Annotated in this window: 52 protein-coding genes and 1 tRNA gene (2 of these 53 cut by a window edge); 27 read left to right on the forward strand and 26 right to left on the reverse strand. The window is 64.7% G+C overall.

The window, feature by feature from the left end; translation table 11 throughout:
• A protein-coding gene (gene lolA, locus H4P35_RS04885; RefSeq protein WP_056321362.1) for an outer membrane lipoprotein chaperone LolA crosses the window boundary here: on the forward strand, positions 1-118 show its end. It extends 518 nt beyond the left edge of the window; 118 of the gene's 636 nt are visible here — the last part of the coding sequence; the start codon falls outside the window, past its left edge; it ends in the stop codon at positions 116-118.
• 170 nt (positions 119-288) lie between these two features.
• On the opposite strand, the gene H4P35_RS04890 is transcribed toward lolA, so the two are convergent.
• From H4P35_RS04890 to H4P35_RS04930, 9 genes are all read right to left on the reverse strand, one after another.
• The gene (locus H4P35_RS04890) at positions 289-726 is read right to left on the reverse strand and encodes a RidA family protein (RefSeq protein WP_226848317.1); all 438 of its coding nucleotides are present in this window, start codon (positions 724-726) and stop codon (positions 289-291) included.
• A gap of 35 nt (positions 727-761) precedes the next feature.
• Complete coding sequence (locus H4P35_RS04895; protein WP_226848318.1) at positions 762-2,234, reverse strand: amidohydrolase family protein; 1,473 nt, start codon at positions 2,232-2,234, stop codon at positions 762-764.
• 13 nt (positions 2,235-2,247) lie between these two features.
• A complete protein-coding gene (locus tag H4P35_RS04900; protein ID WP_226848319.1) occupies positions 2,248-3,120 on the reverse strand; it encodes a MurR/RpiR family transcriptional regulator in 873 nt (290 codons plus the stop codon).
• Between the two features lie 29 nt (positions 3,121-3,149).
• On the reverse strand, positions 3,150-4,148 hold the full coding sequence (locus H4P35_RS04905; RefSeq protein WP_226848320.1) for an ABC transporter ATP-binding protein: 999 nt from the start codon (positions 4,146-4,148) through the stop codon (positions 3,150-3,152).
• On the reverse strand, positions 4,145-5,152 hold the full coding sequence (locus H4P35_RS04910) for an ABC transporter ATP-binding protein (RefSeq protein ID WP_226848321.1): 1,008 nt from the start codon (positions 5,150-5,152) through the stop codon (positions 4,145-4,147). The genes H4P35_RS04905 and H4P35_RS04910 overlap by 4 nt, the downstream gene beginning before the upstream one ends.
• Positions 5,153-5,154: 2 nt before the next feature.
• Entirely contained in the window at positions 5,155-6,024 is an 870-nt protein-coding gene (locus tag H4P35_RS04915) for an ABC transporter permease (protein WP_056321381.1), read from the reverse strand.
• A 9-nt stretch (positions 6,025-6,033) separates the two neighbouring features.
• Entirely contained in the window at positions 6,034-6,975 is a 942-nt protein-coding gene (locus H4P35_RS04920) for an ABC transporter permease (RefSeq protein ID WP_226848322.1), read from the reverse strand.
• Between the two features lie 93 nt (positions 6,976-7,068).
• Positions 7,069-8,628, reverse strand: a complete 1,560-nt coding sequence (locus H4P35_RS04925; RefSeq protein ID WP_226848323.1) for an ABC transporter substrate-binding protein — start codon at positions 8,626-8,628, stop codon at positions 7,069-7,071.
• A 112-nt stretch (positions 8,629-8,740) separates the two neighbouring features.
• Positions 8,741-10,009, reverse strand: coding sequence for an amino acid deaminase (locus tag H4P35_RS04930; RefSeq protein ID WP_175209928.1), 1,269 nt, complete (start codon positions 10,007-10,009; stop codon positions 8,741-8,743).
• A gap of 177 nt (positions 10,010-10,186) precedes the next feature.
• Between H4P35_RS04930 and H4P35_RS04935 the strand changes: the two genes are divergently transcribed.
• The 4 genes from H4P35_RS04935 (at position 10,187) to H4P35_RS04950 (ending at position 14,297) form a co-directional block, all read left to right on the forward strand.
• Complete coding sequence (locus tag H4P35_RS04935; protein WP_226848324.1) at positions 10,187-10,978, forward strand: deaminated glutathione amidase; 792 nt, start codon at positions 10,187-10,189, stop codon at positions 10,976-10,978.
• Between the two features lie 103 nt (positions 10,979-11,081).
• Positions 11,082-12,422 carry a replication-associated recombination protein A gene (locus H4P35_RS04940; protein ID WP_152383596.1) on the forward strand — a complete coding sequence of 447 codons (1,341 nt, stop codon included), beginning with the start codon at positions 11,082-11,084 and terminating at the stop codon, positions 12,420-12,422.
• 45 nt (positions 12,423-12,467) lie between these two features.
• Positions 12,468-13,814: a serine--tRNA ligase gene (serS, locus tag H4P35_RS04945; protein WP_226848325.1), complete on the forward strand. Its 1,347-nt coding sequence runs from the start codon at positions 12,468-12,470 to the stop codon at positions 13,812-13,814.
• Positions 13,815-14,048: 234 nt separating this feature from the next.
• The gene (locus tag H4P35_RS04950) at positions 14,049-14,297 is read left to right on the forward strand and encodes a hypothetical protein (RefSeq protein WP_081100999.1); all 249 of its coding nucleotides are present in this window, start codon (positions 14,049-14,051) and stop codon (positions 14,295-14,297) included.
• A gap of 232 nt (positions 14,298-14,529) precedes the next feature.
• Here the strand turns inward: H4P35_RS04950 and H4P35_RS04955 are convergent, their stop codons facing one another.
• On the reverse strand, positions 14,530-14,856 hold the full coding sequence (locus tag H4P35_RS04955; protein WP_056321394.1) for a virulence factor: 327 nt from the start codon (positions 14,854-14,856) through the stop codon (positions 14,530-14,532).
• 295 nt (positions 14,857-15,151) lie between these two features.
• Complete coding sequence (locus tag H4P35_RS04960) at positions 15,152-15,664, reverse strand: ASCH domain-containing protein (RefSeq protein ID WP_056321397.1); 513 nt, start codon at positions 15,662-15,664, stop codon at positions 15,152-15,154.
• A 196-nt stretch (positions 15,665-15,860) separates the two neighbouring features.
• Between H4P35_RS04960 and H4P35_RS04965 the strand changes: the two genes are divergently transcribed.
• Positions 15,861-16,058, forward strand: a complete 198-nt coding sequence (locus H4P35_RS04965; RefSeq protein WP_056568607.1) for a hypothetical protein — start codon at positions 15,861-15,863, stop codon at positions 16,056-16,058.
• Between the two features lies 1 nt (position 16,059).
• Complete coding sequence (locus H4P35_RS04970; protein ID WP_226848326.1) at positions 16,060-17,250, forward strand: amidohydrolase family protein; 1,191 nt, start codon at positions 16,060-16,062, stop codon at positions 17,248-17,250.
• On the opposite strand, the gene H4P35_RS04975 is transcribed toward H4P35_RS04970, so the two are convergent.
• The gene (locus H4P35_RS04975; RefSeq protein ID WP_056321404.1) at positions 17,247-18,149 is read right to left on the reverse strand and encodes a LysR family transcriptional regulator; all 903 of its coding nucleotides are present in this window, start codon (positions 18,147-18,149) and stop codon (positions 17,247-17,249) included. The two genes, H4P35_RS04970 and H4P35_RS04975, sit on opposite strands and share 4 nt — an antisense overlap.
• Positions 18,150-18,308: 159 nt before the next feature.
• Between H4P35_RS04975 and H4P35_RS04980 the strand changes: the two genes are divergently transcribed.
• Both H4P35_RS04980 and H4P35_RS04985 read left to right on the forward strand, forming a co-directional pair.
• Positions 18,309-19,436 (forward strand): mandelate racemase/muconate lactonizing enzyme family protein, encoded by a 1,128-nt coding sequence (locus tag H4P35_RS04980; RefSeq protein WP_062840413.1) that lies wholly within the window; start codon positions 18,309-18,311, stop codon positions 19,434-19,436.
• Positions 19,437-19,619: 183 nt separating this feature from the next.
• Positions 19,620-20,600: a tripartite tricarboxylate transporter substrate binding protein gene (locus tag H4P35_RS04985; protein WP_180098939.1), complete on the forward strand. Its 981-nt coding sequence runs from the start codon at positions 19,620-19,622 to the stop codon at positions 20,598-20,600.
• A gap of 18 nt (positions 20,601-20,618) precedes the next feature.
• On the opposite strand, the gene H4P35_RS04990 is transcribed toward H4P35_RS04985, so the two are convergent.
• Complete coding sequence (locus H4P35_RS04990; protein ID WP_062840415.1) at positions 20,619-21,473, reverse strand: IclR family transcriptional regulator; 855 nt, start codon at positions 21,471-21,473, stop codon at positions 20,619-20,621.
• 161 nt (positions 21,474-21,634) lie between these two features.
• Here H4P35_RS04990 and H4P35_RS04995 point away from each other — a divergent pair, with 161 nt between their 5' ends.
• From H4P35_RS04995 to H4P35_RS05010, 4 genes are all read left to right on the forward strand, one after another.
• Complete coding sequence (locus H4P35_RS04995) at positions 21,635-23,287, forward strand: MFS transporter (protein WP_152383600.1); 1,653 nt, start codon at positions 21,635-21,637, stop codon at positions 23,285-23,287.
• Between the two features lie 30 nt (positions 23,288-23,317).
• On the forward strand, positions 23,318-24,280 hold the full coding sequence (locus H4P35_RS05000) for a carbon-nitrogen hydrolase family protein (RefSeq protein WP_062840417.1): 963 nt from the start codon (positions 23,318-23,320) through the stop codon (positions 24,278-24,280).
• A 3-nt stretch (positions 24,281-24,283) separates the two neighbouring features.
• Complete coding sequence (locus tag H4P35_RS05005) at positions 24,284-24,901, forward strand: flavin reductase family protein (RefSeq protein WP_056321417.1); 618 nt, start codon at positions 24,284-24,286, stop codon at positions 24,899-24,901.
• Between the two features lie 757 nt (positions 24,902-25,658).
• Positions 25,659-27,275: a methyl-accepting chemotaxis protein gene (locus tag H4P35_RS05010; protein ID WP_304518375.1), complete on the forward strand. Its 1,617-nt coding sequence runs from the start codon at positions 25,659-25,661 to the stop codon at positions 27,273-27,275.
• A 97-nt stretch (positions 27,276-27,372) separates the two neighbouring features.
• Here H4P35_RS05010 and H4P35_RS05015 read toward each other — a convergent pair.
• Positions 27,373-27,463 (reverse strand) — tRNA-Ser (locus H4P35_RS05015).
• A 234-nt stretch (positions 27,464-27,697) separates the two neighbouring features.
• Here H4P35_RS05015 and H4P35_RS05020 point away from each other — a divergent pair.
• From H4P35_RS05020 to yaaA, 3 genes are all read left to right on the forward strand, one after another.
• On the forward strand, positions 27,698-28,915 hold the full coding sequence (locus H4P35_RS05020) for a cation:proton antiporter (RefSeq protein WP_226848328.1): 1,218 nt from the start codon (positions 27,698-27,700) through the stop codon (positions 28,913-28,915).
• 121 nt (positions 28,916-29,036) lie between these two features.
• Positions 29,037-29,819 carry a 3-hydroxybutyrate dehydrogenase gene (locus H4P35_RS05025; protein WP_062840421.1) on the forward strand — a complete coding sequence of 261 codons (783 nt, stop codon included), beginning with the start codon at positions 29,037-29,039 and terminating at the stop codon, positions 29,817-29,819.
• Positions 29,820-29,835: 16 nt separating this feature from the next.
• Entirely contained in the window at positions 29,836-30,609 is a 774-nt protein-coding gene (gene yaaA / locus H4P35_RS05030) for a peroxide stress protein YaaA (protein ID WP_226848329.1), read from the forward strand.
• Positions 30,610-30,794: 185 nt separating this feature from the next.
• Here yaaA and H4P35_RS05035 read toward each other — a convergent pair whose 3' ends face one another.
• Positions 30,795-33,020 carry an FUSC family membrane protein gene (locus H4P35_RS05035; protein ID WP_226848330.1) on the reverse strand — a complete coding sequence of 742 codons (2,226 nt, stop codon included), beginning with the start codon at positions 33,018-33,020 and terminating at the stop codon, positions 30,795-30,797.
• Between the two features lie 471 nt (positions 33,021-33,491).
• Between H4P35_RS05035 and H4P35_RS05040 the strand changes: the two genes are divergently transcribed.
• The 4 genes from H4P35_RS05040 to pssA all read left to right on the forward strand — a co-directional run bounded on the left by H4P35_RS05040 (position 33,492) and on the right by pssA (position 37,775).
• Entirely contained in the window at positions 33,492-35,207 is a 1,716-nt protein-coding gene (locus tag H4P35_RS05040; RefSeq protein ID WP_056321431.1) for an acetolactate synthase 3 catalytic subunit, read from the forward strand.
• 12 nt (positions 35,208-35,219) lie between these two features.
• Positions 35,220-35,711 (forward strand): acetolactate synthase small subunit, encoded by a 492-nt coding sequence (gene ilvN, locus H4P35_RS05045; protein WP_006223608.1) that lies wholly within the window; start codon positions 35,220-35,222, stop codon positions 35,709-35,711.
• 73 nt (positions 35,712-35,784) lie between these two features.
• Positions 35,785-36,801: a ketol-acid reductoisomerase gene (gene ilvC, locus H4P35_RS05050; RefSeq protein WP_062840423.1), complete on the forward strand. Its 1,017-nt coding sequence runs from the start codon at positions 35,785-35,787 to the stop codon at positions 36,799-36,801.
• Between the two features lie 200 nt (positions 36,802-37,001).
• Complete coding sequence (gene pssA, locus H4P35_RS05055) at positions 37,002-37,775, forward strand: CDP-diacylglycerol--serine O-phosphatidyltransferase (protein WP_062840424.1); 774 nt, start codon at positions 37,002-37,004, stop codon at positions 37,773-37,775.
• A 96-nt stretch (positions 37,776-37,871) separates the two neighbouring features.
• Here pssA and H4P35_RS05060 read toward each other — a convergent pair whose 3' ends face one another.
• Positions 37,872-38,390, reverse strand: coding sequence for a hypothetical protein (locus H4P35_RS05060; protein ID WP_226848331.1), 519 nt, complete (start codon positions 38,388-38,390; stop codon positions 37,872-37,874).
• Positions 38,391-38,704: 314 nt separating this feature from the next.
• Here H4P35_RS05060 and rpsO point away from each other — a divergent pair, with 314 nt between their 5' ends.
• The 6 genes from rpsO (at position 38,705) to H4P35_RS05090 (ending at position 45,870) form a co-directional block, all read left to right on the forward strand.
• Positions 38,705-38,974 (forward strand): 30S ribosomal protein S15, encoded by a 270-nt coding sequence (rpsO, locus tag H4P35_RS05065; protein WP_006223612.1) that lies wholly within the window; start codon positions 38,705-38,707, stop codon positions 38,972-38,974.
• Positions 38,975-39,064: 90 nt separating this feature from the next.
• Positions 39,065-41,227: a polyribonucleotide nucleotidyltransferase gene (gene pnp / locus H4P35_RS05070; RefSeq protein ID WP_226848332.1), complete on the forward strand. Its 2,163-nt coding sequence runs from the start codon at positions 39,065-39,067 to the stop codon at positions 41,225-41,227.
• Between the two features lie 191 nt (positions 41,228-41,418).
• Positions 41,419-42,144 (forward strand): hypothetical protein, encoded by a 726-nt coding sequence (locus H4P35_RS05075; RefSeq protein ID WP_056321446.1) that lies wholly within the window; start codon positions 41,419-41,421, stop codon positions 42,142-42,144.
• A 13-nt stretch (positions 42,145-42,157) separates the two neighbouring features.
• Positions 42,158-43,375, forward strand: a complete 1,218-nt coding sequence (locus H4P35_RS05080; protein ID WP_226848333.1) for a threonine ammonia-lyase — start codon at positions 42,158-42,160, stop codon at positions 43,373-43,375.
• Positions 43,376-43,931: 556 nt separating this feature from the next.
• Positions 43,932-44,354 carry a tripartite tricarboxylate transporter TctB family protein gene (locus H4P35_RS05085; protein WP_056321452.1) on the forward strand — a complete coding sequence of 141 codons (423 nt, stop codon included), beginning with the start codon at positions 43,932-43,934 and terminating at the stop codon, positions 44,352-44,354.
• A 10-nt stretch (positions 44,355-44,364) separates the two neighbouring features.
• Positions 44,365-45,870, forward strand: coding sequence for a tripartite tricarboxylate transporter permease (locus tag H4P35_RS05090; RefSeq protein WP_056321454.1), 1,506 nt, complete (start codon positions 44,365-44,367; stop codon positions 45,868-45,870).
• 59 nt (positions 45,871-45,929) lie between these two features.
• Here H4P35_RS05090 and H4P35_RS05095 read toward each other — a convergent pair whose 3' ends face one another.
• From H4P35_RS05095 to tssB, 10 genes are all read right to left on the reverse strand, one after another.
• On the reverse strand, positions 45,930-46,472 hold the full coding sequence (locus H4P35_RS05095; protein WP_255616285.1) for a PIN domain-containing protein: 543 nt from the start codon (positions 46,470-46,472) through the stop codon (positions 45,930-45,932).
• 179 nt (positions 46,473-46,651) lie between these two features.
• Positions 46,652-47,479, reverse strand: a complete 828-nt coding sequence (gene icmH, locus H4P35_RS05100; RefSeq protein ID WP_082586261.1) for a type IVB secretion system protein IcmH/DotU — start codon at positions 47,477-47,479, stop codon at positions 46,652-46,654.
• A gap of 1 nt (position 47,480) precedes the next feature.
• Complete coding sequence (gene tssK, locus H4P35_RS05105) at positions 47,481-48,818, reverse strand: type VI secretion system baseplate subunit TssK (protein ID WP_226849438.1); 1,338 nt, start codon at positions 48,816-48,818, stop codon at positions 47,481-47,483.
• Positions 48,815-49,825, reverse strand: coding sequence for a type VI secretion system lipoprotein TssJ (tssJ, locus tag H4P35_RS05110; RefSeq protein WP_226848335.1), 1,011 nt, complete (start codon positions 49,823-49,825; stop codon positions 48,815-48,817). The genes tssK and tssJ overlap by 4 nt, the downstream gene beginning before the upstream one ends.
• Positions 49,822-51,180 (reverse strand): type VI secretion system-associated FHA domain protein TagH, encoded by a 1,359-nt coding sequence (gene tagH, locus H4P35_RS05115; RefSeq protein ID WP_226848336.1) that lies wholly within the window; start codon positions 51,178-51,180, stop codon positions 49,822-49,824. Before tagH ends, tssJ begins: the two co-directional genes overlap by 4 nt.
• Positions 51,177-52,196, reverse strand: coding sequence for a type VI secretion system baseplate subunit TssG (gene tssG, locus H4P35_RS05120; RefSeq protein ID WP_180098953.1), 1,020 nt, complete (start codon positions 52,194-52,196; stop codon positions 51,177-51,179). Before tssG ends, tagH begins: the two co-directional genes overlap by 4 nt.
• Complete coding sequence (gene tssF / locus H4P35_RS05125; RefSeq protein ID WP_226848337.1) at positions 52,160-53,926, reverse strand: type VI secretion system baseplate subunit TssF; 1,767 nt, start codon at positions 53,924-53,926, stop codon at positions 52,160-52,162. Before tssF ends, tssG begins: the two co-directional genes overlap by 37 nt.
• A 26-nt stretch (positions 53,927-53,952) precedes the next feature.
• On the reverse strand, positions 53,953-54,378 hold the full coding sequence (gene tssE, locus H4P35_RS05130) for a type VI secretion system baseplate subunit TssE (protein WP_226848338.1): 426 nt from the start codon (positions 54,376-54,378) through the stop codon (positions 53,953-53,955).
• A 6-nt stretch (positions 54,379-54,384) separates the two neighbouring features.
• The gene (tssC, locus tag H4P35_RS05135) at positions 54,385-55,857 is read right to left on the reverse strand and encodes a type VI secretion system contractile sheath large subunit (protein WP_226848339.1); all 1,473 of its coding nucleotides are present in this window, start codon (positions 55,855-55,857) and stop codon (positions 54,385-54,387) included.
• Positions 55,858-55,903: 46 nt separating this feature from the next.
• Entirely contained in the window at positions 55,904-56,410 is a 507-nt protein-coding gene (gene tssB / locus H4P35_RS05140; protein WP_062840436.1) for a type VI secretion system contractile sheath small subunit, read from the reverse strand.
• 314 nt (positions 56,411-56,724) lie between these two features.
• Here tssB and tssH point away from each other — a divergent pair, with 314 nt between their 5' ends.
• Positions 56,725-57,105, forward strand: partial view of a type VI secretion system ATPase TssH gene (gene tssH, locus H4P35_RS05145; RefSeq protein WP_226848340.1) — the 5' portion only. Its footprint extends 2,196 nt past the window's final position; 381 of the gene's 2,577 nt are visible here — the first part of the coding sequence; it begins with the start codon at positions 56,725-56,727; the stop codon falls past the right edge of the window.

Genomic DNA, 57,105 nt, shown 5'->3' on the forward strand with positions numbered 1-57,105 from the left:
CGACTCGTTCGGCCAGACCACCCGCGTCGACCTGTCGGCCATCCAGCCCAACCCGCAACTGCCCGCCAAGGAATTCCAGTTCACCGCGCCCAAGGGCGTGGATGTGGTGAAGATGTAGGGGCAGCTAGCCCGCGTTAGCGGGCGCGGCGTGGGGGCCGCCCCGCCGCCGGGCCGCCCCAAGGCGGGGCAGCCCCCTTGGGGGGCAGCTAGCCCGCGTTAGCGGGCGCGGCGTGGGGGCCGCCCCGCCGCCGGGCCGCCCCAAGGCGGGGCAGCCCCCTTGGGGGGCAGCTAGCCCGCGTTAGCGGGCGCGGCGTGGGGGCGCTTATACGCCACGCAGTCGACTTCCACCTTTGCATCCACCACCAAACTCGACTGCACGCAGGCACGCGCTGGCGGATTTGCGCCGAAGTATTCCTTGAACACCTTGTTGAACGACGCAAAGTCACGTGCGTCGTCCAGCCAGACGCCGCAGCGCACCACGTGTTCGGGGCCGTAGCCGGCTTCCTGCAGGATGGCCAGCACCTGCTGGATGGCTTTGTGGCTTTGCGCGACGATGCCGCCTTCGATGACTTCGCCGTTTTCCATCGGCACCTGGCCGGACACATACAGCCAGCCGTCGGCGGCGACGGCGCGGGCGAAGGGCATGTGCGAGCCGCCCTGGCCGGTGCCGCCGGCCACGCCGTAGCGGGTGATGCCGTTGTTGTCGGGAGTGGGGGTAGCGCTCATGAAGGATTCTCCTTGAAGTGGTCCGGGGGCGGCCGCTACGACGCGGCCGGAATGGCGGGGTAGGACGCGCGCAGGTCGCCGCTGCGCGGCAGCCAGCGGCCGGCGCGCTCGCCGGTGGCCTGGCCCTTGCGGTACGACAGGACACCATTGACCCAAACGGCCTCGATGCCCGCCGCGGTCTGCACGGGCGCGGCAAAGGTCGCGCGGTCGATGACGGTATCGGGGTTGAACAGCACCAGATCCGCGTGGTGGCCCTCGCGCACGAAGCCGCGCTCGGCAAGGCCGAAGCGCGCGGCGGACAGCCCCGTCATCTTGTGCACGGCCTGCGCCAGCGGAAACAGGCCCACGTCCCGGCTGTAATGGCCCAGCACGCGCGGAAAGGCGCCCCACAGGCGCGGATGCGGCATGGGATCGTTGGGCAGTCCGTCCGACCCCACCATCGTGAGCCGGTGCGACAGCACGCGGCGCACGTCGTCCTCGTGCATGTTGTGATACACCGCGCCGGCCGGTTGCAGCCGCTTGGCGGCCTCCAGCAGCGTGACGCCCCAGTCCGCCGCGATGGCGGCCAGCTTGCGGCGCGCCTGCTCCGGATGCGGCTCGGACCAAGTGATGTCGATATCGAATTCGTCCGTGACCTGCTTTAAGTCCAGCGTCGACGAACTGGCGGAATACGGATAGCAGTCGCAGCCCACATGCTGCATGCGCCCCGCGTTTTCCAGTGCGAACAGCACCTCTTTCGTGCGGCCCCAGTTGCCGGCGCCGGCGCACTTCAGGTGCGACACCACCACCGGCACGCGCGCGTGCAAGCCGATGTCGAAGGCCTCCTGCATGGCCTCCAGGATGGCGGCGAACTCCGAGCGCAGGTGCGTCGTGTACAGCGCACCGAATTCGTCCAGCGCCTCGGCCAGCAGCTTGACCTCGGCCGTGTCCGCTTCGAACGCCGAGGCATAGGCCAGGCCGGTGCTCAGGCCGATTGCGCCATGCGCCAGGGCGTCGCGCAGTTGGGCGCGCATTGCCAGCACCTCGTCGCGCGTCGCGGCCCGGTCCAGCCGGTCCATGTGGTTGCTGCGCAAGGCCGTATGCCCCACCAGGGCGGCAACGTTCACGGCAGGCCGCGCGGCTTCGATTGCGCGGGTGTAGTCGGCAAAGGTGGCGTAGCGGAAGTCCTCGCGCTTGCCCAGCAGGTTCATCGGATCGGGCGGCTCGCCGCGCAGCGTGACCGGCGACGCGCTGATGCCGCAGTTGCCCACCACCACGGTCGTCACGCCTTGCGACAGCTTGGGCAGCATGTCCGGCGTGCGGATGACGTTGGTGTCGTCGTGGGTGTGGACATCGATGAATCCAGGGGCCAGCGCGAGATCGGTGCCGTCGATGAGCTGGCGCGCTGGCGCGCCGGGCAGCTCGCCGATCGCGGCAATGCGGCCGCCGTCCAGCGCCACGCTGGCGCGGTATTCGGGGCCGCCGGAGCCGTCCAGGATCCGGACGTTGCCAATGAGGGTGTCGTACATCGTAATTTCCCGATCAATCGCCCAACGGCAGGCGGTTCGGCCCGCCGCGGTGTTCGTCCAGCGCCAGCTTGATCCGGCGCAGGCGTTCGCGGTTTTCTTCCTGGTTCAGCATGGCCAGTTCGGTCGACAGCAGGTCGATGGCCAGCATCATCGCGTAGCGCGAGGCCGACGGCTTGTAGATGAAGTCGGTCTCGTCGGTGCGGATGGGCAGCACCACGTCGGCCAGTTTCGCCAGTTCGGACGACGCGTCGGTGATGGCGACAATGCGCGCGCGGTACTGCTTGACGATGCGCGCGGCGCCGACGATCTCGGGCGTCAGGCCCGAGGCCGACAGCACCAGCACGGCGTCGCGCTCGTCGAGCGTGGCCGCCACCATGCGCAGCAGCACCGCGTCGCTGTAGACCGCGATGGGATAGCCCAGCCGCACCAGGCGCGACTGGACTTCCTGCGCCAGCACTGCCGACGCGCCGCCCATGCCGAAGACGTAGATCATGCGCGCGCCGTCCACGATGGACGCGGCGGCTTCGAATAGCTGCTCGGTGAACGTCGGCAGATGCGCGCGCAGGGTGCTTTCGATGTCGGCGTAGATGCGCGCGTAGAACGTGCTTTCCTCGGCGGGGGCGCTGGGGTCCAGGAAGCGGCTGCCTACCGTGCTGGCCTGCGCCAGCTTCATCTTCAGGTCGCGCGTGTCGTCGCAGCCGACGGTGCGCGCAAACCGCGAGATGGTGGCGATGCTGACGCCGGCCTTGGCGGCAAGCTGGTCCACCGTGGCGCTGGCGCTCCAGATGATGTCGTCCAGGATGGCGTCGGCAACCTTGCGTTCTGTCACGCTCAATGCGTCCCGCCGACTGCGTATCTGGAAGACGATGTCGCGGATGATGTTCATGTGTGGTTCCAGGATCAATTCGGGCGGACTCATGCCGCGAGCGCGGGATCGTCGAGGCGGATGCAGGACACGTAGTGGTCCGCGCTCACGCCGACGGCCGGCGGCACCGCCGCCGCACAGGCGTCGATGGCATGGGGGCAGCGTGTGCGGAACACGCAGCCGGAAGGCGGGTTGACCGGGCTCGGGATGTCGCCCTTCAGGAGGATACGCGAACGCGGGGCGCGCGGATCCGGCACGGGGGCGGCGGACAGCAGCGCGCGGGTGTAGGGATGGCGCGGGCGGGCATAGACCTCGCTGGTCGGCCCGCGCTCCATGACGCGGCCCAGATACATCACCACGACGTCGTCGCACAGGTAATCCACCACCGCCAGGTCGTGCGCGACAAACAGCATGGTCAGGCCCAGGTCGCGCTGCAGGTCCTGCAGCAGGTTCAGCACCTGTGCCTGCACCGAGACGTCCAGCGCGGATACGGGCTCGTCGGCCACGATGAAATCCGGCTCCACTGCCAGCGCGCGGGCAATACCGATGCGCTGGCGCTGTCCGCCGGAGAACTCGTGCGGATAGCGGCGGCTGTGGTCCGCATTCAGGCCGACACGTTCGAGCAATTCGCCGATCCGCTCGGCGCGGCGATGCTGCGCCAGCTTGTGGGTGTCCAGGGCTTCCCCCAGGATCTCGGCCACTGTCATGCGCGGGTTGAGACTGGCGTACGGGTCCTGGAACACGATCTGCATGCGGCGGCGCCACGGCAGCATCTGCTTTTCATTGAGCGTCGTGATGTCCTGTCCGTCGAACACGATGCGCCCGGCGGTGGGCGCGAACAGGCGCAGCAGGGCGCGGCCGGTCGTGGTCTTGCCCGAACCGGACTCGCCGACCAGGCCTACGATGGTGTTGCGCGGCACGTCGAAGCTCACGCCGTCCACGGCGCGCACGACCGGGGCATTGCGCGCCTGCGAGGTTGGGAAGTGGACCTTCAGGTCGTCGATGCACACCAGCGGCGCGGCGGCGCGGGGAGTGGAGGGTCTCGTCATAGCGGATTTACCTTGATGCAGCGCGCGCGGTGTCCGGCCTGCACCGCCACCAGATCGGGGACGCCGGCGCGGCAGTCGTCTGCCGCCAACGGGCAGCGCGGCGCGAAGGTGCAGCCGGGCGGCAGCGCCAGCACGCTGGGCACGTTGCCGGGAATGGCGCGAAGGCGCTCGCCGGACGCGAGCAGCGCGGCGGTCGGCAGGCAGGACAGCAGGCCGCGCGTGTAGGGATGCGTGGGCTTTTCGAACAGGTCGTACACGCCGGCGTCCTCGACCACGCGCCCGGCATACATGACGGCCACGCGGTGCGCGATCTCGGCGACCACGCCCAGGTTGTGCGTGATGAACAGGATGCTCATGTTCATCTCGGCTTGCAGCCGGCGCAGCAGGTCCAGGATCTGCGCCTGCACGGTCACGTCCAGCGCCGTGGTGGGTTCGTCGGCGATCAGCACGGCGGGGTTGCAGGCCAGGGCCAGCGCGATCATCACACGCTGGCGCATGCCGCCCGACATCTGGTGCGGATACTCGTTCACGCGCCGGTCGGCCGCCGGGATCTCCACGCGCTCCAGCATCTCGCGGGCGCGCTTGAGCGCCGCGGCGCGCGAGCCGCCTTCATGCTGCAGCACCGCCTCGGCGATCTGGTCGCCCACGGTGTACAGCGGGTTCAGGCTGGTCATGGGCTCCTGGAAGATCATGGCGATCTCGGCGCCGCGGATGCGTTGCAGCGTGGCGGGCGTGGCGTGCGCCAGGTCGTGCTGCACGCCCTGGCGGTCGCGGAACAGGATCTTGCCGGCCTCGATGCGGCCCGCCGGCTTGGGCAACAGGCCCATGATGGACAGGCTGGTCACGGACTTGCCGGAGCCGGATTCACCGACGATGGCCAGCGTCTCGCCGCGGGCCAGATCGAAGGTGACGCCGTCCACCGACTTGGCGATGCCGTCGCGGCTGTGGAACCAGGTCTTCAGGCCTTGCACCGACAGCACGATGTCTCGGGTGCTTGCGGTCATGTTTACAGCTCCTTGCGCAGGCGCGGATCGAGGACGTCGCGCAGGCCGTCGCCCACCAGTTGCAGCGACAGCACGGACAGCACGATGGCGATGCCGGGAAAGATCATGATCCAGTCCGCCGACCCCATGTACTGCTGGCCGGCGTTGATCATGGTGCCCCAGGTCGGGATGTCGGGCGACACGCCCACGCCCAGGAACGACAGGCCGGCCTCGGCCAGAATGGCGTACGCGAAGATGAAGGTGCCCTGCACCAGGATGGGCGAGACCAGGTTGCGCAGCACGTGCACGGTGACGATGCGCCACGTGGGCACGCCCAGCGCGCGGGCGGCTTCCACGAAGGGCAGTTCGCGGATCACCAGCGTCGAGGCCCGCACGATGCGCGCCAGCCGCGGCGTGTACACGATGCCCAGCGCGATCACCACGTTTACCAGCGACGGGCCCAGCGCGGCCACCAGCGAAATGGCCAGCAGGATGTCGGGGAACGCCATCATCGCGTCGATCAGCCGCGACACGAACTTGTCGGCCGTGCGGAAGAACCCCGCGATCAGCCCCAGCGCAATGCCCAGCACGCTGGACAGAATGACGACGGAAAAGCCGACCATCAGCGACAGCCGTCCGCCGTGGATGACGCGGCTGAAAACGTCGCGGCCGAAATCGTCGGTGCCGAACCAGTGCGCCGCGCCGGGCGCCTTCAGGCGGTTCATGATGGACAGCTTGAAGGGGTCATAGGGGCTGATCCACGGCGCCAGCAGCGCGGCGGCCGCCAGCACCACGATCACGATAAGGCTGATCAGCACCGTCTTGCGCGCCACCAGCAGGCGCAGGACCTGCCAGCGGTCCGCGCCGGGATTCATGGAAGTTGCAGTCGTCATGTCGATGGCTCAGTAACGCACGCGGGGGTCGACCACGAGGTACAGCAGGTCGATCAGCAGATTGATCAGCACGTAGATCGCCGCGATGATCAGCAGCGCGCCCTGGATGACCGGATAGTCGCGGCGCAGCACCGCCGACACCACCAGGCTGCCGACACCAGGCAGACCGAACACGGTCTCGGTCACAACCGCGCCGCTGATGAGCAACGCCGTGGTCAAACCCAGCACCGTCAGAATCGGGATCAACGCGTTGCGCACCGCGTGCTTCAGGATGACCTTGCGTTCCGGCAGGCCCTTGGCCCGCGCCGTGCGCACATTGTCGTCGCGCAGCACATCCAGCATGCTGGCGCGGATGAAGCGGGTAATCAGGGCCGAATTCACCAGGCCCAGCACGACCGCAGGCAGGATCAGGTGCGACAGGCGCGTGGCCAGCGAAGCGTCCGGGCCGCCATAACCGGCCACCGGCAGCCAGCCCAGCTTCACGGAGAACACCTGCATCAGCAGCAGCCCCAGCCAGAAGCTCGGCACGCTGGACGTGAACATCGAGAACGACAGCACCGACTGGTCCAGCGTGGTGCCGCGTTTGACCGCGGACAGAATGCCGACCGGCAGCGCGATGGCGCTGGCGATCAACAGCGACATCAGTGTCAGGAGGATCGTCGGCTCGGCGCGGTCGGCCAGCGCCGCCAGCACCGGCTTGTTCATGAAGATGGACTGGCCCAGGTCGCCCTGCAGCAGCTTGCCCAGCCACGACACGTACTGCACCGCCACGGGCTGGTCCAGCCCGAGTTGCGCGCGCAGGGCGGCGATGTCCTGCTGGCTGGCCTGGGGACCGAGCATCACGGCGGCCGGGTCGCCGGGCGTCAGGCGGATGATCACGAACACGATCGTGGCGACGATGAACATCACGGCCACCAGCCCGACCAGCCGATTCAAGAGATAACGCAACACGGTGAAATCCTAGAGGTCATTGCGCGGGCGCGAACGGGTCGCGCGCGGGTGCCTGCGGCGTCGGGCGGCAGCGGCCGCCCGACGGACGTGCGCTTACTTGGACGCCTTCCAGGCGTTCCAGAAGTACGGCCACGGCACGGCCTGCGTGCCTTGCAGCGCGGGCGAGCGCGCGGCCTGGGCGTTGAAGTCGCCGACCTTGATGAAAGGCACTTCGTCGTACACGGCCTGCTGCACGTCGGCCCAGCGCTTCACACGTTCTTCCTGCGAGCCGGCCTGGTTGAAAGCGTCCAGCACCTGGTTGCGGCGCGGCGTGTCCCACCAGCCAGGCGCGTCCTTGGACGGGAAGTCGATCAGCGCCGGTTCAGGCAGGAAGGGGCTGTGCGTGATGAAGATGTCCCAGACGGCCGGATCCTGGCGGCGCTGCGTCAGGGTGGCCCAGTCGACCACCTGCATGTCCACCGTGAAGCCCGCGGCCTTCAGGTATTCGGCGGCCACCAGCGCCATCTTGTAATGGAACTCGTACTGCTGGCTGGTCAGGATGCGGATCTTGCGGTCCTGCACGTTGGCCCCGTCCACCAGCTTTTTGGCTGCCGCGGCGTCGCCCTTGTTGTAGACCTTGCCGCCCAGCGACGTGGCCCACGGATAGCCTTCCGGGTACAGGTCGCCATTGAGCTTGTAGAAGTTCTTGTCGCCGAACGCCGCGAACAGCATGTCTTCTTCGTTCAGGGCAAGCTGCACCGCCTGGCGCACGGCCTGGTTCGACATGATGCCCTGCTTGGTGTTGAGCACCAGGCGCGGCCAGCCGAAGGGCTTGAGCATGACCGGATCGGAGCGGCCGTTCTTCAGCTTGGACAGCGATTCCACGGGCAGCGAGTCCACGTAGTCGAACTGGCCGGCCACGGCGCTTTCGACGCGGGTGTTGGCATTGCTGACCGGCACGAAACGGATCTCGTCCAGGTACTGCTTGCGGGCGCCTCCATAGCCGTTGGGCTCGCCTTCGCGCTGCTTGTAGCCCTCGAAGCGGACGAGCTGCACGTACTGGTCCGGCACGCGGGCCTTCAACTGATACGGGCCGGTGCCGACAAATTCGGTCAGGGACGGGGCAATCTTGCCCTTGGGCATGATGACCGCGGCGCTGTTGTTCATGGCCAGCAGCGCGGTCAGCGGCGCATACGGCTGCTTGAGCGTGATGCGGATCGTGTTGGCGTCCGGGGCCTCGATGCCGCTGATGATCTTGGCGGCCATCTTGCCGCGCGTGGCGGTCTCGGTCCAGCGCTTCAGAGACGCCAGCACGTCCGACGAATCCATCTTCGAGCCGTCATGGAACGTGATGCCCTGGCGCAGCGCAATCGTGTAGACCAGCCCGTCCGCCGACACTTCCGGCATCTTGTCGGCCAGGAGCGGCGTCAGGTTCCACTTCGCGTCGAAGGTGTACAGCGTCTCGAAGAAGTGCTGGGTCAGGATGCCCACCAGATCGGCGGTGCTGGTCATCGGATCCAGCGTCGGCGGCTCGCCGATGGTGGCGACAGAGATCGTGCCTCCCTTGACCGGCGTGGCACAGAGGGCGGGGGTCGACAAAGCGGTCAAGCCAATTGCGCCGGCCGCGAGCAGGCTCTTCAGCCCACCGCCTCGCCGGGAGGTACGGAAGTTCATGATTCTCTCTCCAGAGGGTCAGAAACAGGTTGTCGCGTAAGTTCGGATGAGCGCCGGGTGCCCGGATGCTGCGGTCCCCTGTGGGCCTGGCGCGGTGCCGCGGGCAGGGGGACTAGAAGAAGGTTTCGGCCACGCCGGTGACGCCGTAGTGCTCGTTCACCAGCAGCACCTGACGCCACTTGTCGAACGTCAGGCAGGGATGCGAAATGTCGAAGGCGATCATGTCGCCCACCTGGATGTCGTCGCCGTCGCCCACCTGCATGAAGGCGTGCTGGTCCATCATGGCCGACAGCTTCCAGTGGGACGGCGCCGCGCCGGGCTGCACCGAACCGGGCCGGTACAGCAGGGCAGGGGTGGGCAGGCCCGCGTCAAAGGCCGCGTCGCGCTTGCCCATCGCGATGATGGCGCGCCCGGGTTCGGGCAGCGACTGCACGTAGGCCCAGACCTGCAGGGCAGGTTGCAGGCCGGGCTCCATCTGACGGGCCACCGGGTTCTGCGCATTGATGCGCTCGGCCGCGCTGCGGTAAATGCCCACGTCGTGCGACAGGTAGCAACCCGGGCGCAACACCACTTCCAGCGGGCTGCCGATGTCCAGTTGCGAGAACTCCTCGGCCACGACGTCGAACCAGGCCGATCCGGCGCCGGAGATGAGGGCAGGCCCGCTCTTGCGCAGCCGGCCCGCGGCGGCCAGGCCGCGCAGGGCGTCGGTGGCGCGGCGCAGGAACGCGCGGATGGCGCCTTCTTCCTGTAGCACGCCTTCATAGACTTCGATGCCGGCCAGCGCCAGACCGGGCCAGCGGGCAATCTCGTCGGCCACGGCCTGCAACTGCGCGTCGTCGCGCACGCCGGTGCGCCCGCCCGCCGGACCCAGTTCGATCAGCACGGGCAGCACCTTGCCCTCGTCGCCGAAGAACTTGCCCAGCTGCGCGGCGTTGGCCGCCGAATCCACGATGCAGAAGAAGGTGAAGGCCGGATCCTCCAGCAGACGGGCGATGATGGCCATGTTGGCGCGGCCCACGAGCTGATTGGCCATCAGCACCCGGCGCACGCCGTGCTGATAGGCCGCCAGGACTTGCGGTGCGGTGGCCAGGGTAATGCCCCACGCGCCGTTGTCGATCTGGCGCTTGAACAGGGCGGGACTCATCGTCGTCTTGCCGTGCGGCGCCAGCTTGACGTGATAGGCCTCCATGAACTGCTGCATCCACTGCAGGTTGTGACGCATGCGGGCTTCGTACAGCACGGCCACCGGCAGGCTCACGTCCTCGTTCAGCAGGTTCCAGTTCAGTGCCGCCACGTCGGCGGTGGTACAGGATTCGGGAAACGCGCCCAGGCCCTTGCCGTTCACGTCCAGGGGAGCTGCGGGAGAGGAAGAGTTGGTCATGGTGGCGGCCCGGTATGGAAAATATTTACGTCAAATCCAGTTTTTTTCATTATCGTGAAAGAAATTTACAAGCGGGAGCTAGGAGTTTCCCGTACGCCACGCCGCCCGGACGATGGGAAAATAGGTCCATGCCGCGCGCCCCTTGAGGCGCGCCTGTGCTTTGACAAAGGAAATGCCATGCTGAAAGTCGCCCTGGGCCAGTTCGCCGTCAGCCGCGTCTGGGAAGAAAACGCGCAGGTCTGCATCGATCTCATGGAACGCGCCCGCGCCGGCGGGGCAGGCCTCCTGGTTCTGCCCGAAGGCATCCTGGCGCGCGACATCACCGATCCGCAGATCGTGCTCAAGGCCGCGCAGGCGCTGGACGGTCCGTTCATCACGCGCCTGCTCGATGCCAGCCGCGGGTCGGACCTGGCCACCATGATGTGCGTGCATGTGCCGACGGGCGAGGGCCGGGTGTGGAACACGTTGGTCACGATCCGCGACGGCAAGATCCTGTCGCAGTACCGCAAGCTGCATCTGTACGACGCCTTCACCATGAAGGAATCGACCAATGTCACCCCGGGCACGGACATCCCGCCGCTGCTGAACATCGCCGGCCTGCGCGTGGGCCTCATGACCTGCTACGACGTGCGCTTTCCCGAATTGGCCCGCCGGCTGGCGCTGGACGGGGCCGACCTGCTGGTGCTGCCGGCCGCCTGGGTGCGTGGCCCGCTCAAGGAAATGCACTGGGAAGTCCTGGTCACGGCGCGGGCGCTGGAGAACACCTGCTACGTCGCGGCCACCGGCGAATGCGGCGAGCGCAACATCGGCTGCAGCATGGTGGTGGATCCGCTGGGCGTCGTCACGGCGCGCGCGGGCGAAGCGCCCGCGCTGGTCTTCGCCGACATCGACCCGGAGCGCCTCGCCCATGCGCGCAAGGTGTTGCCCGTGCTGGCCAACCGCCGCTTTGCACCGCCCGAACTGGCGTAGGGCGGCCACGCCGCCGGCTGGCGGAACGGCCGGCGGGCGTCGTGACGCGGGCATGGTGTAATGCAGGCTTGAAATCCTTGCTGCATCCCTTCATCTGCTGCCAATGAGCAACGATCTCTTCGCGGCCGATCCCGCGCATCGGCCCTACGTTCCCCTGGCCGAACGCCTGCGTCCCCGCACCCTGTCCGACGTGGTTGGCCAGTCGCATCTGCTGGGACCCGACAAGCCGCTGCGCGTCGCCTTCGACTCCGGCCGTCCGCACTCCATGATCTTCTGGGGGCCGCCCGGCGTGGGCAAGACCACGCTGGCACGCCTGATGGCCGACGGCTTCGACGCGCAGTTCATCGCGATCTCGGCCGTGCTGGGTGGTGTGAAGGACATCCGCGACGCCGTGACGGTGGCGCAGGTCGCGCAAGGTCAGGGCCGGCGAACCATCCTCTTCGTCGACGAAGTCCACCGCTTCAACAAGGCGCAGCAGGACGCCTTCCTGCCGTATGTCGAAAGCGGTCTGTTCACGTTCATCGGCGCGACCACCGAAAACCCGTCGTTCGAGGTCAACTCGGCCTTGCTGTCGCGGGCGCGCGTGTATGTGCTGCAATCGTTGACGGCAGAAGAACTGCAACAGCTCGTTGACCGTGCGGTCGCGGCGCTCAATGAAGGACAGGAACCGGGCGACACCATCCGCATCGAGCCCGACGCGCGCGAGCAGCTGGCCGCGTGGGCCGACGGCGACGCGCGCCGCCTGATCAGCGCGGTGGAAGTCGTGGCCGAGTCGGCGCAGTCGGCCGGACGCGACACGGTGGATGCCGCCTGGCTGGAAATCTCGCTGTCGCAGAACCTGCGGCGCTTCGACAAGGGCGGCGACGCCTTCTACGACCAGATCAGCGCGCTGCACAAGTCGGTGCGCGGCTCGAACCCGGACGCGGCGCTCTACTGGTTCTGCCGCATGATCGACGGCGGTGCCGATCCCAAGTACCTGTCGCGGCGCCTGGTGCGCATGGCGGTGGAAGACATCGGCCTGGCCGACCCCCGCGCGACCGACCTCGCCGTGAACGGCGCCGACATCTACGAGCGCCTCGGTTCCCCCGAAGGCGAGCTCGCGCTGGCGCAGGCGGTGGTGTACATGGCGTGCGCCGCCAAGTCCAACGCCGTCTACAACGCCTACAACCAGGCGCGCAAGTTCGCGGCGGAACACGGCAGCGCGCCGGTGCCCATCCACTTGCGCAATGCGCCGACCAAGCTGATGAAGCAGCTGGGCCATGGCAAGGCCTACCGCTACGCGCACGACGAGCCGCACGGCTATGCCGCGGGCGAGCAATATTTCCCTGACGGACTCAAGCCTTCCTTCTACCGGCCGACCGATCGTGGCCTGGAGGCTAAAATCCAGCAGAAGCTGGCATTCCTGCGCGAGCTGGACGCACAGGAACGCGCCAAGAACCGGTGACGGGCAATCCCCCGCCGCCTTTTTTGCAACCTCACCGACCTCACCATGCTAGACCCGATACTGCTGCGCAAAGACCTGCAAACCGTCGTTGACCGCCTGAAGACCCGCGGCGTCGCCTTCGACACGGAACGGTTCAACGACCTGGAGTCGCGCCGCAAGGCCGTCCAGACCGAAACCGAGTCCCTGCAAGCCCGCCGCAACGCGCTGGCCAAGCAGATCGGCCAATTGAAGGCCAAGGGCGAGGACGCCAGCGCCGTCATGGCGGAATCGCAGGCCGTGCCCGTGCGTCTGAAGCAGCTCGAGGAAGAGCTGGCCGCCCTGCAGCAGCCGCTCAATGACCTGCTCATGTCGGTGCCGAACCTGCCGCACGCCAGCGTGCCGCTGGGCGAGTCCGCCGACGACAACGTCGAAGTGCGCCGCTGGCTGCCCGGCCAGGCCGGCGCCGACGGCAACCCGCCCGCGCTGGGCTTTGAGCCGCGCGACCACGTCGCGCTGGGCGAACCGCTGGGCCTGGACTTCGACATGGCCGCCAAGCTGTCGGGCGCGCGCTTTTCGTTCATGCGCGGCCCCATCGCCCGCCTGCACCGTGCGCTGGCCCAGTTCATGCTCGACCTGCAGACCGGCACGCACGGCTATACCGAGTGCTACACCCCGTATATCGTCAACGCCTCGACGCTGTACGGCACCGGCCAGCTGCCCAAGTTCAAGGACGACATGTTTGCGGTCTCCAAGGGCGGCGGCGACGACGATCCCAAGGTCGACGACCAGGGCAAGCCGTATGTGCGCGAAGACCAGTACCTGATCTCCACCTCGGAAATCACGCTGACCAGCGTGGCCAGCGGCGCGATCCAGGCCGCCGCCGACCTGCCGCTCAAGCTCACCGCCCACACGCCGTGCTTCCGCTCGGAAGCCGGCAGCGGCGGCCGCGATACCCGCGGCATGATCCGCCAGCACCAGTTCGACAAGGTCGAAATGGTGCAGATCACGCAGCCGGACCAGTCGTACGAGGCCCTGGAAGAAATGGTCGGGCACGCCGAGCGCGTGCTGCAATTGCTGAATCTGCCGTACCGCGTCGTGCTGCTATGCACGGGCGACATGGGTTTCGGGTCGTCCAAGACCTATGACCTGGAAGTCTGGCTGCCGGCACAAAATACCTGGCGCGAGATTTCGTCGGTGTCCAACTGCGAAACCTTCCAGGCTCGCCGCATGCAGGCGCGTTTTCGCAATGCCCAGGGCAAGCCGGAATATGTCCACACCCTGAACGGCTCGGGCCTGGCGGTGGGCCGCGCGCTGGTCGCCGTGCTGGAAAACCACCAGCAGGAAGACGGCAGCGTGTTGATTCCGGAAGCGCTGCAGCCCTACATGGGCGGTATTACGGTACTAAAACCCTGATATTCGCGCGGCGTCCATCGGCCATTTGGCTGATAAAAAGACGGAGCCTGCGGGCTCCGTTTTTTTTTATCATTGCCGACATATTGCTGTCTTTTTGGAACGCTATCGTGCTCACGTGAGTGCTTGATTTTTGATGTGAGCAATTGTGTATTTGGCATAAAAGGGCCGGATAGTTACGGCACAATACACCGGCGTTCTACACGCTTCATTCACTTATATAACAAGGAGTTGTCCATGACTTCAAGAATGATTGGAGATTTTCGTGTGAGATGCTCAGTGGCAAAGGAAGACGAGCAGGGTTATCGGGTGCAAATATGGACTCGCCGAATCGGCGGAACCGCGCCCGAAAAATGCTGGACGGTGCCGGGTCAGGCGCCGTTCACTGATTTGCACGAAGCAGAACAGGAAAGCCGTCATTTGTTCCAGGGCATCAATGGTGTGCGTTTTAACGGTGAACCGGAGTTTGCTCATGCGTCCGCATAATGGTTGGTGGCGGGCGTCCAGTGCGCCGCGCCGCTGGATCGATCTGGTCCAGGAATCGCCGCGTTGGGCCGATGACAAGGCCAAACCGGTTGCGCAACAACCGGCATCGGTGGTTGCAAAGCCTGTACAGGCGCCCGCCGCCTGACAGGTTGTCACGGGGCACCGGATATTGCCTCGACAAAAGAAAGGCCACTCGCAGGAGTGGCCTTTGCTTTTGGGGCGTGAGGGATTATCAATCGCGGTCGTGCCCGCGGCCCCGGTAATACCCGTGACCATGTTTCGGACCGTGGTAATGGCCGCGATCGTAGTAGCGCCCGCCGCGGTAATACACCGGCGCCGGGTATACCACCGGCGGCGGGGGCGCGACGTACACCGGAGCCGGGCGGTAATACACCGGAGGCGGCGGCGCCACGTAGACCGGCTGCGGTGCCACGTAGACCGGTGCCGGGTAGACGATGCCAGGAACGCCGATCGAGATGCCGACGTCCACTCGTGCCAAGGCGACACTGGAGATCATCAGCCCCGCGGCGCCAACACCTGCAATAAGCCATTTTTTCATCTTGCACCTGCCCGCTGCGAGACGCAGCAAAGTTGAGTATTCGTTGGCGCTATTTTCGGCGGTTTGCGCCAGCTATACGTAAGCATCCCGGCCGCAATCGCGACAATCCGCAACCGCCCCCGTTTTCATTCGGCGACGGGTGCTGCACTGCGGCAGCGCGGGTCCGCTCTGGCGAAACGTCGCTTGAAGTCGATTGAAATAGGATGGAATTAACTGAAGCCGAGGGCTGGTGTTACACCTTGACACCAACTCCGGGCGGCCGGGGCGAGCGGTGTTGCGCCCGCGCGCCAGCGCCTCAGTAATCCGACTTGTCGAAGGGCGTGGTCTGGCGGTATTCGACCACCCACACCCAGGGATTGGCCGCCCACGCGTGCGCGCCATAGCGTTCGCACCACATCAGCGCGAACGCCGTTTGCAGGGGCACGCCGGGCAGTAGCGCCGAGCTTTGATACAGCGCGTGCGTGCCCTCCGCACGCGCATCGGCCTCGGTCAGGTTCTGCAGCCGCTGGATACGTACGCCCACGACCACGGCGCTGGCAAACGGCGCGCCGGCTTCGTCGGCCAGGATGATGGTCTCGCCCGATTTTCCATAGGGGCACCTGACCCAGCTTGAAGTCTTGCGCATCTCGGACGGGTTATCGGGCGACGGGCCCATGGCCACCCATCTGCCCGAATCGGCGGCGTCCGCGTACCAGACCGTGGTGAACTTGGACGGCTGCGGCTTGAGAATGCGCCGGCTCTGCACCTTTGCCCCGTCCAGAATGGCCTGCTTGAGCGGTTCGCTGAACTGAAGTAACTGCCGTTTCATGTGCTAGCTGTATCCCTCGCGATGAACGCTCGCGCGCTTATTGCTGTTATGGCTGGGGCCCGCACGTGCCACCTGCTTGAGACGGACTCAATCTCTGCTTCGGGGAGTATGACGTGTCACGACTTACCTGTCAGGTGGGCGCTGCATATGTGTTGTCTTTTTGAAAATGCCGAGGCGTTGTTTGTATACTCGACGCATGACTACCGACCTCCATAATCTCAAGCCCGGTTACTACTGGTACACCATGGCCAACGACCCGCTGGCCGTCATCCATATCCATGAAGACGGCGGGGCCACGCTGATGGGCACGGACTACCGCATCGGCGCCGAAGGCGTTGCCGACATGGTCCGCCAGGGCGAGCGCTTTTTCTGGATCGAACCGCCCCAAGTCTGACATGGCGGATCTGCTCGTCACGGACGTCCGTACGCCGCAAGGCGAGGGCGTGGACGTTCTGGTGCGCGGCGGCCGCATCCTGCAAATCGGCCCTGGCCTTGAGGCCGATCCCGACGTGAACGTCGAAGAGGGCGGCGGTGCCTTGCTGCTGCCCGCCTTCGTCGAAGGCCACACCCATCTGGACAAGACGACCTGGGGTTCCGCCTGGTATGTGAACAAGGTCGGCCCGTCCCTGACCGATCGCATCGACAACGAACGCAACTGGCGTGCCGCCACCGGGCATGACGCCGCCAGCCACTCGCATGCGCTGGCGCTGGCATTCCTGCGCGCGGGCACGACCCGCATCCGCACGCACGTCGATATCGACACGGACGCCGGATTGAAACACCTGGAAGGCGTGCATGCCACGCGGCAAGCGCTGGCCGGGCGCGTCGAGATCCAGACGGTGGCGTTTCCGCAGTCGGGCCTCCTGGCGCGCGCCGGTACAGCCGACCTGCTGGACCAGGCGCTTGCCGATGGCGCCGACGTGCTGGGCGGATTGGACCCGTCCGCCATCGACCGTGATCCCGTGAAATCCCTGGATGTGCTGTTTGGCCTGGCCGACAAGCACGGCAAACCGGTGGATATCCATCTGCATGAGCCCGGCGAACTGGGCGCTTTTACGCTGGAGCTGATTCTGGACCGCGTCCAGGCGCTGGACATGAAAGGCAAGGTCGTCATCAGCCACGCCTTTTGCCTGGGCGCGCTCGACGCCCGCCGTCTGGAGGGCCTGCTGCGGCGGTTGGCGCTGCTGGACGTGGCCCTGCTGACCACCGCGCCGGCGTCTCGTCCGGTGCCCTCGCTGCGCGCCTGCCGCGAGGCGGCCGTGACGCTTTTTGGCGGCAATGACGGCATCCGGGACACCTGGACCCCCTACGGCAGCCCCGACATGCTGGAGCGCGCGGCGCTGATCGGGCTGCGCAACGATCTGCGCCGCGACGACGAGATCGAGTGGGCATTCGACTGCGTGACCCGCGCCGCCGCCCGCGCCTGCGGATTTGCGGACTACGGCCTGGCGCCCGGCGCGCGTGCCGATCTGGTGCTGGCCGATGCGGGCTGTATCGCCCAAGCCGTGGTGCAGCGTTCGCCGCGGCGCCTGGTGGTGTCCAGCGGCGTGGTCGTGGCGCGCAACGGCGAAGACGCCATCGCCTAGCGGGTGCGCTGGGCGGCCGTGCCGCCCAGCCCCAGCTGCGATTCGGCCAGTTCCACGAAGGCCCGCATCAATTCCGATCGCACGCCTGACCGCAGCCAGATGGCGCCCACCGTTCGTACCGGACAGGGCTCGGGCAGCGGCCAGCGTTTGACGTGCGCCAGCGGCGCGCCTGTGCTGGCCCAGTCTGGCAGCAGCGCCACGCCCAGCCCCTCGGAAACCAGCTTGGCAATCGATTCGATCCCATCCAGTTCAAAGCGGACCCGGGGGCGCAGGCTGCGCGCGCGCAGGTAGTCGTCCGCCATCTTGCCGCCCACCACGCTGCGGTCATAGCAGATGTACGGTTCCCGGGCGATGACGGCCAGCGGGTCGTCGACCTTCATCTGCGCAGGCGTGACAAGCACCAGCGGTTCGCGGCGCAGGTCGCGCCACGCGCAGGTCTTGGGAATGGGAAACAGGGGATGCACCAGCAGCGCGCCGTCCAGTTCGCCCGACAGCACCTTGCTGTAGAGCAGCGTGGTCGGCGCCGGCTCGATATAGATCTCGATGCCTGGATGCCGCGCCACCCAGGTGCGCAGCACCGGCGGCATGATGCCGGTCAGGGCGGTGGGCGTGGCGCCCAGCCGCAAGGGCCCTGCAGGCAGATCCGTGTCCGACGCGGCCGAGCGCAGGTCGCGCACGTCGCGCAGGATGGCGCGCGCCCGCTCCAGGATGCGCACGCCGGCAGGCGTGGGTTTGACCGTACGGCCCGAGCGCGCGATCAACGCGCTGCCCACGTCGGCTTCCAGCGCGCGCAGCCGTTGCTGCACCGTCGCTGGCGTCAGCCCCTGGTGGCGGGCGGCTTGGGCGATGGAACCCAGTTCCACCACATGCACATACGTCTGCAAAAAGCGTGAGTCCACACCGGCCTGCCTATCGGGAAGATGGTTTTTCCGTATTCTAAAGATGCGTGAAGATAATTGTTGTTTTCTTTGGGCAGGGGAAGAATACGTCCAGGCGATCAGGCAGCGCGCGGCGCGCCGATCGGTCCAGCCGATTTCACTGTCACAAGGAGCTTGCCCGTGCCCATCATTGAATCCATAGACGTATGCGCCGCGGCGGTGCCTCTGGATAAAGTCACCTCGTTCTCCAACCGCACCGTGTCCACCCGCCACTATGGCCTGGTCAAGGTGCGCTCTACCGATGGCGTCGAAGGCATCGGCTTTTGCTACGTGGGCAGCGCCGGCGGCGCCATTTTCGAGGCCGCCGTCCAGAGCCTGCTGGGACCCGTGCTGCTGGGCAAGGATTCGCATGCGGTCGAAGGCCTGTGGCAGGCGATGTATCAGGAAGCCCTGTTGCAGGGCCGGCAGGGCACGGTGATGCGCGCATTGAGCGCGCTGGACATCGCGTTGTGGGACTTGAATGCCAAGACCGCGGGCCTGCCGCTGCATAAATTCCTGGGCGCGATGGAATTGGAATCGGTGCCGGCGTATGCCAGCGGCGGTTATTACCTGGATGGCAAGACCCCGCAGCACCTGGGCGAGGAGATGGCCAGCTATGTGGCCAAGGGCTTTGGCGCCGTCAAGATGAAGACCGGCCGCCTCTCGCCCCGCGAGGAAGAAGCGCGCCTGAAGGCCGCGCGCGAAGCCGTGGGGCCGGATGTCGAGTTGATGATGGACTGCAATAACGCCTGGCAGGACGTGACGCAGGCCATGCAGTACATCCGCCGTTTCGAGCAATACGAACCGTACTTCATCGAGGAACCGTTCGGCCCGGACGACATCGACAGCCATGCCAAGCTGGCGCGGCTGACGCATCTGCCGATCGCCACGGCCGAAATCGGCTACGGCCGCTGGTATCACAAGGAACTGCTGGACAAGGGCGCGGCCGGCATCCTGCAGACGGACGCGGCGGTCTGCGGCGGCATCACCGAGTGGAAGCGCATCGCGGCCACGGCGGCCAGCTATGGCGTGGTGGTGTGCCCGCACTGGTTTCACGACGTGCATGCGCCGCTGGTCGCGGCCACGCCCAACGCGCGCTATGTCGAATTCTTCTGGGACGACCAGGTGCTGAACTTCCGCAAGCTGGTCGACCGCCAACTGACCCACAAGCAGGGCCGCGTGATCCTGCATCAGGAGCCGGGGCTGGGATTCGGCTTTGACGAGCGCATGGTCGAACGCTTCGGCAAGTGGACGCGCGTCGGCCGCTAGGCCACTCGCGAGGCGCCGCGCCAAACGTCACATGCGGTGCGCATGCGGCAGCGGCGCCGGTTCACGCAGGTGTCGTACCGAAGGTCCGCATCCAGGCCGCGCCAGATGGCCGGATGCCACAGAGGCAGGCAGTGTCCACATAACCAGTTGCCGGCCTTTGGACCGGCGCGCGAGGAGACAACAATGCAACGTAGGCAATTCATGACCGGCGCCGCGGCGCTGGGAGCGGCGCTGGTGCTGCCCGCGGTGGCGCGGGCGCAGGAGATGCCGTCCGGGCCGGTGAAGATCGTGGTCGGGTTTCCCGCGGGCGGCGGCACGGATGTGCTGGCCCGTCTGCTGGGGCAGAAGCTGGGCGTGCTGTGGAACATGCCGGTCATCGTCGAGAACCGCGCGGGCGCGGCCGGCATCATCGCGGCCGAACAGGTCGCGCGCCAGCCGGGCGACGGCAACACGCTGCTGATGGCGCACGTGAACAGTCACGGCATCGCGCCGGGCCTGCAGCCCAAGCTTGCGTATTCGGTGGACAAGGACTTCACGCCGATCGCCCTGGTCGGCAAGACGCCAACCATCCTGATCGGCGGCGCCGGGCAACCGGCCAAGACGCTGCCCGACCTCGTCGCGCTGTGCCGCGCGCAGCCGGGCAAGATCGTGTTCGGCTCAGCAGGCAGCGGATCGGCCCAGCACCTGGCGCTGGAAATCTTCAAGGCACGCGCCGGCATTGACGTGCTGCACGTGCCGTACAAGGGATCGGCGCCGCTGATGAACGATCTGCTTGGCGGCCACGTGCAGTATTGCTTCGAAGGCATGACGACGGCCACGCCGCTGATCCAGTCCGGCAAGGTCATCGCGCTGGCGCAGACGCTGCAAAAGCGCTCCAAGAGCCAGCCCAACGTACCGACGGTCGCGGAGCAGGGCTACCCGGGCTTCGAGGCCAGCATCTGGTTCGGCATGGTCGGTCCGGGCGGCATGCCGGCTGCCATGGTCCAGCGCATGAGCCGCGACATCGACCAGGTGCTGGCGATGCCCGACGTGCAGGAAAAGTTGGCGCAGGTGGGTGCGGAAGACGGCGGCGGGGGCGTGCAGCGCTTTGCCGAATTCATGAAGAGCGAGCAGCAGAAATACGCCAAGACGATCCAGGACGCGAAAATCGTGGCGGAGGGATAAAGCCAGACACCACGTAACTCAGATGGCTGCCGCCTCCGGATCCACCCAGCCCGCCGTCGCCGAGATCGAGCGGGCTTTTTCGCTGAGCAGGCGCGCGGTGGCCGATTCCAGGTCGTCATCCACGGCGCCCACCGGCCCCATCAGCGTGATGGCCGCCTTCATTTCGCCCAGCATGTCGAAGATGGGCGCCGACAGCGACGTGAAGTGCGGAAGCAGCGCGTGGCGGCAACGGCTGATGTGGTGCTTGCGGACCTCGTCGCGAATGGCCTGCACATCCGCCATCGTGTAGGCGTTGCCGGCGGTACCGCCGTGGCTTTCCGGCACGGACGAGGCCATCTCCTGTTCCAGCAGCTCGCGGGTCAGCGCATCCGGCAGGTGCGCCAGGAAATTGCGGCCCAGGGCGGATGACAGCAGCGGCATCACCGTGCCGACGCGCAATTCCAGGAGGGGCCGGCTGCGGCTGCCCTCGACGCGGTACACGATCGTGGGCCCCTTGTTGCCCCACACCCCCAAGAACACGGTATGGCCGGTGGCCGCGGCCACCTCCGCCATGATCGGGCGCGCCGTGGTGAACACGTCGAACTGTTCCAGGGCGGCCAGCCCCAGCCGTAGCGCGTACGGACCGAGCCCGTAATGGCCGGTGTCGGCGTGCTGCTGCACCACGCCCACCTTCTGGAAGCTCACCAGGTAATAGTGGACGTTGGGAACGGTCAGCGCACAGGCGTCCGCGATTTCCTTGAGCGGCATCGGGCGGCCGGTCTTGCGGATGACGTCCAGGATCCGGAATCCCACTTCGATCGACTGGATGCCCCTGCGCGCCGTGGCAGGCGCCTGTTCCGAATTCTTCTCAGCCTTGCCGGCGGGCCTTGCCATTGCTGCCTCCACTGTGTGCGTGGCGGCAGTGTAGCAGCGGCCTTTTTTGCCGCTTGGACCGCCGCGCCGGGTTTCCCCTAGCTTTTGCCGGCGACGTCTTAGCTTTGATAATAGTTAATGCATACAGCAGTATCAATCTAAAACATCAGGGGAAAGCAAGCATGGAAGCGAATGTCGCAATGCCCAGGATCGACGCCGGGCCGACGCTGAGCCGCAAGGAAGAACGCCAGGTCGTGGTGGCCTCCACACTGGGAACGTTGTTCGAGTGGTACGACTTTTTCATCTACGGGACGCTGGCCGTCTTCATGAGCCAGGTCCTGTTCCCGCAGGACAACCCGACTGTCGCGCTGCTGGCCGCCCTGGGCGCGCTGGCCGTGGGCTTCATCATCCGGCCGCTGGGCGCGGTGATGTTCGGCTACCTGGGCGACAAGCTGGGCCGCAAGTACACCTTCCTGATCACCGTCGTCATGATGGGCGGCGCAACCGTGCTGATCGGCTGCCTGCCCACCTACGAAACCGCGGGGCACCTGTCCTGGATCCTGCTGCTGACGCTGCGGGTGGTGCAGGGCCTGGCCGTGGGCGGGGAATACGGCGGCGCGGTGATCTACGTCGCGGAACATTGCGAGCCGCGGCGCCGGGGCCTCTTGACCGGCTGGATCCAGATCACCTCGTCGGCGGGGCTGATCCTGTCGCTGGTCGTGATCCTGTGCGTCCAGGCCTCGATGAGCGCCGAGGACTTTCGCCAGTGGGGATGGCGTCTGCCGTTCATCCTGTCGATCGTGATGCTGGCCATCTCGATCTACGTCCGCGCCAAGCTGCACGAATCGCCGGTCTTCACGCGCATGAAGCAGCAGAACCGCCTGTCCAAGAACCCGGTCAAGGAAACGTTCGGCCAATGGCCGAGCCTGCGGCTCGTGCTGCTGGCGCTGATCGGCGTCACGGCGGGCCAGGGCGCCACGTACTTCACCGGCCAGTTCTACGTCATGATCTTCCTGCAGCAGGCCGTGCAGCTTGATCAGACCACCGTCTACACGCTGATCCTGATCGGCTTCATCATCGGCGCGCCGACCTTCGTGCTGTTTGGCTGGCTGTCGGACAAGGTGGGCCGCAAGTGGATCATGATGGCGGGTCTGTTCATCGGCGCGGTGGGCTACCACGCCATGTTCAACGTCCTGCTCAACGCCGGCAATCCGGCGCTGGCGCAGGCGATGCAGACGACGCCCGTCCGCGTGCATGCCGACACTACCGGCGGCGCCTGCGATTTCGGGCTGCAGGCCGCCATGATCGGCAGCCACGCCGACCACAAGAAGGTATGCGTGCAGGCCAAGAAATTCCTGGTCGGCAAGGGCATCAACTTCGAATACGCCGCGCCGATTCCGGGACAGGAGATCGCGATGAGCGTGGGCGGCGCCACCGTCAACGGCTTTGACCGCGCGGCGTACGCCAAGGCGCTGACCGCAGCCGGCTATCCGGAAAAGGCCGATCCGGCGCGGATCGACCGCGCCACCATCATCCTGATCCTGGTGCTCATGACCGCCGTCGTCGCCATGGTCTATGGCCCGGTCGCGTCCTATCTGGTGGAATTGTTCCCCGCGCGCATCCGGTACACGGCGCTGTCCTTTCCGTATCACATCGGCGCCGGCATATTTGGCGGTATCGTGCCCTTTACCGCCACCTACCTGGCGCAGGCTAGCGGCAATATCTTCGGCGGCCTGATGTACCCGGTGACGGTGATGGTGATCGTGGGCGTGATCGGCAGCTTGCTGCTGCCCAACACGCGTGCGAAGGCCATCGACGAAGACCCGGCCCACTAACAACAACGCGACAAGGAAGCGAGCAGAGACATGTCCGTGCAAACCACCTTCAAGGCCGCCGTCATCCAGGCGGCGTCCATTCCTACCGACAGCGTGGCCTGCGCCCAGAAGGCGGCCGGGCTCATCCGCCAGGCGGCCGAGCAGGGCGCCCGCGTGCAGGTGTTTCCCGAGGCCTTCCTGGGCGGATATCCCAAGGGCAACTCCTTCGGCGCGCCCATCGGCATGCGCAAACCGGAGGGCCGCGACGCGTTCGCCCAATACCATCGGCAGGCCATCCGCCTGGACGGCGAAGAGGTCGCGCTGGTGGCGCAGGCCGCGGCCGATACCGACAGCTTCGTGGTCATGGGCTGCATCGAGGCCGACGGCGGCACGCTGTATTGCACCGTGCTGTACTTCAATGGCCAGGCCGGCCTGGCGGGCAAGCACCGCAAACTGATGCCGACCGCGGGCGAGCGGCTGATCTGGGGCTTTGGCGACGGGTCCACCCTACCCGTCATCGACACGCCCTACGGCAAGATCGGCGCGGTGATCTGCTGGGAGAACTACATGCCCATGCTGCGCATGTACATGTACAGCCAGGGCGTGGCGCTGTACTGCGCGCCCACCGCGGACGACCGCGACACCTGGGTGCCCAGCATGCGCCACATTGCGCTGGAAGGCCGCTGCTACGTGCTGACGGCGTGCCAGCACCTGCGCCGCAGCGCATACCCCGAAGACTTCGAATGCGCCCTGGGCGACGCGCCGGACACGGTGCTGATGCGCGGCGGCAGCGCCATCATCGGCCCGCTGGGCGAGGTGCTGGCCGGCCCGGATTTCTCGGAAGAGACCATCCTGTACGCCGACATCGAGCCCAATCAGATCCTGCGCGGCAAGTACGACTTCGACGTGTCCGGACACTACGCCCGCCCCGACGTCTTCCAGCTGCAGGTGGACACCCGTGAGAAGCGCGCGGTGTCGGCGACCGGCCCCGCCGCGCCGCAGCAGGAGGCTTGATCGATGGAGTTCGATTTCAGCGCCTTGCCGGCGCAGACGGTCTACAACATCCTCACCTCGACCGTCACGCCGCGTCCAATCGCCTGGGTCACCACCGTGTCGGGCAAAGGCGTGGTCAACGCGGCGCCCTTCAGTTTCTTCAACGTGATGGGGCATCAGCCGCCGACGGTCGCGATCGGCCTGATGCGCCATCCCGATGGCGATTTCAAGGATACGGGCGCCAACATCATCGAGAACGGCGAGTTCGTGGTGAACCTGGTGCCGGAGTCGCTGGTTCGCGAAATGAACCAGACCTGCGCCGATTACCCGGCCGACGTGGACGAGATGGCCGCGGCCGGCCTGACGGCGCTCGCGTCCACGCATGTACGGCCGCCCCGCATCCAGGGCAGCCCGGTGGCGCTGGAATGCGTCAGCCAGGCAACGGTCGTGACCGGCCCGCGCCAGATCGTCGTCATCGGCCGCGTCCTGGGCGCGCACGTCGAGGACGCCTATGTGCGCGACGCCGAGCGCGGCCACGTGGACACGCCGGCGCTTGGGCTGATTGCCCGCATGCACGGCGGCGGCTGGTACGCGCGCAGCACGGACACCTTCCAGCTTGCGCGGCCGACGACGCCGGATTGATCTGACCACGGCCTTCGGGCCGTTTTTTTTGCGCAAAAGTAAGACATCCAACCGGACGCCAACAGCACACCGAATCACAACACCACGCCAGCGCGCAGCGCACACCGCGACGACGCCCCTCTGCCCGAATGCCGATTGCCGCCGCACGCGCGGCAGCAATTCGGCGGCCCCGCAGATCTCCTGCCCTGTGCACAGGTCTTGTAGCGCGCGAACCAAAGACCCTCTCAGCACGGCGTCGCGGTCACCGTGGGTGCGAGCGCCGTCGATGCGCCCGAGGGAATCTGAAGGGAGCCGAAGGCGGACGAAGATGACGAGGGGGAAGTCCGGAGCGAAGGCTCCGGACCGCAATCGTGGGCGATCGTGCCCACGGTGGCCGCGGCGGCGTGCGACCTACGAAGCCTGCAGCAAAACCCGCCTGGTCCCCACCCGTGCGTTGCGGCCGGAAAGCGGCTTTTTTACAACGCCGCCGGCGCGTTTGGCGCAATGCGTCGAGGTTGCGTCAATAACGCCTTCATTTCCCCCGATGACCCCCAAATCCGGACTGCTAGCATCCGTTCGACCGTCGCGAGAACCCTCGACAATTCGACCTCTCCGCCGGCAATTCTCAGACACAACGGACACCATTATTGGGGGCGGATAACCAGGGGCTTGCGAGCATCTGGCCTGTTTTGGAGGCGGCGCAATTCCGCCGCCGAGGCATCCGCCCGAGCCCGCATTCACACTTGCCCTGGAAGCCGCCGGAGGCAGTATGAAAAACATGAAGCTTGGAACCCGCCTGGCGGGTGGTTTCGCCATCTTGCTGGCCATGATCATGGTCATGTGCGTCGTCGGGCTGGTCAGCCTGGCCAACATCAACGATTCGGTCGACACGCTGACGCAACGTTCACTGACCAAGGAGCGCCTGATCAACGACTGGGCGCGCAACATCCAGACCGGGGTCACCCGGACCACCGCGATCGCCAAGAGCGCCGACGCCAGTCTGGCGGGCTTTTTCACCGAGGAAGCGGCAGCCTCGACCCGCAACTCGTCGGCCTTGCAGCAGAAGATCGAGCCGCTGATCGAGACCGACGAGGAAAAGGCGCTGTGGCAGGGAATCGGCAAGGCGCGGGCGGACTACCTGCGCACCCGCGACGGCATCTTCAAGGCCAAGCAGGAAGGCAACGTCGAGGCCGCCAACAAGATCTTCACGCAGGAGTTCCTGCCCGCGACGCGTCAGTTCATCGACAACATCAATCGCCTGTCCGCGCTGCAACGCGCCGACATCGATGCGCGGGCCGCGGAGATCGAAACGTCCTACAGCAATGCGAACCTGTGGATGATCGTGATCGGCTCCATCGCGGTGGTGTGTGGTCTCTTGATGTCCGTGCTGCTCACGCGCAGCATCACCCGTCCGCTGTCCGACGCAGTGCGCGTGGCGCGCACCGTCGCCGCCAACGACCTCACCAGCACGATCGTCGCGCGGTCCCGTGACGAGATCGGCCAGTTGATGATGGCGCTGGAGTCCATGAACGCCAACCTGGCCGCTACGGTCGCCCGCATCCGGACCGGTGTGGACAGCATCGCGTCCGCGTCCGGCGAAATCGCGGCAGGCAATACCGATCTGTCTTCCCGTACCGAACAGCAGGCCGCTTCGCTGGAAGAAACGGCCGCGTCGATGGAACAGTTGTCCTCTACGGTCAAGCAGAACGCCGATAGCGCCAAGCAGGCCAACCAGCTTGCCGCGGCGGCCTCGGACACCGCATCGCGCGGCGGCGCCACCGTGTCCGAAGTCGTCAGCACCATGAACGCGATCTCCGCCAGCTCGGTGAAGATCTCGGACATCGTGTCGGTGATCGACGGCATTGCATTCCAGACCAACATCCTGGCCCTGAACGCCGCCGTGGAAGCCGCGCGGGCTGGCGAGCAGGGCAAGGGCTTCGCGGTCGTGGCCGCCGAGGTGCGGACGCTGGCGCAGCGCAGCGCCCAGGCCGCCAAGGAGATCAAGGTGCTGATCGAAGACACCGTCCAGAAGATCGGCCAGGGCTCGGGCAGCGCCGAACGCGCCGGGGCGACCATGCAGGAGATCGTCAGTTCCGTGCAACGCGTGACCGATATCATGGGCGAAATCGCCGCGGCCTCGGCCGAACAGGCTGACGGCATCGAGCAGGTCAACCGCGCCGTGGCGCAGATGGACGAGGTGACCCAGCAGAATGCCGCCCTGGTCGAAGAGGCGGCCGCGGCGGCGGGATCGATGCAGGATCAGTCGGCAGATTTGACGCGGGCGGTGAGCGCGTTCAGGTTGCCGGGCGGGGCAGAGCGGGTGTTGGCGGTTGAGGCGGTGTCGTCCGTCCACGCTGGCGAAACGCCGGCGCCGCGGCGGCTGGCTGCTTACTGATAAGCCCGCCCTGATAAGCGCACACCGATAAGCCCACACCAAACACAGCACAAAGAAAAAAGCCCCTGATTTCTCAGGGGCTTCATTCTTTAATACTTGGCGGAGAGGGTGGGATTCGAACCCACGGTACGGGGATACCGTACGCCTGATTTCGAGTCAGGTACATTCGACCACTCTGCCACCTCTCCGTGGCTGGGTTCCGCAGCGGTGAAGTTTCGGTTTAACAAGACTTCACTAAAGATCCCTGGTCGGAAGGATCTTCGTTGTCGGAGCAGCGAAGCCCGCAATTCTACAGGATTTTTTTCTTTTGTGTAAAGGGGCGGATAAAAGGAAGGGTAAAAGGACCACAACGGGTTTCATCCGGCTTTCAGCCGGGGCAATCTTTGGCCAGAATTCTTCCCATTCCGCCCTCTGGCCATCCCATGGACCTCATCCTCATCCTGCTGCTCGCCGCGGTGTTGTGCGTGCCCGTCACACAAATGCTGGGTCTGGGCGCCATTCCCGGCTATCTGATCGCAGGCATCCTGGTCGGCCCATCGTGCTTCAAGCTGGTCACCAATGTGGACACGATGATCGGCGTCTCGCAGTGGGGCGTCGTGATGATGCTGTTCATCATCGGGCTGGAGCTGTCGCCCAAGCGCCTGTGGGCGATGCGCAACGAAGTCTTTGTCCTGGGTTCGCTGCAGATGCTGGTGTGCGGCCTGCTGCTGGGTGTGGTGTTCGGCGCGGCCCTGCGGCATCTGGCCGGCATGGAATGGCAGGCAGCTGTGCTGTGCGGCCTGTCGCTGGCGCTGTCGTCCACGGCGGTGGCGCTGCGCCTGCTCGACGAGCGCCAGTTGACCCGCGCGCCGCTGGGGCGCTCGGCGCTGGGGGTGCTGCTGTTTCAGGACATGGCCGCGATTCCGATGCTGGTGGCTGCCGGCCTCCTGGGTTCGGATGGCACGTCGGCCACGTCCTTCAAGGAAGCCCTGGTCGCCGTGGCGGTGGTGGCGCTGGCCTACCGGCTGCGCCTTCTGGGGTGGGCGGCCAAGGCGGAATTGAACGAACTGTTTACCGCCGCCGCGCTGCTGATGGTGGTGGGTGCCGCCCAGTTGTTCGACTATGCGGGCCTGTCGGCCGGCCTGGGCGGATTCCTGGTGGGCGTGCTGATGGCCGAATCGCGCTACCGGCACGAACTCGAAAAGGCGATCGACCCGTTCAAGGGATTGCTGCTGGGCCTGTTCTTCGTGGCCATCGGCATGTCCATCAACTTGAAGGTGGTGGCCCATCACTGGATGTTCATCTGCGCCGGCGTGCTGGCCCTGCTGGCGGTCAAGGCCGTCATTCTTTATGGCTTTGCCCGCTTTCTGGGGTTGCCCCGTTACCACCGCCTGCTGTTTGCGCTGGTGCTGGCCCAGGGCGGCGAGTTCAGCTTCGCCATCTTCAACGAAGCCTGGGACAACCATCTGGTCAACCTGGAGCAGCGCGACGTGTTGTCGGTGATCGTCGCCGTGTCGATGGGCGTGGTGCCGGTGCTGATCAAGGTGCTGGAGCGCGTGCCCGAAAAGTACGGCGGCATGGCCGGCCTGCCGGTGGCGGACGCCGCGCCGCCGGCCGACGCCGCGTCATCGTCCCCGGCGGACAAGCCGCCCGCCGCTTGACCCTGCGGCGGGTGAGGGCATGGCATGATGGGCGCCTTGCCGGGCAGCTACACTTGTAGCCCTGTTCGTTTGCCCCCTTTTCGTTTTCCTCACTTATGCGCCCGCTCACAGGAGAAAGCTCATGCTCAAAGGAAAAGTAGCGCTTGTCACCGGTTCCACCAGCGGCATCGGCCTGGGTATCGCCACGGCCTTCGCCCAACAGGGTGCGGACATCGTGCTGAACGGTTTCGGCGACGCGGCCGACATTGAAAAGCTGCGTTCGGAACTGGCCAGCAAGCATGGCGTGAAGGTCATCTACGACGGCGCGGACCTGTCCAAGGGAGCGGCCGTGCGCGAGCTGGTCGAGAACACCGTGCGCCAGTTGGGCCGCATCGACATCCTGGTCAATAACGCCGGCATCCAGCACACGGCGCTGATCGAAGATTTCCCGGCCGAAAAGTGGGACGCCATTCTGGCGCTGAATCTGTCCGCCGTCTTCCACGGCACCGCCGCCGCCTTGCCGCACATGAAGAAGCAAGGCTCGGGCCGCATCATCAATATCGCGTCGGCGCACGGTCTGGTGGCCTCGGCTAGCAAGTCGGCCTATGTGGCGGCCAAGCACGGCGTGGTGGGATTCACCAAGGTCACGGCGCTGGAAACGGCCGGGCAGGGCATCACCGCCAACGCGATCTGCCCGGGCTGGGTGCGCACCCCGCTCGTCGAAAAGCAGATCACCGCGCTGGCCGAAAAGAATGGCGTCGACCAGGAAGCCGCTGCCCGCGAATTGCTCAGCGAAAAGCAGCCGTCCCTGCAATTCGTGACGCCGGAACAACTGGGCGGCACCGCCGTGTTCCTGGCCTCGGACGCCGCCGCGCAAATCACCGGCACGACCGTCTCCGTCGATGGCGGCTGGACGGCGCGTTAAATCAAGGAAATCCTGAATGCTGTTGTTGCTTTCCCCCGCCAAGAAGCTGGACTACGACTCGCCGCTGCACATCGAGACGCACACCCAGCCGATGTTCGTGGACCAGGCCGCAGGCCTGATCAAGGTCCTGAAGACCAAGACCGCCGAGGACATCTCGGCACTCATGAGCCTGAGCCCGGCCCTGTCCGAGCTGAACGTCCAGCGCTACGCGCACTGGAAGCGCAGCTTCACGCAGGCCAACTCGCGCCAGGCCGTGCTGGCCTTCAATGGCGACGTCTACGAAGGCCTGGACGCCGCCACCCTGTCGGCCAAGCAGCTCGACTGGGCTCAGGAGCACGTCGCCATCCTGAGCGGTCTGTACGGCGTGCTGCGCCCGCTCGACCTGATGCAGCCCTACCGGCTGGAAATGGGCACGCGGCTGGAGACCCCCAAGGGCAAGAACCTGTATGAATACTGGGGCAGCACCATCTCGGACTACCTGAACGAGCGGCAGGCCGGCCAGAAGTCGCCGGTCATCATCAACCTGGCCTCCGAGGAGTATTTCAAGTCGGTGGACCAGAAGGTGCTGAAGGCGCGGGTGGTGCAATGCGTGTTCCAGGACTGGAAGAACGGCGCCTGGAAGATCATCAGCTTCCATGCCAAACGCGCACGCGGGCTGATGGCGCGCTACGCCATCCAGCACAAGGTCGCCAAGCCGGAAGGGCTGCAGGGTTTTGATCTGGAAGGCTACGCATACGACGCGTCGGCGTCATCGGCGGACAAGCTGGTGTTCCGCCGCAAGCTGGACTGACGGCGTTGTCGAGCGGGGAGGGTGTCAGACACCCCGGAAGCGGTGCGGTCGCTTGAAGACTGTCTCGTTGGGGTGTCAGACACCTGGTTGGAGCTGCTCGGGCTTCGCCTTTTCACAAAAAAATGCCGGGCTGGCATCTGCGCCAGGCCGGCATTTTTTCGCCCGCGGAACCGGCGGACGCCAGCTTACGAGGCTGCCGCCGCCACAGGCGGCGCATGCAGCGGGTCGGCCAGCGCCAGCAGTTCCTGGCGGATCATGTGAGTGGCCTTGAGCATCTGCTTCACGGGATAGACCAGTGCGGCCTGGTCGCCGGCGGTGTCGAACTGCGTGGGCAGGTCCAGCGGCACGCGCGGGCTGTTTTCGTCCAGCAGGACGGTCATGCCGTCCAGGGCCTGCTTGATGGGCTCGGGCGTGGCGGGCAGCGCCGCCAGAATGGGAATCGCGGCGGTGATCTGCGAGGCCAGCACGTGGTTCTGAATCAGCAGGTTGTTCAGTTCCGGCACGTCCACCTGATGCGACTTGGGTTCGCTCATCATCCGGTAGAACGCCTCGGCGAAATTGCTGAAGGCGATGTGCACGTTCTTGCGCGCCAATCGCCAGGCCAGGTCGGCGTCGGTGACGGCCGGCGTCTCGGCAGCGGCTTCGCCCACCGGCGCGCCGTGCGCCTGCATGGCTTCGACGTAGCGCAGGCCGGCCAGCAGATACTCGCGGTTGGCGCGGGTCGCGGCCGAGGCCAGCGGCTTCAGGTAACGCGCCTCCCACCACGGCAGGATGTAGCTGCAGACCAGCGCCAGCGCGCAGCCCAGCAGCGTGTCGATGGCGCGTTCGCCGATCACCGACATGGACACGGTGCCTGGCGACACGAAGTGGAACACCAGCACCACGAACAAGGTGTTGAAGATTGCGCTGGCCATGTAATTCAGCTGCACCAGGCTGTTGCCCATGATGCACGCGCCCAGCAGCACGGCGAACAGGATGCTGGGCTCGTCGGTCACGTTAAAGAGCAGCAGCGCGGCGATGCAGCCGATCAGGGTGCCCATCAGGCGCCAGCCATTGCGCTGGCGCGTCAGCGCGAAGCCCGGCTTCATGATGATCACGATGGTCAGCATGATCCAGTAGTTGTGCGCCGAGAACTCGGGCGACAGCCAGCGGCTGGCCAGCGTCATCGCGATGGCCGCGGCGGCCGTCACGCGCAGTGCGTAGCGGAAATGCGGAGAATCCAGCCGCAGGTTGCTCGTCAACAGGCCAAACCGGAACTCCTGGCGCGAAATGAACCGCGTCAGCGACTTGTTGATGCGCAGCACATCGGTCGGCTTGGCGTCGGGCGAGGCCGCGGTGTGATCGGCCAGCCGGTCCACGATGCGCGCCGAATTGCGCAGGCGCCGCAGCACCTGGACGATGAGCGCCAGCATCTCCGGATCGCGCTCGCCCAGCCCTTGCTGCTTCAATTGTTCGATCTCGTATTCGATGGCGCGCAGTTCGGCCTTGGCGCTGCTGCGGTACTGCACCTTGCGCCCGCGCGAGACGTCCAGCGCGATACGGTTCAGCTCCAGCGACATCTTCACCAGCGCGTCGCGCATGAAGACCAGGCAATCGTTGCCGGCCAGCGTGCGGCGCAGCGCGGCGTAGTCGGTATGCGTGGCAACCAGCGTGTCCAGCAGCTGCAGCATGTCCACGAACATGTTCCAGATCATCACGCGCTGGCGGTCGCCCAGTCCCTTGCCGCGGGGCAGGGCGCGCAACACCATGTCGCGCGCGGCCTGGTGCTTCTCGGTCATGACCGATTGGCGCTGGATCAGGTTGCGGTAGGCCTCGTCCAGATCCGAGGTCTCGTCGTAGAAGTTGGCGCGCGCGGCCACGTAGTCGGCGGTGGCAAACAGCGCCACCGACATGGCCTGCTGCTCTTCGCGCAGCCAGAACAGCCGCGAAAAGCCCAAACTGAACACCACATAGAACAGCGCGCCGCCCAGCGTGGCGGCGGCATGGGACAGGACTTCGTGCGGCGCCAGCGGCGAATGCATGGTCAGCGTCATCAGCAGGAGGCCCGCGAAGCCGATCAGGCCGCCGCGCTTGCCGAACACGGTGAACATGGAATAGACGAAGCACTGCGCGATGACCACCAGCCAGATCAGCACCGGATTCGTGGACGCCAGCCCCGTGATGATGACGGTGATCGTGCCCAGCGCCGCGCCGCCCAGCATTTCGTTGGTGCGGTGCCGCTGCGGACCACCCGGCTGGTCGATGATGGCCAGGCACTGGGCGCCGAAGGTCGCTACCAGGCCGGTCGTGTAATTGCCGAAGATGCCGCCCAGCACCAGCACGGGCAACAGCATGCCAACCCCCTGGCGCACCCCTCCGAAGAAGTAGTGGCTATAGAGAAAGCGGCGGATGCTGGCAATGCGTAAATCCATGGGCGGCGGCTCGGTTCTGGACGACGCAACAAGTATAGAGAGGCCATCGCGGGTTTTGGGGCCGGATAGTTACCGAACCCTCCTTGCAACGGTCGGCAAAACCCGATTTGCCACCTTTGACGCAACGCGGTAAATTGCCACACTTGCTTCGGTCTGCCTATCCGAAACCGGAGCGTTGATGCGAACGGCCAGGGTCACATCCCAGCCGTCCTGCAGCAAGTCACACCTGCCGTTGGCCGCGCCACAAGCGTGTGTTGCCAAGGCTTCCATTTCGACCTCCAGCGTCCCCAAGGGGCGTTTGCACTGCGTTCTGTCGAGCGTGTGCCGGGTCGGCAAGGTGTCCGGGTGGCGTGGCTCCGTGAGCCGCTAAGCGCCGGATCATGTTGTCGTAACCGGTATGGGTTCAGTTGCCGCCGTATCCGGGCGTGCAGCAGTCAGGGTTGCAGGGCCGGTACTGAAAGGAACTACAACATGGAAATGAATGGCGCCGACATCGTCGTGCGCTGCCTGGCCGATGAAGGCGTGGAACACGTTTTCGGCTACCCTGGCGGCGCGGTGCTCTATATCTACGACGCAATCTTCAAGCAAGACAAATTCCAGCATATCCTGGTTCGTCACGAGCAAGCTGCCGTGCACGCGGCCGATGCCTATTCGCGCTCGTCGCAAAAGGTCGGCGTCTGCATCGTGACCAGCGGTCCGGGCGTGACCAATGCCGTTACCGGCATTGCCACCGCCTACATGGACTCCATCCCGATGGTCATCATCAGCGGGCAGGTGCCCACTGCGGCCATTGGCGAAGACGCCTTCCAGGAATGCGACACCGTCGGCATCACGCGTCCCTGCGTCAAGCACAACTTCCTGGTGCGTGACGTCAAGGACCTGGCCGAAACCATGCGCCGCGCGTTCTACATTGCGCGCACGGGGCGTCCGGGCCCGGTGCTGGTGGATATCCCCAAGGACATCACCGTCGCGCAGTGCAAGTACGTGCCGCCCAAGGGCGAGATCTCGATGCGTTCCTACGCGCCCGTCAACAAGGGCCATCAGGGACAGATCAAGAAGGCCGTGCAGATGCTGCTGGCCGCCGAACGCCCCATGATCTACACGGGCGGCGGCGTCATCCTGTCGAACGCCGCGCCCGAGCTCAACAAGCTCGTGACGCAGCTGGGCGCGCCCTGCACCAGCACCCTCATGGGTCTGGGCGGCTTCCCGGCCAGCAGCGGCCAGTTCGTGGGCATGCCCGGCATGCACGGCACGTACGAGGCCAACATGGCCATGCAGCACTGCGACGTGCTGCTTGCCATCGGCGCCCGCTTCGATGACCGCGTGATCGGCAACCCCAAGCACTTCGCGCAGAACGCCCGCAAGATCATCCATATCGACATCGATCCCTCGTCGATCTCCAAGCGCGTGCGCGTGGATGTCCCGATCGTGGGCAACGTCAAGGACGTCCTGGCCGACCTCAGCGCGCAGTTCGAGATAGCCGCCGCCGAGCACAAGCCGGCCTCGCTGGCCAAGTGGTGGGACCAGGTCGAGACGTGGCGCGGCAAGGAATGCCTGAAGTTCGCCAATTCGACCGAAGTCATCAAGCCGCAGTACGTGGTGGAAAAGCTCTGGGAAGTGACGGGCGGCGACGCTTTCGTCACCTCGGACGTCGGCCAGCACCAGATGTGGGCCGCGCAGTACTACAAGTTCGACAAGCCGCGCCGCTGGATCAACTCCGGCGGACTGGGCACCATGGGTGTGGGCCTGCCGTACGCCATGGGCGTGCAGATGGCCAATCCGGGCAAGGACGTCGCCGTCATCACCGGCGAAGCCTCGATCCAGATGAACATCCAGGAACTGTCGACCTGCCACCAGTACCGCCTGACGCCCAAGATCGTCTGCCTGAACAACCGTTTCCTGGGCATGGTGCGCCAGTGGCAGCAGATCGACTACGGCTCGCGCTATTCCGAGTCGTACATGGATTCGCTGCCTGATTTCGTCAAGGTTGCCGAGGCCTATGGCCACGTGGGCCTGCGCATCGAGCGCCCGGCCGACGTCGAACCGGCGCTGCGCGAGGCGTTTGGCAAGCACAAGGAGCGCCTGGTCTTCCTGGACTTCATCACCGACCGCACCGAAAACGTGTGGCCGATGGTCAAGGCCGGCCGCGGGCTGACCGAAATGCTGCTCGGCTCTGAAGACCTGTAAGGAGGCCCCGCAATGAAGCACGTGATTTCCGTCCTCCTCGAAAACGAACCCGGCGCGCTGTCGCGCGTGGTGGGCCTGTTTTCCGCGCGGGGCTACAACATCGAAACCCTGACCGTGGCGCCCACCGAGGATTCCACGCTGTCGCGCATGACCATCGTCACGACCGGCTCGGACGAGGTCATCGAACAGATCACCAAGCATTTGAACCGCCTGGTCGATGTCGTGAAGGTGGTGGACCTGACCGAAGGCGCCCACATCGAGCGCGAGCTGATGCTCGTGAAGGTGCGCGCCGTCGGCAAGGAACGCGAGGAAATGAAGCGCATGGCGGACATCTTCCGCGGCCGCATCATCGACGTCACCGACAAGTCCTACACCATCGAACTGACCGGGGTGCAGGAAAAAGTACAGGCCTTCCTCGAGGCCCTGGACCGCAGTGCCATCCTTGAAACCGTGCGCACCGGCGTGTCCGGCATCGGACGCGGTGAACGGATTTTGAAGATTTGACCGGCCTTCCAGGCCTGCCTCACCCTACATCTGAATCAAACGAATATCCAAATACTGGAATCTGGAGCACAACATGAAAGTTTTCTACGACAAAGACTGCGATCTGTCCCTCATCAAAGGCAAGACCGTCGCCATCATCGGTTACGGCTCGCAAGGCCACGCGCACGCGCTGAACCTGCATGAGTCGGGCGTGAAGGTCATCGTCGGCCTGCGCAAGGGCGGCGCCTCGTGGAACAAGGCCGCCAACGCCGGCCTGGAAGTCAAGGAAGTCGCCGACGCCGTCAAGTCGGCCGACATCGTCATGATGCTGCTGCCCGACGAGAATATCGCTTCGGTCTACAACAACGAAGTCCACGCCAACATCAAGGCGGGCGCCGCCCTGGCGTTTGCCCACGGGTTCAACGTGCACTACGGCCAGGTCGTGCCGCGCGAAGACATCGACGTCATCATGATCGCCCCGAAGGCCCCCGGCCACACGGTGCGCAACACGTACAAGCAAGGTGGCGGCGTGCCCCACCTGGTGGCCGTGTACCAGGACAAGTCGGGCGCCGCGCGTGACGTGGCCCTGTCGTACGCCAGCGCCAACGGCGGCGGCCGTGCCGGCATCATCGAAACCAATTTCCGCGAAGAAACCGAAACCGACCTGTTCGGCGAACAGGCCGTGCTGTGCGGCGGTACCGTCGAACTGATCAAGGCCGGTTTCGACACGCTGGTGGAAGCCGGCTACGCGCCCGAAATGGCCTACTTCGAGTGCCTGCACGAGCTCAAGCTGATCGTCGACCTGATCTACGAAGGCGGCATCGCCAACATGAACTACTCGATTTCGAACAACGCCGAATTCGGCGAATACGAAACGGGTCCGAAGATCGTCACGGACGAAACCCGCAAGGCCATGCGCCAGTGCCTGACGGACATCCAGACCGGCGAATACGCCAAGAAGTTCATCCTGGAAAACGCCGCCGGCGCCCCGACGCTGACCTCGCGCCGCCGCATCAATGCGGAATCGCAGATCGAGCAAGTGGGCGGCAAGCTGCGCGCCATGATGCCCTGGATCGCCGCCAACAAGCTGGTGGACAAGTCCAAGAACTGATCCCCGGGCAGGCGGGGCTTTCAGACCCCGCCGGTCAGGATCGAAGCGGCATGCCTCGCAAGGGCATGCCGCTTTTTTTGGCCTTTTCCTGCTTATTTACGGCCCCTGGCGCCAATTGGGCCGGGCACGATCCTTGCTGTAGCCCGCAAGCAGGGCCAGATAGGTTAACCTTTCAAAGTCCGTCGTAAGTTATTGAGACCATGCCCAATTTTTCCATGCGCGATTCCGAGAACCGCCACCGGAGCATTTACCTGCTTCCCAACGCGTTCACCACCGCCGCTTTGTTTGCCGGGTTCTATGCCGTTGTGCAGGCCATGAACGACCGCTTCGAAGTCGCCGCCATCGCCATTTTTGTCGCCATGGTGCTGGACGGCATGGACGGCCGGGTGGCCCGTCTGACCAACACCCAGTCCGCATTCGGCGAGCAATACGACTCGCTGTCCGACATGACGTCGTTCGGCGTGGCGCCGGCGCTGGTCATGTACGAATGGATCCTGAACGACCTTGGCCGCTGGGGCTGGCTGGCGGCCTTCGTGTATGTATCGGGGGCGGCGCTGCGTCTGGCGCGCTTCAACACCAACATCGCCGTGGTCGACAAACGCTACTTCCAGGGCCTGCCCAGCCCCGCCGCGGCCGCGCTGGTGGCCGGTTTTGTGTGGCTAGCCGTGGACAACAAGCTGCCCATCCATGACAGCCTGATGGCCTGGGTGGCATTCACGCTGACCATGTACGCCGGCATCACCATGGTGTCGAACGCGCCGTTCTTCAGCGGCAAGAGCTTCGCCTTGGGCCGCAGTGTGCCGTTCTGGGGCATCCTGCTCGTCGTCGCGGTGTTCGTGTTCGTGTCCAGCGATCCTCCGGTGGTGCTGTTCGGCCTGTTCGTGCTGTACGGCCTGTCGGGCTGGGTCACGTGGGTCTGGCGCTGGAACAAGGTGCGCCGCCTGCAGCAGGAGCGCCGGGGCCATTCCTCCTGAGGACGCCCAAAAAGAAACCCGCCGATTCAAAACCGGCGGGTTTTTTCATTTTGGCGGGCCTTCAGGTCCGGGGCGCAGACAGCCCGGGCGGGCCATCTACCACCAGTTGAACCGGTCGTCGTCGTACATGGGGTCCGGCCCGGGATGAAAGTGCGTCACCTTGCTGCCGTCGCGGCTCATGTAGACGTACATCAGCGAGTTCCACACGCCGTTTTCCTTGTAGCGGTACGACCAGACGACTTCGCGCTTTTCGCCCAGCCCGGCCTGGTCGATGCGCGCGGGAGGTCCGAATTCGCAGCGCACGCGATCCGGCCCCCAATCTCCCGTCTCCAGCACCTTGAAATGCGCGTCGGTCAGAAGCGGCATCACCCGGTCGACCCGTTCATCGCGACCGACGTTGGCGCCCCACGCATACTGGCCCATCGGTTGCTGCGTCCAGATCACGCGCCGGCCGCCGTTGGCCTGGGGACATTCGAAGTTGGGCGCGCCAAATTGCGTCTGGACTTGCGACAGCGGGGTGCCGGGCGGCACCTCGGTCATGTTGGCGCAGGCGGCCAGACCGGCCAGCGCGATCGATGCGGCGGCCAAGCGGACCATTCGGTGTGGGCTGATCATGTCCTTCTCCTGTGGGTGGGCGTTGCCGCCTCGACCGGCCATTGGCCTGGTTCAGTCTCCTTGCTGGGGTAATTCTAGCGAATCAGCTATAATCGCCGAGCTTTATCAAATGTATTGATTCTGCAAGATCCTTTGCGCCAGCCGCTGGTGGCTTGTCGCAGTGCCCGCAACACGGCGTCACGCCTTATTTGCCGGTCCTGCCCGATCCCGCCAATGGCAGCAGTGAGAAAGCGAATTCAAGCCTGGCTCGCGCAAATTTTTTCCAAACCACGTCAGGGCGCCTCGGCCCTGTCGCATGTCCGAAGAGGTCATCAATGTCTGTAGCTGACATCAAGAAATCCGATATCGTTGCGCAATTCCAACGCGCTCAGGGCGATACCGGCTCCCCCGAAGTTCAGGTGGCTCTGCTCACCGCCCGTATCAACGAGCTGACCGGTCACTTCAAAGAACACATGAAGGATCATCACTCGCGCCGCGGTCTGCTGCGTATGGTCAGCCGTCGCCGCAAGCTGCTCGACTATCTCAAGGGCCGCAATCCCGATTCGTACCGCGCACTGATCGAAAAACTCGGTCTGCGCAAGTGATCGACGGGGCTGGCTCCCCATGACGCAACCGTGGTCGGTGCGACGCATGTCGCAGCGGCCACGGTTTTTCATTTGTAAGGAATAATCGTCATGTTCAACAAAGTGACTAAATCGTTCCAGTACGGCCAGCATACGGTCGTCCTGGAAACTGGCGAGATCGCTCGCCAGGCCTCCGGCGCCGTTGTGGTGTCGATCGAGGACACCGTCGTCCTGGCCACCGTCGTGGCTGCCAAGAAGGCCAAGCCGGGTCAGACGTTCTTCCCGCTGACCGTCGACTACATCGAAAAGACCTACGCCGCCGGCCGTATCCCGGGCGGGTTCTTCAAGCGCGAAGGCAAGCCCTCCGAAAAGGAAACGCTGACGTCGCGCCTGATCGACCGTCCGCTGCGTCCGCTGTTCCCCGAAGACTTCTACAACGAAGTCCAGGTGGTCCTGCACACGCTGTCGGTCAATCCTGAAATCGATCCCGACATCGCCGCCATGATCGGCGCCTCGGCCGCGCTGGCCATCTCCGGCATCCCGTTCAATGGCCCGATCGGCGCCGCGCGCGTGGGTTACATCGATGGTCAATACACCATCAACCCGACCGCATCGGAACTGAAGTCCTCCAAGCTGAACCTGGTTGTCGCCGGTACGGAAAACGCCGTGCTGATGGTCGAATCGGAAGCTGACCAACTGTCCGAAGAAGTCATGTTGGGCGGCGTGGTCTATGGCCACCAGCAAATGCAGGCCGTCATCAATGCCATCCACGACCTCGTGAAGGACGCTGGCAAGCCCGATTGGGATTGGCAAGCTCCCGCCAAGGACGAGGCCCTGATCGCCGCGGTCACCGCCGCCGGCCAGGAAGGCCTGAATGCCGCCTACCAGATCCGCGAAAAGCAGGCCCGCACGGCCAAGCTGCGTGAAGTGTCGGCCGAAGTGTCGGCCAAGCTGGCCGCCGCCGCCGCCGAAAAGGGCGAATCGGCTCCGGACGCCGTCACGGTCGACAACATCATGTTCTCGCTGGAATCGGCCATCGTCCGCGGCCAGATCCTGAACGGCGAACCGCGTATCGACGGCCGCGACACCCGCACCGTGCGTCCGATCAGCGTGCGTCTGGGCGTGCTGCCCCGCGCGCACGGCAGCGCGCTGTTCACCCGTGGCGAAACCCAGGCGCTGGTCGTGGCCACGCTGGGCACCAAGCAAGACGAACAGATCATCGACGCGCTCATGGGCGAGTACCGTGACCGCTTCATGATGCACTACAACATGCCTCCGTTCGCCACCGGCGAAACCGGCCGCATCGGTGTGCCCAAGCGCCGCGAAATCGGCCACGGCCGTCTGGCCAAGCGTTCGCTGGTTCCGGTGCTGCCGGCCCCCGAAGACTTCCAGTACACGATCCGCCTCGTGTCGGAAATCACCGAATCCAACGGCTCCTCGTCGATGGCCTCGGTCTGCGGCGGCTCGCTCGCCATGATGGACGCTGGTGTGCCCATCAAGGATCACGTGGCCGGCGTGGCCATGGGCCTGATCCTGGACGGCGGCAAGTTTGCCGTGCTGACGGACATCCTGGGCGACGAAGATCACCTGGGCGACATGGACTTCAAGGTTGCGGGCACCGAAAACGGCGTTACCGCACTGCAGATGGACATCAAGATCCAGGGCATCACCAAGGAAATCATGCAGGTTGCGCTGGACCAGGCCCGTGAAGGCCGTCTGCACATCCTCGGCAAGATGAAGGAAGCCCTGGACGGTTCGCGCGGCGAGCTGTCGGCGTTCGCGCCGCGCATGCTGACCATCAAGATCAACCCCGAGAAGATCCGCGACGTGATCGGCAAGGGCGGCGCCACCATCCGCGCGCTGACCGAAGAAACCGGCACGCAGATCGACATCTCCGACGACGGCACGATCGTGATCGCCAGCGTCGACGAAGCGCAGGCCAAGGAAGCCCAGCGCCGCATCGTCGAGCTGACCGCCGACGTCGAAGTGGGCCAGATCTACGAAGGCTCGGTCCTGCGTCTGCTGGACTTCGGCGCCATCGTGCAAGTGCTGCCGGGCCGCGACGGCCTGCTGCACATCTCCGAAATCGCCAACTACCGCATCGCGAACATCAACGATGTGCTGAAGGTCGGCCAGCAAGTCCGCGTCAAGGTCATCGAGGCCGACGACAAGGGCCGCCTGCGCCTGTCCATCAAGGCGATCGGCGGCATCGAGCAGCAGCAAGCCGCTGCCGCTCCCGAAGCCGCTCCCCAATCGGAACCGCAAGCTGAATAAGCCTGCAGCCTCCTGATTGAAGACGGCGCCGCAAGGCGTCGTTTTTTTTGCCTGCGTCGTTGGCAGCCATGCGGGGCGGCCCGCGGCTCCCCAGTTCGCCCGCCTTCCTGTAAAGTCTTGCGCGAGAGACGCGCCGCCCCGATGCGGCGCGCTTCACGCTTGATCTAAGGGGGCAGACGGATGAGCAAGGCATGACGGCGTGGCCGATAACCGCAGTCACCACGGCGCTGCTGGCTGCGCTGTTGACGGGCTGCATGACTCCCCCCGGGCCGGGTCAGCGCGGCCCCAAGGGCGAGGACATGACGGCGGACCAGTTCGCGCAGACGGACTTCAACCGCACCGTCACGCTGGAGGTGCGAGACAACCTGACCAGCCTGTACTCGCTGCTCGACAAGCTGTACCGCCGCAATCCCCGGGAATGGCGCAAGACCGGCGTGCCGGACCTGGCCACGGCGGTCAACCGCGTCAAGCATTCCATCGAAGTGCGCGTGCCTCCTGGCGACCTGGCGGGCTTGCGCGACATCCAGATCCTGGCGGTTGCGCTGGATCCCAACTATCCGGGCGACCGGGTCGGCGCCTTCATCTACGGCCTGGCCGACACCATCATCGCCGCGCACAACGGCAAGACACGCCTGTACGCCACCGACGCCCTGGATGGCCAGCGGGTCTACAATGCCGCTCGGAACGTCGAGGCCGCGGCCTGGCTGCTGGCCACGCGCCGCAACAACCAGGGCGAACTGCTGCTGCTGGCCAATGAGATTTCCCCGAACGCCACGAATCTCAGCTTCGAGCGCGAGTTCGGCGCCATCATCGGCCGGCTGGACCTGATCGCCAACCTGCTCGGCGAAAACTCCCGGCGCATCGGCATCAACTACGCCCAGGGCCTGTTGCTCTTCAACTTCCTGCCTGTGCGTTAACAGGATTTCCATCGTGATCGATATCGCATCCATCCAGGCCGCCCGCGAGAACCTGCGCGGGCAGGTGCTCAAGACCCCGTTCACCCTGTCCCGCACGCTGTCCGACATCTTCGGCGCCGAGATCTGGCTGAAGTTCGAGAATCTGCAGTTCACCGCGTCCTTCAAGGAGCGCGGCGCGCTGAACCGCATGCTCACGCTGTCGGACGCCGAGCGTGCCAAGGGCGTGATCGCGGTCTCGGCGGGCAATCACGCCCAGGGCGTGGCCTACCATGCGCAGCGCATGGGCGTGCCGGCGGTGATCGTGATGCCGCGGTTCACCCCGACGGTGAAGGTCGCCAATACGCGGCGCTTCGGCGCCGAAGTCGTCCTGGCGGGCGACACCTTCGATGACGCCAAGGCGCGCGGCTACGAACTGGCCCAGCAGCGTGGCCTCATCATGATCCACCCCTATGACGACGAAGCCGTCATGGCCGGGCAGGGCACCGTCGCGCTGGAAATGCTGGAAGACCAGCCCCAGCTCGATACCCTGGTCATCGCCATCGGCGGCGGCGGGCTGATCTCCGGGATTTCCACGGCCGCCAAGGCCGTGAACCCCGCCATCGAGATTGTGGGCGTGCAGACCGAGCGCTTTCCGGCCATGTACGCCGCTGTCCAGGGCACCACCATGCCGCCGGGGCAGTACACCATTGCCGAAGGCATCGCCGTTAAATCGCCCGGCGATCTGACGCTGCCCGTCGTTCGCCGGCTGGTCGACCGGATCGAGCTGGTCAGCGAGGCGGACATCGAGCATGCCATCGTCGTGCTGCTGGAAATTGAAAAGACCGTCGTCGAAGGCGCCGGCGCCGCTGGCCTGGCCGCCTTGCTGCGCGCGCAGGAAGAGGGCAGCGACCGCTATAAGGGCAAACGCATCGGGCTTGTACTCACCGGCGGCAATATCGATCCGCTGATGCTGGGCGAATTGATCGAGCGCGGCATGGTTCGCGCCGGACGCCTGGCGCGCATCCGCGTCGACCTGCGCGACCTGCCGGGCGCGCTGGCCCACGCCACCAAGCTCATTGCCGACGCGCAAGCCAACATCACGGAAGTGCATCACCAGCGCGCGTTCACGTCGCTGCCGGTGCGCAATGTCGAGGTGGATTTTGTCCTCCAGACTCGGGGCCCCGAGCATATCCAGGAAGTGATCGACATCCTGAACGCGGCGGGATTCGCCGCCAGCAACCACGACCACTGATCCGCCGCGCGGCGTCGACACGCCGCCGTTGCTTTCAAGTTCCTGTCAGAAAACTGTCGCTCCCGCCGAACTTTTGGCGGGAGCGATTTTCATTGGCGAGGCCCACGCATTGACCGGCTGAAGGGCCGAATCGTTTGCGGCCTCGGTGCGACTGACTTGGTCCCACGCGCGCCTCTGACCCCAAAAAAAATGCATCTGCATATTTCACGATTTCGGGCGTTGAATTTTTCAAGGAACTTTTTGGCCTCAGGCTAACTTCCCCGAAAAACGGTCTTTTCAGGCGATGTTCCTGGATTACATCGCCATTTTCATACCGGCCCTCGACCGTCCAGCGTCCATTCCGTGTTCTAGGGATATCCCCCGGAAAGTTATGGTTGATACGGATATGGAATGTATCGTTCCACGATTTACCATCCCGCGTTCATGTCGTTGCCGCTTGTTGAAGCGGCTTCGTCGAAAGAGAAACGTTCGCATTTGAAGCTGTCTTTTGCTGGCTGCGACGAATTAGGGAGAAAGCAGATTGATAAGAAACAGACAGGATTTCTGGTCTGGCGTGATGTTTATCGTGGTGGGAGGAGGCTTCGCCTTGCAGGCGACCACGTATTCCATGGGAACCGCGGCGCGCATGGGCCCCGGCTACTTTCCGTTCTGGCTCGGCATCGTGCTGGCGCTGATGGGCGCGACGGTGCTGATGAGCGCCTTGTCCCCCCGCGCCGAAACCACGACCATCGGCCGCTATGACTTTCGCATCCTCTTTCTCGTCGTCGGGTCCGTGTTCCTGTACGGCTTTTCCCTGCGCTATCTCGGGCTGTATCTCTCGGTATTCCTGCTCGTCCTGATCAGCAGCGTTGCCAGCCACGAATTCAACTGGAAGGTCGCCGTCGCCAACGGCCTGTTCCTCGTGGCGTTCTCCTACCTCGCGTTCATTCGCGGGCTGGGTCTCATCTTTCCGCTGTGGCCCAGCGTGCTGACCAACTGAGGTACCGGACATGGAACTGCTTCAAAACCTGATGTTGGGCTTTTCGGTGGCATTCACCCCCGAAAACCTGACCTACGCATTCATCGGCTGCCTGCTGGGCACGCTGGTGGGGGTGCTGCCGGGACTCGGACCCGTGCCGACCATCGCCATGCTGCTGCCCATCACCTACGTGCTGCCGCCCACCGCGGGCCTCATCATGCTGGCCGGCATCTACTACGGCACGCAGTATGGCGGCTCGACCACGGCCATTCTGGTGAACCTGCCGGGCGAGACCTCGGCGGTGGTGACCGTGCTGGATGGGCACCAGATGGCCCGAAACGGGCGGGCCGGGGCCGCGCTATCGCTGGCAGCCATCGGCTCGTTCTTCGCCGGCAGCGTCGCCACCGTGCTGATCGCCGCCTTTGCGCCGCCGCTGGCCGAAGTGGCCTTTGCGTTCGGGCCGGCCGAGTACTTCTCGCTGATGGCCCTGGGCCTGATCGGCGCCGTGGTGCTGGCGTCGGGCTCGCTCCCCAAGGCCATCTGCATGATCCTGCTCGGGTTGCTGCTGGGCATGGTCGGCACCGACGTGAACTCGGGCGTTGCGCGCTACGACTTCAGCATTCCCGAACTGCAGGACGGCATCGACTTCGCCATCGTGGCCATGGGCGTGTTCGGCCTGTCGGAAATCATGAGCAACCTGGAACTGAAGGAAAACCGGGTCGAGATCACCGACAAGGTCGGGTCGCTGTATCCCAACCGCCAGGAATTCCGCGAGGCCGCGCCGGCCATCGTGCGCGGCACGGCGCTGGGCTCGGCCCTGGGCATCCTGCCGGGCGGCGGTTCGGTGCTGTCGGCGTTCGCGTCCTACACGCTGGAAAAGAAGCTCTCGAAAGAGCCGGAGCGCTTCGGCAAGGGCCACCCGGCCGGTCTGGCCGGTCCCGAATCGGCCAATAACGCCGGCGCGCAGACCTCGTTCATCCCGCTGCTGACCCTGGGCATCCCGGGCAACGCGGTGATGGCGCTGATGGTCGGCGCGATGACCATCCACAACATCCAGCCGGGTCCGCAGGTCATGTCCAGCCACCCCGAGCTGTTCTGGGGGCTGATCGCCTCGATGTGGATCGGCAACCTGATGCTCGTGGTGCTGAACCTGCCGCTGATCGGCATCTGGGTCAAGCTGCTGCGCGTGCCGTATCGCATGCTGTTCCCCGCGATCCTGGTCTTCTGCACGATCGGGGTGTATTCACTGAACTACAACGCCTTCGACATCTTCATGTTCGCCATCTTCGGGATCATCGGCTACGTGTGGAGCAAGCTGGGGTGTGAAGGCGCGCCGCTGCTGCTTGGCCTGGTGCTGGGGCCCATGATGGAAGAAAACTTCCGCCGGGCGCTGCTCCTGTCGCGTGGCGAGTTCTCCACCTTTGTCACGCGCCCGCTGTCGGCCACGCTGCTCGCGCTTGCCGCGATCCTGCTGGTGCTGGTGGCATTGCCCGCGCTGCGCAAGAAGCGCGAAGAAGCCTTCGTCGAGGTCGACTGACTTTTTTGGATCCGGTTGGCTCCGGGTCTGGTTCGGTGCAAGCCGGCCAGACCCTTTTTTTATTGTCGGGCCACCAGGTTCTTCAGGCCGTACAGGCGTTCCCGATGCAGGGTTGCCGTCAACGGCTCCGGGTCGCGGCCCAGCGCGACATAGTCCGCCGGAATCTGCGCGATCGCATCCTGCATGTTTTCGGGCCCCGCATGCCACCACTGCACCAGCATCCGGTCCGGGTTGTAGACGTCCAGGCCCTGGCGGCGCAGCTCGGAACGGTTGAAGTCCTTCAGATTCCACGTCAGCACCTGGACGGTCGGCGTCTGCGGCAGCCCGCAGCGCGCGCGCCGCGCCAGCCCGGCCGCGATCACATGGAAATCCTTGGGGTCGCTATAGCGCAGCGACGCCTCATAGACCTGCGTGTCGGATTCCAGGGCCGCCGGAAACCGCGCGTTCATGTCCGCCCAAAAATCGGCCATCACCTCGGGCGGAATATCCCAGATCCGGCAGGCGTTGCGGCGCCATTCCTCGCCAATGCGCTCGGTCCATACGGGCTGAAACACACCGGCCTCCGCCAGCCGCAGCAATAGCCGACGCAGGATGCCAGACATGAGGACGCAGGCGTCCAGGACGATGAACGGGGGAGAAGGAGGGGGCAGGCTCAAGATCGGTACGGCCGCGGGTCCGGAAAACGCGCACACGCTGCGCGCCGCGGACGCCCGGGCGGGCGGAAAAATGGAAGGCGAGGCAGAAGGATAGTGTTTTTTCCGGCATTCTGCCCGACCACGCATTACTTCTTCAGGATTTCGTCCAACGCTTGCAGCACCAGATCGCTGGTCCCGTGCAGGCTGACGGCGAATGCGCCGTAAATGACCGTCAATACCACCACCGCGCTCACCCACGGCGTCCACCAGGGCCAAAGGCGGCCAACGCGATAGCGGCTCGAAACGATATTCTCCTGCGCATCGGTAAGCACTTCGGGCGTCTCGCCACGCATTGCACGGAGCTCGCGATGCAATTTGGAAATAATCCCCTGAAGCGCTTCGTTCTGATTATGTTGCATGCCGTATTTGCCTTTGAAGCCGAGGCACAGGCACAGGTATTTGAACTCCAGGACATCGCGGTATTTGGTGCGGTCCATCATCATGCGCGACAGAACCGTGAAGAACTTTTCACCGCCCCAGGTTTCGTTGTGATTCACGCTGAGCAGTGACCGTTCGGCCCACCGAGAATGCGCGCCCCAGGGCGTGCCCATGACCGCTTCGTCGATGAAACTGCACAAGGCATACCGATAGGCCAGTTGCGTGGCGCTGTCGTAATCGTGCTGGCGGATTTCCTCATCCAGCGCTGCGATCTGGTCGCGTACGGCGCCATAAAGTTGCTCCACGCCTTCATAAGTCGCCAGTTTGCGAAGGCGGATGACCAGCGCGAATAATGGTAGTGCGCCGTCGACCAAGGGGTTATAGCCATGCCCCCGCAGTTGGAAATTCAGATCGGGGTCGCGATCGATATTTTCAATGGTGTCGAATGCGATCAGACCTTTCTGCTCGATCGCCGCGACGGGGCTTGTTCGAAAAAATCCTTCCGGCTCGGCATTTATATTCTGGATTGTGCTCATGTCATTGGCTCCTGATCGCCCAGAACTGCAATTCCATTTCCGGATAATCCCCGGCAATATGGAAACCAAACCCCGCCGTCTCTCGCATCATCTGCCAGCTTGGGTGGCTTCGATCAAACTGAAAGTAGGTAAATCCCGCATGAAAGGGCAGGTGGCGCGGCGCGACGGGCAAAGGCAATAACGGAATGCCCGGGAGCTGCAGGCTGACCAGTTCGCCCAGCCTCTCCATCGACGTCACCTTGGCCTGCTGCACGAATTGCTGCCGCAATGTGTCCAGCGGCATGCGCGCGCGCACCGCCAGGATGAAGTCGGCTTCCGAATACAGGCGCCGGTCGTGCACGGCGCAGGTCAGCACGCCGTATTGCTGACGTTCGATGGGCAGCGAAACCGCACGGGGTTGAAGCACCGTGCTCAGCGCACGCCGCAACGTGTCTTCCAGCACCCGGAACGACGCGCGGGGATCGTCGTGCTGATAGGCAGGGTACTCCTGAGGAATTCGGCCCTCGTCGGTGAAGGTGACCAGTTCGCCGCAAGCCTGGCTGAAAGCGACGTACAGCTGCTCCGGATGGACGCGGCGCAATCGGGCAAGATGCAGGAACAGCGGATGCAGGCGATTGAGGACCAGCAGCAGGTTGAAATCGGTCACATCGGCGACGCCGGCCTGGCCGGGAGAGCCGATGCGTTCGGCGATGTTCTTGGCGCGCTCGCGCATGAGACCGGCGATCTCCCCGAGATAGCGCTTGAGCGGAGGAATCGCATTCAGCGAGATTCCCGTGGGGTAGAACGACTCGTCCAGCAGCAGGCTGCCATCCGGACGGCGGTCGAGCAGGCGGCATAAGGCAATGCCTGTAAACGCGCTGCGGTCGTCGCGCTCCAGCGCAAGTTGCAGATTCAAGGCTGCCAGGTTCATCGGCACGTAATCGCCCTCCTGGCTGTGCGTGTCACGCACCTCTTCGCTGCGAGTCACGTAACGGGCATTGGCGTAGGTCTCGGGCCATTGCACCTCCAGCACGCCATCGGAACGCAGCGGCAACGTCAGGTACACGGTCTGGTTTACGGCCGAGGCGTCGGTGATGGGCAGCGGCACCGGAGGAGGCTGATCGTTGGGGATGTCGAATACGCTTCCGTCGGGCATGACGCCGCGCGCGCGCACAATCGCAATCTTTCCAAAGCTCAGGTATTCCTGGTTCAACTCCAGTTCACTGAACCCATACAGGTTTTCGCTCACCCCGCTGATGCGCTGATTGGCGTGGTGCTCGGCGGCGCGCGCCTGCTGTTGAAAATGCTGAGGCTTGACGAAAAGCCCCTCGCTCCAGATAACGGGATTGCGTGATGTCATGGATTGGAACTCGATTGCAAGGGACGATGGCTTTCGTCGGTGATGGCGACGCGCGTGCCGCTCAGCGTCAGCAGCAGGGCATACCGGCGTCCCTTTGGCTCCAGACGGAACGCCTGCTTCCACACAGCGCCGTTCTGTGCGTGGAAGTCGGCCACGATGGCGACATATCGCGTGTCCGGGCGGATGCGCGCAAAGTCGATGTATTTGAACTGCCCGGGCTGCAGAACGTAGTCGTCCTGCGTCACGAAGGTGGTCCCCAGCGCTTTTTCCAGGTCCTTGGCCAATAGAAGCGGGTCTGCGTTCAACAACAGCGAATCGTCCTTGAGTTGCAATACCTTGAACGCAATGGGCGTGGCCAGGCTGCGCGATGGGGGGGCGGGCGGGAGAGCGGCGAAATCCAGCCCTTGGCTGTACTGCCCAAGACCGCGCGCCGGCACGTGCGCCTGCGGATCGGCAATGTCCTCATCCACGAGCGCGAGGGGAGAGGGGGCGCTTGTCAGGTGCTGGCTGGCCGCCGCGGCTGGGGCGCCGAATCCGCGGTTGGGCAGGTAGTGGGGCGATACATCAAACCTGGCGGGAAGTGGCGATAGGGCCACGACGACACGGGCTTGGGAGACGCGGGACGAGCCGCGATCCACACGGCTCATCGATTGCGGCGACGCCGCTGTGTCCTCGAGTTCGTCGAGCAGCGCCCGCAACTCGCCGATCAAATCGTGCCGGTTGCCCGATCGCAAGCTGATTTCGAAGGCATCGCCGCTCGCATCGCCTCCCGGCTGGGCGGTGCCGGACAAATCCGCAGGCTGCGGCACGTGGGCGCTCTCAGGATTTGGATTGACGTCGTCGGCGGCGTACAGGCTCAGACCGATCAGGCTGGGCTGATCGTCCGGGGCGCCCACTGGTATCGACGGGTCCATCAGGATCTGCCCTGTCTTGGTCAGGACCTCGCCCACCGTGCCGCACCCGACGAGCATGCTGACTGCAAGCCCGGCCAGGATCGGACGTTTCATTGGGCCTCCGCACGCACGGCGCGTTCGTAAGACTGCGCGAAAACTTCCCAGAAGAGTTTCTCGAAACCGCGCTGGCGTGCCGAGCGGAGTTCTTCGTAGTAATGCGTGTACATTCGCCATGCCCAGTCGTTCGAGCCCGCATGGGCGGAATCTTCATTTCCATAGCGGCAGAAGCGGTTCACCAGCACCTCGGGAGAAAACGCTTGCAGCAGGGCATCGAGCCCCGCTTCGATTCCCTTGATAATGGCGGCCTGATGCCCCTTGAACTGCGTCATCGTCTCTTCGACCGCGGCCTTGGGCGACAGATGCACGACGCTGCGCTCTCGGGAGAACAGGGCGCGCACGGTGTCCGGATAGCCTTGGCCCAGGCGCAGCGGATTGTCCTCGATGGGCTGCAGCGTCAGCGTGTTCATCGCCAAGCGCGATACCTGAGGCTCCGTGGCGTCGTACAGCGCAGCAATGCCTCGAATGGCCGCGCCGAGCGCCTGCCCGGCTTCGACCAGCAGTGCACGGCCCGCCTGCGCGTCCATGTCATCGAGCGCCACGTCCATGCCCTGAAGCAGCGCCAGCGCCGCCTGCGCAGAATCGCCGAAGGAGGGCGCCGCCGGGGCCGTCCAGCCGGGGTCGGTAAGAGTGGGTTCGCGTGACTGCGACATGCTGAAGTCTCCAGAAGTGATCTTGGGCGAGCCGGCGACCGCAACGTAACGGGTGGAGGCCAGGTCCGGCTGGGTGGGCGCAAGCGCTGCGCCCCGCGCATTGCCGGCATCCAGTGGCGAGGGCGGGGCGAACGAAGGTTGCTCCGCGGCGTCCAGGGCGCGCAGCGGGTCAAGGTCGGTGCGGGAATCGCGGGCGGCAGCCAAAGCCTGGAAGGCAGCATCCGCGCCGTGTGTGCCGCGGGCCTGATCGAACGGATAGCGGTCGGCCGGCAAATCGTCCATTGCAGCGCGATGCGCATTGAGGATCTCGCTCACGTCATACTGGGCGAGATGGCGCGAAGCGTCCGGCATCGCATGCAGCGCGTCGTCCAGGTGCACCGTAACCCTGTACGGCCCGATGTGCAGGACGTCGGCGTCGCTCAGGCGCGCGCCCACCATCACGCCCAAGGGGTCGCGCGCATCGTTGACACGAGTGAATCCTGATCGGTCTATCACGCAGAATGCGTCGTCGCTGTGGCGGATCTCGCAGTGCAACGCAAGCACGCGTCCCGCCTTGTCCACCAAGGTCCAGCTTGCGCCGTGGCTGCCTATGGTGCCGCCGTTCAAGTCAAATCGATGCCGGGGCGTGCTGCCATGCTGCAGCGCCTGGGGATTGGCGACGACGAGCACGATGCCGCGCTCGGAGAGGGAGGTTGTCATAAGCGCGCCTTGATTCTGACGTGGGAGGCGCGGCGCACGACCGTATGCGCCACGAAGCTGGTCCAACCCAGATGCGCGCCGCTGGCGCGTCCCAGGTTGAAGGGCGGGACCTCTTCCTGCCGCAACCCGAGTTCCAGGTCATAAGCGGCCGGGTCGCGCAGCAGGAAGTCGATCAGTTTGCGCAGGCGTTCGAAATTCTCGCCGCTGGGCAGGAACTCGCGAAAACGTCTTTGATCAAGGTCGGGAATGACGATGGTGAACTTGCTATAGCGTGTACGTACACGATCGCCGATCACAAAGGAGTCGCCCAACGTTCCGTTGCGTCTCCCCAGCATTAGCTGTTGGCCAGCGTTGATGTGCATGTATCGCGGCTCGAACTCGCGCAGGCGCACCGTCTTGAGGTCGAAACAGTGCGCAATGATGCCCGCGACCACCTGCGCTGAACGGCTACGCCCGGCAATCGCGCCCGCATAACTCAGCAGGCGGCTCCAGGCGATGGGCGTCACGCCGCGCAGCTCCGAGTCCCCCAAACCCACCATGGCGAAAACGTAGCGCGAGAACCGATCCTGCGCCTCCCGTTGGAAACGCACGTAATAGCGATACTTGCGCCAGGCCTGATGCAGCAGCGTCAGCAGCCGGTGATGGAAGAAGTCCAGAAATGCCGGACGGATGCCAATGCCTTGGCCGTATTCGTAAGCGAGCCGATCCAGATAAAAGCCGGGCAGGGGGGAATCCGGTCCCTGCAGGCCGAAAAAAGTGGCTTGCACGCGGTAGTCGCTGCTGGCGGACGCGGGCATGCGTTCGGCCAACTCGACGTCGGACGCCGGAAACCCCAGTCCTGCGGAGCTGCCAAGGCGCACACGCTGGCGCTCCGGCGCCGCGCTGTCCGGGGCTTCCAGGTTGTCGCCGTGCAAGCCGTGCAACTGCTCGAGCAGGCGGAAGAAATCAAAGTTCTTCGCGTCAGCCAGCAGATGGTCGGCTAGATCAGCGGTTGTTTGCCGGTCTGCAGGGGCCATTCGTAGCGTTCGTTGTTGCCGGTGTTGGTGGCTTCCAGCAGGTGAAAGGAATTGATGCTCGCGTACAAGGCGAGGAAGTGACTGAGCACCGTGCCGAACAGGTACAGGTCGCCTTCGCACAGGAAGGCCTGCGGATCCAGCCGGATGCTTGTCTTGAGGCCGCGGATGGGAAGGCCCTTCATCAGCAGGTCCGTCGGCGTGGTGACCGCGCCTTCGATGCCGTCCAGCCGCTTTCGCGTGGCGCGGGCGCGCTGAATGTCATGCAGCGCCGCGAAGTCGTAGCCGCGAAGTACCGCCTTCAGCGGCTCTGTCGACAGCAAAGACAGGTAATTGAGCGACAGGTTGGAAATCAGCGTCCATTGCAGTTCGCCGTCCAGGACCGGCCGATATGACGGCGTGGGCCTTGTGACGTTGCCATAGCGGGCGAACGTTGGCGTGGTTTGCGTTTGCAGGCAGATGTCACCAGCCGCGAGGGATAGGGGCAGGTCCTTGTTGGTGCAGGTCAGCGCAAGCGAAACGGTTTCATCCTCATCGATGTAATGGGTCTCGTCGCTTCGGATGAACGAAACCCGATGCCGCACGCCGTCGCCGGCCAATTCCTTCTCGATCCGCGTTCGGTAGTAGAGGGCCGACCGGCCCTGCGCATGTTCGATCTCGTGCTGCAGTGATTCGAACGGATGGAAGGTGCGCAGGAATTCTCCGCGCTGGCCATCCGCCTTGCGGTGCCAACCGCTCACCTTATCGATGCTGAAGATTTCGTAAGCGTCCTGGCGTTGTCCCCCCGGCAGAATCCGTTGCTCTGCCTGACGGCCATTCAGATTGATGGGCTCTGCATCGTGCTCGAACAGATTCACTGCAGGCGTGCAGTACAGCATCAGGTCGTTGGTGCGCAGCCGGATGTCGGCGGGCATGGGGCGCGAGAAATGGAACTCCACGCGGACGTTGCCGTGGCTGTCTGCCGGCCAGAGCGAACGTAAGGCCGTCAGGCTGAAGAACTGAAAGCGGCGTGGGAAGATGAAGTATTCCTGGAGGATCCGATAGCCGTCGAACACATTCTTGGGATAGGGAAGCAACGCTTCTTCGGGAGAGAATCCGGGAAAGCTCACCTGGCGTGGCGACAGCTGGCGCGTTTGTCCCCCGCATTCCACCCGTATTTCGCTCAAGTATCGGGATAGCCACAAGTACAGCGTCAGGGCAGTGGCGTCGTCACCGCTCAGGTGAAAGTCGAGCTGATCGCAGTCGAAGCTGTCCAGCGAATTTCCCGCCATCGGTGCAAGGTCCACACGCATGATGGACTTCTCGCGCGAGTGCGCATCGCTGACTTCCTGGATACGTAGCGGATAGATCGTGACGTCCGCGCAGGTGCGAAACTCGCAACGAATTCCCTCGACGGCGTGGGACTGGATCTGCGTACCCTTTGGTATCACCTGCCGCGTCGTGATGGCGCGATCGACCGGGTCGAACCGCATGATGGTCACGCTGGGCAGGGGGCGCAGGTAATTCGGCCACAAGAGTTGCAGGAGCGAATGGGTCAGCTCGGGAAGGTCGTCTTCGATCTTGAGCCGCAGCTTGGCCGTCAGGAACGCAAAACCTTCCAGCAGCCGCTCCACATCGGGGTCGGCCGCTTCGTCGCCCAGAAACTGCGATAGCTGCGGATTGTCGCGTGCAAACTCGCGGCCGAGCCTGCGCAGGTAATCCATTTCTTCGCGGAATTTTCCCCGCAACGGCATGTTCGATGCGCCTCCTTGGGCGATGGCTATACGATTCGCGCGAGTCGATCCGGGCGGTGGATGACGAGGTCGATCTCGACCTGTTCGGCGGCGTTGGCAAGGGGAACCAGGCAGTCCAGCCGGAAAGTCAGGTCAAGCGGACGCGAGGGATCGGGGCGGGCGCGAACCGCCAGCACGCGTACCCGAGGTTCGAACTTGGCCACCGACTGGCGGATGTCCTGGCTGACGCGCAGCAGCAGGTCGGCGCTGCCGATGGCGGCGTCATTGAAGTCGCGCAGACCCAGGCCGGGCGTGCTCAGCGAACACCCCTGGCGGCTGTTGAGGATCAGCTCGAGATGATGCTTGATCGCCAGGATGCGCGCCGCTGCGGCATCCTGGCGTCGGACGCGCCGCGGCGGCGCGTCCGGAGTCAGCCGCTCGAACAGGCTCGCCTGCCCGGATGTTCTGGGCATGCCGCGTTATTCCTTGTCCAGGCGGCCCACGAGCGACAACTCGAAGTTGGCGCCCATGTACTTGAAATGCGGGCGCACGGCCAGCGAAACCTGGTACCAGCCCGGGTTGCCGGCAACGTCCTGCACCTGGACTTTGGCCGCGCGCAGCGGACGGCGGCTGCGCACATCGGAAGACGGGCTTTCCTGGTCCGCGATGTACTGCTTGAGCCAGCCATTGAGCTCACGTTCCAGATCTTGCCGCTCCTTCCAGCTGCCGATCTGCTCGCGCTGAAGGACCTTGATGTAGTGCGCCAGGCGGTTGATGATGAACATGTAGGGCAGTTGCGTGCCCAGCTTGTAGTTTGTCTGTGCGTCCTGGCCTTCGGGCGTCTTCTGGAAGCGTTTGGGCTTTTGCACCGAGTTGGCGGAGAAAAAGGCGGCGTTGTCGCTGTCCTTGCGCATCGTCAGGGGGATGAAACCCTCTTCGGCCAACTCGAATTCCTTGCGGTCGGACACCAGCACTTCAGTGGGAATCTTGGCTTGCAGCTGTCCCAGGGATTCGTACAGGTGCACCGGCAGGTCGTCGACCGCGCCGCCGGATTGCGGTCCGATGATGTTCGGGCACCAGCGATACTTGGCAAAGCTCTCGGTGATACGGCTGGCGAGCAGGTAGGACGTGTTGCCCCACAGATAGTTGTCATGGTCGCCTGCGATCGTCTCGCGGTACACGAAGCTGCGGGCGGGGTTTTCAAGGGGATCGTAGGGCTGGCGCAACAAGAAGCGCGGCATGGTCAGTCCAAGATAGCGGGCGTCTTCGGATTCGCGCAGGCCGCGCCATTTCGCAAAGCGCGGACCTTCGAAAATGTCCTTCACTTCTTTCAGATTGGGCAGATCCTGGAAACTCTTGAGGTTCAGGAACTCGGCGCCGGCCGCGGCGAGGAACGGCGCGTGGGCCATTGCGCCAACCGAGGCGACATAGCTAAGCAGCTTGATGTCGGGCGCCGAGGGGCCAAACGTGTAGTTGCCCACAATGCTGGCAATCGGCTCGCCGCCGAACTGCCCATATTCGGCGGTGTACACGTGCTTATATAAACCACTGCGCGTGATGTCGCCGCAGCCTTCAAAATCGTCGAGCAATTCGTCCTTGGTGACGTGCAGGATTTCGATCTTGATGTTTTCCCGAAAATCCGTCCTGTCCACCAGCAATTTGAGTCCACGCCAGGCGGATTCGAGTTCCTGCAGCGGCTTGTGATGCAGAATCGCATCCATTTGATGACTGATCTTTCGATCGATTTCGGCAATCATCTGGTCGACGAGCTGTTTATTTACCTGCTGCTCGCGTTCATCGCTTTTTAGAATTTCGCCGATGAATGCCGCGACCCCCCGTTCAGCGACGGCATAACCCTCGTGCGTGGGTTCGATTCGGGTCTGCGCCATGATCTGCTCGAGCAGTCCCTGGCTTTGTTTCGTTTCCGGTGCAACGCTGGCTTGAGCCTTCATGCGCTTGTCCTTGTAAACCTGTGGGCAGTAGGTGATGGGTGGGGGATCAGGATGCGGACGTGTCCAGCACGAGGTCCAGTTCCTTGGCCAATGCGCTGCGCGCCTTGTCGTCGGCCAGCAGCGATTGCAATTGCTTGCGGAACGCGGGCACGTTGCCCAGTGGCCCCTTGAGCGCCACGAGCGCCTCTCTGAGCTCCAGCAGCTTGTTCAGTTCTGGCACCTGCCGGGCGATGGCATCCGGCGCGAAATCCTGGATGCCCTTGAATTGCAGGCCCACGCTCAGGGTGTCGTCCTCTTGGCCATCGCCGAGTCGAGTGGGCACCTGCATGGCCAGTTGCAGTCCGGCGCCGGCCATGACCTCGTCGAAGTTGTCCTTGTCGACGCGGACCAGCGGGCGGTCTTCAAGCGCGGCTTCTTCCCCATGTCCCTTGAAATCGCCCGTGACGAGCAGCTTGAGGGGCAATTCCATTTCTGTCTGCTGATCACCCGTCGCGGGCACGTATTTGATGTTGATACGTTCTTGTGGGGCGACGGAAGCCGATTTTGTAGCCATGAAAGTTCCTGGTTATTAACGCGGAAGCAACGGATTTGGAAGGCCCTGATTAAGCTGGGCGATGACGGTTGGTGTTTTGTAATTAATCAGTTTGGTTTTTGAAATACTGATTTCGGTGATCCTAAGGGGGTTATCGAGTTCGCAGAATAATAAGAATTCGAAAAATAAATGCTTGTTTAATTTGTTGTTCCTCGCATATTCTTGCCGCGTATTTTTGTGGGTTTCAGATAATCTCCGTTATTAATGGCTGCATTTGCGGAGCGTGTTTGGGCCTTGAAGATAAATAACGACATCGTGTCGGCCGAGTGCGATCCATGATCAGAATTGATTTGCCCGCAGTTATTCAGCGCTTGAACCCTGCCTGCCGTCAGGCTCTGGAAGAAGCTGCCAGCTTGTGCATCAGCCAGCGAGGCGCCGAGGTCACTGTTGCACTGGTGATGTCCAAGCTCCTGGACCAGCCGCTGGGCGACGTCAGGTTGTTATTGCGGCACGTCGCGCTGGACGTCGATGGCGCGCGGGCCGTCATGTCCGGGCGCGCGTCGTATCAGGCCGAGAGCACGGAGCAATACCCAACCTTTTCTCCGCTGCTGATCGAGTTGCTTCAGGAAGCCTGGCTGCTCGGATCGTTGGAGTTGGGGCAGACGGAGATTCGGGGAGGCAGCCTGCTCCTTGCGGCCCTGCTCAATGCGCCGCGG

Origin of the sequence: Achromobacter sp. 77 (genome assembly GCF_020541125.1) — a bacterium.
GTDB classification, from domain to species: domain Bacteria; phylum Pseudomonadota; class Gammaproteobacteria; order Burkholderiales; family Burkholderiaceae_B; genus Achromobacter; species Achromobacter mucicolens.

Bases quoted from the DNA above. Each gene is read 5' to 3' on its own strand.
- H4P35_RS04900 (WP_226848319.1), bottom strand. From the start codon at position 3,120: ATGAACATCATCCGCGACATCGTCTTCCAGATACGCAGTCGGCGGGAC.
- H4P35_RS04935 (WP_226848324.1), top strand. From the start codon at position 10,187: ATGCTGAAAGTCGCCCTGGGCCAGTTCGCCGTCAGCCGCGTCTGGGAA.
- H4P35_RS04940 (WP_152383596.1), top strand. From the start codon at position 11,082: ATGAGCAACGATCTCTTCGCGGCCGATCCCGCGCATCGGCCCTACGTT.
- pssA (WP_062840424.1), top strand. From the start codon at position 37,002: ATGCCCAATTTTTCCATGCGCGATTCCGAGAACCGCCACCGGAGCATT.
- H4P35_RS05085 (WP_056321452.1), top strand. From the start codon at position 43,932: ATGTTTATCGTGGTGGGAGGAGGCTTCGCCTTGCAGGCGACCACGTAT.
- H4P35_RS05005 (WP_056321417.1), top strand. From the start codon at position 24,284: ATGGAGTTCGATTTCAGCGCCTTGCCGGCGCAGACGGTCTACAACATC.
- H4P35_RS04925 (WP_226848323.1), bottom strand. From the start codon at position 8,628: ATGAACTTCCGTACCTCCCGGCGAGGCGGTGGGCTGAAGAGCCTGCTC.
- tssK (WP_226849438.1), bottom strand. From the start codon at position 48,818: ATGACATCACGCAATCCCGTTATCTGGAGCGAGGGGCTTTTCGTCAAG.
- H4P35_RS05035 (WP_226848330.1), bottom strand. From the start codon at position 33,020: ATGGATTTACGCATTGCCAGCATCCGCCGCTTTCTCTATAGCCACTAC.
- H4P35_RS04890 (WP_226848317.1), bottom strand. From the start codon at position 726: ATGAGCGCTACCCCCACTCCCGACAACAACGGCATCACCCGCTACGGC.
- tagH (WP_226848336.1), bottom strand. From the start codon at position 51,180: ATGACAACCTCCCTCTCCGAGCGCGGCATCGTGCTCGTCGTCGCCAAT.
- tssE (WP_226848338.1), bottom strand. From the start codon at position 54,378: ATGCCCAGAACATCCGGGCAGGCGAGCCTGTTCGAGCGGCTGACTCCG.
- H4P35_RS04995 (WP_152383600.1), top strand. From the start codon at position 21,635: ATGGAAGCGAATGTCGCAATGCCCAGGATCGACGCCGGGCCGACGCTG.
- tssF (WP_226848337.1), bottom strand. From the start codon at position 53,926: ATGCCGTTGCGGGGAAAATTCCGCGAAGAAATGGATTACCTGCGCAGG.
- H4P35_RS05060 (WP_226848331.1), bottom strand. From the start codon at position 38,390: ATGATCAGCCCACACCGAATGGTCCGCTTGGCCGCCGCATCGATCGCG.
- H4P35_RS04965 (WP_056568607.1), top strand. From the start codon at position 15,861: ATGACTACCGACCTCCATAATCTCAAGCCCGGTTACTACTGGTACACC.
- tssG (WP_180098953.1), bottom strand. From the start codon at position 52,196: ATGGCCCCTGCAGACCGGCAAACAACCGCTGATCTAGCCGACCATCTG.
- H4P35_RS05095 (WP_255616285.1), bottom strand. From the start codon at position 46,472: ATGTCTGGCATCCTGCGTCGGCTATTGCTGCGGCTGGCGGAGGCCGGT.
- H4P35_RS04905 (WP_226848320.1), bottom strand. From the start codon at position 4,148: ATGACGAGACCCTCCACTCCCCGCGCCGCCGCGCCGCTGGTGTGCATC.
- H4P35_RS04955 (WP_056321394.1), bottom strand. From the start codon at position 14,856: ATGAAAAAATGGCTTATTGCAGGTGTTGGCGCCGCGGGGCTGATGATC.
- yaaA (WP_226848329.1), top strand. From the start codon at position 29,836: ATGCTGTTGTTGCTTTCCCCCGCCAAGAAGCTGGACTACGACTCGCCG.
- pnp (WP_226848332.1), top strand. From the start codon at position 39,065: ATGTTCAACAAAGTGACTAAATCGTTCCAGTACGGCCAGCATACGGTC.
- tssJ (WP_226848335.1), bottom strand. From the start codon at position 49,825: ATGAAACGTCCGATCCTGGCCGGGCTTGCAGTCAGCATGCTCGTCGGG.
- H4P35_RS05040 (WP_056321431.1), top strand. From the start codon at position 33,492: ATGGAAATGAATGGCGCCGACATCGTCGTGCGCTGCCTGGCCGATGAA.
- tssB (WP_062840436.1), bottom strand. From the start codon at position 56,410: ATGGCTACAAAATCGGCTTCCGTCGCCCCACAAGAACGTATCAACATC.
- H4P35_RS04895 (WP_226848318.1), bottom strand. From the start codon at position 2,234: ATGTACGACACCCTCATTGGCAACGTCCGGATCCTGGACGGCTCCGGC.
- rpsO (WP_006223612.1), top strand. From the start codon at position 38,705: ATGTCTGTAGCTGACATCAAGAAATCCGATATCGTTGCGCAATTCCAA.
- H4P35_RS04985 (WP_180098939.1), top strand. From the start codon at position 19,620: ATGCAACGTAGGCAATTCATGACCGGCGCCGCGGCGCTGGGAGCGGCG.
- H4P35_RS04915 (WP_056321381.1), bottom strand. From the start codon at position 6,024: ATGACGACTGCAACTTCCATGAATCCCGGCGCGGACCGCTGGCAGGTC.
- H4P35_RS05090 (WP_056321454.1), top strand. From the start codon at position 44,365: ATGGAACTGCTTCAAAACCTGATGTTGGGCTTTTCGGTGGCATTCACC.
- H4P35_RS04930 (WP_175209928.1), bottom strand. From the start codon at position 10,009: ATGACCAACTCTTCCTCTCCCGCAGCTCCCCTGGACGTGAACGGCAAG.
- ilvC (WP_062840423.1), top strand. From the start codon at position 35,785: ATGAAAGTTTTCTACGACAAAGACTGCGATCTGTCCCTCATCAAAGGC.
- icmH (WP_082586261.1), bottom strand. From the start codon at position 47,479: ATGAGCACAATCCAGAATATAAATGCCGAGCCGGAAGGATTTTTTCGA.
- H4P35_RS04910 (WP_226848321.1), bottom strand. From the start codon at position 5,152: ATGACCGCAAGCACCCGAGACATCGTGCTGTCGGTGCAAGGCCTGAAG.
- H4P35_RS05075 (WP_056321446.1), top strand. From the start codon at position 41,419: ATGACGGCGTGGCCGATAACCGCAGTCACCACGGCGCTGCTGGCTGCG.
- H4P35_RS05010 (WP_304518375.1), top strand. From the start codon at position 25,659: ATGAAGCTTGGAACCCGCCTGGCGGGTGGTTTCGCCATCTTGCTGGCC.
- tssC (WP_226848339.1), bottom strand. From the start codon at position 55,857: ATGAAGGCTCAAGCCAGCGTTGCACCGGAAACGAAACAAAGCCAGGGA.
- H4P35_RS04950 (WP_081100999.1), top strand. From the start codon at position 14,049: ATGACTTCAAGAATGATTGGAGATTTTCGTGTGAGATGCTCAGTGGCA.
- H4P35_RS04960 (WP_056321397.1), bottom strand. From the start codon at position 15,664: ATGAAACGGCAGTTACTTCAGTTCAGCGAACCGCTCAAGCAGGCCATT.
- serS (WP_226848325.1), top strand. From the start codon at position 12,468: ATGCTAGACCCGATACTGCTGCGCAAAGACCTGCAAACCGTCGTTGAC.
- H4P35_RS05000 (WP_062840417.1), top strand. From the start codon at position 23,318: ATGTCCGTGCAAACCACCTTCAAGGCCGCCGTCATCCAGGCGGCGTCC.
- H4P35_RS05025 (WP_062840421.1), top strand. From the start codon at position 29,037: ATGCTCAAAGGAAAAGTAGCGCTTGTCACCGGTTCCACCAGCGGCATC.
- ilvN (WP_006223608.1), top strand. From the start codon at position 35,220: ATGAAGCACGTGATTTCCGTCCTCCTCGAAAACGAACCCGGCGCGCTG.
- H4P35_RS05020 (WP_226848328.1), top strand. From the start codon at position 27,698: ATGGACCTCATCCTCATCCTGCTGCTCGCCGCGGTGTTGTGCGTGCCC.
- H4P35_RS04970 (WP_226848326.1), top strand. From the start codon at position 16,060: ATGGCGGATCTGCTCGTCACGGACGTCCGTACGCCGCAAGGCGAGGGC.
- H4P35_RS04990 (WP_062840415.1), bottom strand. From the start codon at position 21,473: ATGGCAAGGCCCGCCGGCAAGGCTGAGAAGAATTCGGAACAGGCGCCT.